Source organism: Enterobacter cloacae complex sp. P14RS (assembly GCF_014895895.1).
GTDB lineage: Bacteria > Pseudomonadota > Gammaproteobacteria > Enterobacterales > Enterobacteriaceae > Enterobacter > Enterobacter bugandensis.
On record NZ_JADBQM010000004.1, the window covers coordinates 113981 to 170259 of the forward strand.

The 56279-nt window shown below is 56.4% G+C and carries 55 protein-coding genes and 1 tRNA gene (2 of these 56 running past the window's edge); 16 read left to right on the forward strand and 40 right to left on the reverse strand.

Annotated features, from left to right (window positions below):
• Positions 1–527, reverse strand: the 5' portion of a protein-coding gene (locus IM295_RS02510) for a pirin family protein (RefSeq protein ID WP_028014512.1). Its footprint begins 175 nt before the window's first position; 527 of the gene's 702 nt are visible here — the first part of the coding sequence; it begins with the start codon at positions 525–527; its stop codon lies off the left edge, out of view.
• A gap of 104 nt (positions 528–631) precedes the next feature.
• Between IM295_RS02510 and yhaJ the strand changes: the two genes are divergently transcribed.
• Positions 632–1534, forward strand: coding sequence for a DNA-binding transcriptional regulator YhaJ (gene yhaJ / locus IM295_RS02515; protein WP_003862655.1), 903 nt, complete (start codon positions 632–634; stop codon positions 1532–1534).
• Positions 1535–1575: 41 nt separating this feature from the next.
• Here the strand turns inward: yhaJ and IM295_RS02520 are convergent, their stop codons facing one another.
• From IM295_RS02520 to IM295_RS02570, 11 genes are all read right to left on the reverse strand, one after another.
• The gene (locus tag IM295_RS02520; protein ID WP_028014511.1) at positions 1576–1941 is read right to left on the reverse strand and encodes a DUF805 domain-containing protein; all 366 of its coding nucleotides are present in this window, start codon (positions 1939–1941) and stop codon (positions 1576–1578) included.
• A gap of 105 nt (positions 1942–2046) precedes the next feature.
• The gene (locus tag IM295_RS02525) at positions 2047–3033 is read right to left on the reverse strand and encodes a glutathione S-transferase family protein (RefSeq protein ID WP_193066162.1); all 987 of its coding nucleotides are present in this window, start codon (positions 3031–3033) and stop codon (positions 2047–2049) included.
• Between the two features lie 72 nt (positions 3034–3105).
• Positions 3106–3498 carry a DoxX family protein gene (locus tag IM295_RS02530; RefSeq protein ID WP_193066163.1) on the reverse strand — a complete coding sequence of 131 codons (393 nt, stop codon included), beginning with the start codon at positions 3496–3498 and terminating at the stop codon, positions 3106–3108.
• Between the two features lie 241 nt (positions 3499–3739).
• On the reverse strand, positions 3740–4036 hold the full coding sequence (locus IM295_RS02535; RefSeq protein ID WP_014885330.1) for a YqjK-like family protein: 297 nt from the start codon (positions 4034–4036) through the stop codon (positions 3740–3742).
• Complete coding sequence (locus tag IM295_RS02540; protein ID WP_041907961.1) at positions 4033–4431, reverse strand: phage holin family protein; 399 nt, start codon at positions 4429–4431, stop codon at positions 4033–4035. Before IM295_RS02540 ends, IM295_RS02535 begins: the two co-directional genes overlap by 4 nt.
• Before the next feature lies 1 nt (position 4432).
• On the reverse strand, positions 4433–4738 hold the full coding sequence (locus tag IM295_RS02545) for a YqjD family protein (RefSeq protein WP_008503141.1): 306 nt from the start codon (positions 4736–4738) through the stop codon (positions 4433–4435).
• 29 nt (positions 4739–4767) lie between these two features.
• Positions 4768–5136, reverse strand: a complete 369-nt coding sequence (locus tag IM295_RS02550) for a DUF1090 domain-containing protein (protein WP_193066236.1) — start codon at positions 5134–5136, stop codon at positions 4768–4770.
• A 143-nt stretch (positions 5137–5279) separates the two neighbouring features.
• The gene (mzrA, locus tag IM295_RS02555) at positions 5280–5663 is read right to left on the reverse strand and encodes an EnvZ/OmpR regulon moderator MzrA (protein ID WP_028014507.1); all 384 of its coding nucleotides are present in this window, start codon (positions 5661–5663) and stop codon (positions 5280–5282) included.
• 2 nt (positions 5664–5665) lie between these two features.
• On the reverse strand, positions 5666–6328 hold the full coding sequence (gene yqjA / locus IM295_RS02560) for a DedA family general envelope maintenance protein YqjA (protein WP_008503144.1): 663 nt from the start codon (positions 6326–6328) through the stop codon (positions 5666–5668).
• A 343-nt stretch (positions 6329–6671) separates the two neighbouring features.
• Complete coding sequence (exuR, locus tag IM295_RS02565; protein ID WP_193066164.1) at positions 6672–7448, reverse strand: transcriptional regulator ExuR; 777 nt, start codon at positions 7446–7448, stop codon at positions 6672–6674.
• 115 nt (positions 7449–7563) lie between these two features.
• Positions 7564–8862, reverse strand: a complete 1299-nt coding sequence (locus tag IM295_RS02570) for an MFS transporter (protein ID WP_193066165.1) — start codon at positions 8860–8862, stop codon at positions 7564–7566.
• 476 nt (positions 8863–9338) lie between these two features.
• Here IM295_RS02570 and uxaC point away from each other — a divergent pair, with 476 nt between their 5' ends.
• Both uxaC and IM295_RS02580 read left to right on the forward strand, forming a co-directional pair.
• A complete protein-coding gene (gene uxaC, locus IM295_RS02575; protein WP_028014504.1) occupies positions 9339–10751 on the forward strand; it encodes a glucuronate isomerase in 1413 nt (470 codons plus the stop codon).
• Between the two features lie 17 nt (positions 10752–10768).
• Positions 10769–12256, forward strand: a complete 1488-nt coding sequence (locus tag IM295_RS02580) for a UxaA family hydrolase (protein WP_193066166.1) — start codon at positions 10769–10771, stop codon at positions 12254–12256.
• Between the two features lie 140 nt (positions 12257–12396).
• Here IM295_RS02580 and sstT read toward each other — a convergent pair whose 3' ends face one another.
• From sstT to IM295_RS02600, 4 genes are all read right to left on the reverse strand, one after another.
• Entirely contained in the window at positions 12397–13638 is a 1242-nt protein-coding gene (gene sstT / locus IM295_RS02585; protein WP_193066167.1) for a serine/threonine transporter SstT, read from the reverse strand.
• A 221-nt stretch (positions 13639–13859) separates the two neighbouring features.
• Positions 13860–14828 carry a TerC family protein gene (locus tag IM295_RS02590; protein WP_047367080.1) on the reverse strand — a complete coding sequence of 323 codons (969 nt, stop codon included), beginning with the start codon at positions 14826–14828 and terminating at the stop codon, positions 13860–13862.
• Positions 14829–15078: 250 nt separating this feature from the next.
• Positions 15079–16077: a Gfo/Idh/MocA family protein gene (locus tag IM295_RS02595; protein WP_028014500.1), complete on the reverse strand. Its 999-nt coding sequence runs from the start codon at positions 16075–16077 to the stop codon at positions 15079–15081.
• A gap of 70 nt (positions 16078–16147) precedes the next feature.
• Complete coding sequence (locus tag IM295_RS02600) at positions 16148–16651, reverse strand: YgjP-like metallopeptidase domain-containing protein (protein ID WP_193066168.1); 504 nt, start codon at positions 16649–16651, stop codon at positions 16148–16150.
• Between the two features lie 83 nt (positions 16652–16734).
• Between IM295_RS02600 and rlmG the strand changes: the two genes are divergently transcribed.
• The gene (gene rlmG, locus IM295_RS02605; RefSeq protein WP_126300143.1) at positions 16735–17871 is read left to right on the forward strand and encodes a 23S rRNA (guanine(1835)-N(2))-methyltransferase RlmG; all 1137 of its coding nucleotides are present in this window, start codon (positions 16735–16737) and stop codon (positions 17869–17871) included.
• Here rlmG and IM295_RS02610 read toward each other — a convergent pair.
• The 3 genes from IM295_RS02610 to lsrR all read right to left on the reverse strand — a co-directional run bounded on the left by IM295_RS02610 (position 17868) and on the right by lsrR (position 22659).
• Complete coding sequence (locus tag IM295_RS02610) at positions 17868–19889, reverse strand: NADPH-dependent 2,4-dienoyl-CoA reductase (RefSeq protein WP_193066169.1); 2022 nt, start codon at positions 19887–19889, stop codon at positions 17868–17870. The two genes, rlmG and IM295_RS02610, sit on opposite strands and share 4 nt — an antisense overlap.
• Before the next feature lie 185 nt (positions 19890–20074).
• Positions 20075–21655: an autoinducer-2 kinase gene (lsrK, locus tag IM295_RS02615; protein WP_193066170.1), complete on the reverse strand. Its 1581-nt coding sequence runs from the start codon at positions 21653–21655 to the stop codon at positions 20075–20077.
• Between the two features lie 32 nt (positions 21656–21687).
• Positions 21688–22659 (reverse strand): transcriptional regulator LsrR, encoded by a 972-nt coding sequence (lsrR, locus tag IM295_RS02620; RefSeq protein ID WP_193066171.1) that lies wholly within the window; start codon positions 22657–22659, stop codon positions 21688–21690.
• A 215-nt stretch (positions 22660–22874) separates the two neighbouring features.
• Between lsrR and lsrA the strand changes: the two genes are divergently transcribed.
• From lsrA to lsrG, 6 genes are read left to right on the forward strand one after another with little or no spacing between them, the layout of a single operon-like run.
• Positions 22875–24362, forward strand: coding sequence for an autoinducer 2 ABC transporter ATP-binding protein LsrA (gene lsrA / locus IM295_RS02625; protein ID WP_047367086.1), 1488 nt, complete (start codon positions 22875–22877; stop codon positions 24360–24362).
• Positions 24359–25390, forward strand: coding sequence for an autoinducer 2 ABC transporter permease LsrC (gene lsrC / locus IM295_RS02630; protein WP_193066172.1), 1032 nt, complete (start codon positions 24359–24361; stop codon positions 25388–25390). Before lsrA ends, lsrC begins: the two co-directional genes overlap by 4 nt.
• Entirely contained in the window at positions 25391–26368 is a 978-nt protein-coding gene (gene lsrD, locus IM295_RS02635) for an autoinducer 2 ABC transporter permease LsrD (RefSeq protein ID WP_047367088.1), read from the forward strand.
• Position 26369: 1 nt separating this feature from the next.
• The gene (gene lsrB / locus IM295_RS02640) at positions 26370–27371 is read left to right on the forward strand and encodes an autoinducer 2 ABC transporter substrate-binding protein LsrB (RefSeq protein ID WP_047367089.1); all 1002 of its coding nucleotides are present in this window, start codon (positions 26370–26372) and stop codon (positions 27369–27371) included.
• 11 nt (positions 27372–27382) lie between these two features.
• Positions 27383–28270 carry a 3-hydroxy-5-phosphonooxypentane-2,4-dione thiolase gene (lsrF, locus tag IM295_RS02645; RefSeq protein ID WP_028014491.1) on the forward strand — a complete coding sequence of 296 codons (888 nt, stop codon included), beginning with the start codon at positions 27383–27385 and terminating at the stop codon, positions 28268–28270.
• Positions 28267–28560 carry a (4S)-4-hydroxy-5-phosphonooxypentane-2,3-dione isomerase gene (gene lsrG / locus IM295_RS02650; protein ID WP_045260122.1) on the forward strand — a complete coding sequence of 98 codons (294 nt, stop codon included), beginning with the start codon at positions 28267–28269 and terminating at the stop codon, positions 28558–28560. Before lsrF ends, lsrG begins: the two co-directional genes overlap by 4 nt.
• A 46-nt stretch (positions 28561–28606) precedes the next feature.
• On the opposite strand, the gene IM295_RS02655 is transcribed toward lsrG, so the two are convergent.
• From IM295_RS02655 to ygjG, 9 genes are all read right to left on the reverse strand, one after another.
• Positions 28607–29233 (reverse strand): hypothetical protein, encoded by a 627-nt coding sequence (locus tag IM295_RS02655; RefSeq protein ID WP_028014489.1) that lies wholly within the window; start codon positions 29231–29233, stop codon positions 28607–28609.
• Positions 29234–29264: 31 nt separating this feature from the next.
• Positions 29265–30002, reverse strand: a complete 738-nt coding sequence (locus IM295_RS02660; RefSeq protein ID WP_028014488.1) for a molecular chaperone — start codon at positions 30000–30002, stop codon at positions 29265–29267.
• On the reverse strand, positions 29968–30498 hold the full coding sequence (locus IM295_RS02665; RefSeq protein ID WP_028014487.1) for a fimbrial protein: 531 nt from the start codon (positions 30496–30498) through the stop codon (positions 29968–29970). Before IM295_RS02665 ends, IM295_RS02660 begins: the two co-directional genes overlap by 35 nt.
• A gap of 9 nt (positions 30499–30507) precedes the next feature.
• Positions 30508–31050 (reverse strand): fimbrial protein, encoded by a 543-nt coding sequence (locus tag IM295_RS02670; protein WP_049000026.1) that lies wholly within the window; start codon positions 31048–31050, stop codon positions 30508–30510.
• A gap of 9 nt (positions 31051–31059) precedes the next feature.
• A complete protein-coding gene (locus IM295_RS02675; protein WP_193052575.1) occupies positions 31060–32076 on the reverse strand; it encodes a fimbrial protein in 1017 nt (338 codons plus the stop codon).
• Entirely contained in the window at positions 32077–34695 is a 2619-nt protein-coding gene (locus tag IM295_RS02680) for a fimbrial biogenesis usher protein (RefSeq protein WP_193066173.1), read from the reverse strand. It abuts the gene before it with no gap.
• A gap of 49 nt (positions 34696–34744) precedes the next feature.
• Positions 34745–35452, reverse strand: a complete 708-nt coding sequence (locus IM295_RS02685; RefSeq protein ID WP_028014483.1) for a fimbria/pilus periplasmic chaperone — start codon at positions 35450–35452, stop codon at positions 34745–34747.
• Positions 35453–35605: 153 nt separating this feature from the next.
• On the reverse strand, positions 35606–36148 hold the full coding sequence (locus tag IM295_RS02690) for a fimbrial protein BcfA (RefSeq protein WP_028014482.1): 543 nt from the start codon (positions 36146–36148) through the stop codon (positions 35606–35608).
• Between the two features lie 484 nt (positions 36149–36632).
• A complete protein-coding gene (gene ygjG / locus IM295_RS02695) occupies positions 36633–38012 on the reverse strand; it encodes a putrescine aminotransferase (RefSeq protein WP_193066174.1) in 1380 nt (459 codons plus the stop codon).
• Between the two features lie 435 nt (positions 38013–38447).
• Between ygjG and IM295_RS02700 the strand changes: the two genes are divergently transcribed.
• Both IM295_RS02700 and IM295_RS02705 read left to right on the forward strand, forming a co-directional pair.
• Positions 38448–39968 carry a PAS domain-containing methyl-accepting chemotaxis protein gene (locus IM295_RS02700; RefSeq protein ID WP_193066175.1) on the forward strand — a complete coding sequence of 507 codons (1521 nt, stop codon included), beginning with the start codon at positions 38448–38450 and terminating at the stop codon, positions 39966–39968.
• Between the two features lie 335 nt (positions 39969–40303).
• On the forward strand, positions 40304–41863 hold the full coding sequence (locus IM295_RS02705) for a methyl-accepting chemotaxis protein (protein WP_028014479.1): 1560 nt from the start codon (positions 40304–40306) through the stop codon (positions 41861–41863).
• Here the strand turns inward: IM295_RS02705 and IM295_RS02710 are convergent.
• A complete protein-coding gene (locus tag IM295_RS02710; protein WP_126300150.1) occupies positions 41860–42354 on the reverse strand; it encodes a PadR family transcriptional regulator in 495 nt (164 codons plus the stop codon). The genes IM295_RS02705 and IM295_RS02710 overlap by 4 nt on opposite strands.
• Positions 42355–42501: 147 nt before the next feature.
• Here IM295_RS02710 and IM295_RS02715 point away from each other — a divergent pair, with 147 nt between their 5' ends.
• The gene (locus IM295_RS02715; protein WP_193052572.1) at positions 42502–43266 is read left to right on the forward strand and encodes a siderophore-interacting protein; all 765 of its coding nucleotides are present in this window, start codon (positions 42502–42504) and stop codon (positions 43264–43266) included.
• Here the strand turns inward: IM295_RS02715 and IM295_RS02720 are convergent, their stop codons facing one another.
• Positions 43267–44436 (reverse strand): DNA repair protein, encoded by a 1170-nt coding sequence (locus IM295_RS02720; protein WP_193066176.1) that lies wholly within the window; start codon positions 44434–44436, stop codon positions 43267–43269.
• A gap of 855 nt (positions 44437–45291) precedes the next feature.
• Here IM295_RS02720 and IM295_RS02725 point away from each other — a divergent pair.
• Positions 45292–45546: a hypothetical protein gene (locus IM295_RS02725; protein ID WP_193066177.1), complete on the forward strand. Its 255-nt coding sequence runs from the start codon at positions 45292–45294 to the stop codon at positions 45544–45546.
• Between the two features lie 192 nt (positions 45547–45738).
• Here the strand turns inward: IM295_RS02725 and IM295_RS02730 are convergent.
• Positions 45739–45814, reverse strand: a tRNA-Ile gene (locus IM295_RS02730).
• Positions 45815–45938: 124 nt separating this feature from the next.
• Between IM295_RS02730 and mug the strand changes: the two genes are divergently transcribed.
• Positions 45939–46445 (forward strand): G/U mismatch-specific DNA glycosylase, encoded by a 507-nt coding sequence (mug, locus tag IM295_RS02735; RefSeq protein ID WP_023333460.1) that lies wholly within the window; start codon positions 45939–45941, stop codon positions 46443–46445.
• Between the two features lie 101 nt (positions 46446–46546).
• Here mug and rpoD read toward each other — a convergent pair whose 3' ends face one another.
• From rpoD to rpsU, 3 genes are all read right to left on the reverse strand, one after another.
• Positions 46547–48391, reverse strand: coding sequence for an RNA polymerase sigma factor RpoD (gene rpoD / locus IM295_RS02740; protein WP_028014473.1), 1845 nt, complete (start codon positions 48389–48391; stop codon positions 46547–46549).
• A gap of 153 nt (positions 48392–48544) precedes the next feature.
• Positions 48545–50290, reverse strand: coding sequence for a DNA primase (gene dnaG / locus IM295_RS02745; RefSeq protein WP_028014472.1), 1746 nt, complete (start codon positions 50288–50290; stop codon positions 48545–48547).
• A gap of 115 nt (positions 50291–50405) precedes the next feature.
• A complete protein-coding gene (gene rpsU, locus IM295_RS02750; RefSeq protein ID WP_001144069.1) occupies positions 50406–50621 on the reverse strand; it encodes a 30S ribosomal protein S21 in 216 nt (71 codons plus the stop codon).
• A gap of 236 nt (positions 50622–50857) precedes the next feature.
• Between rpsU and tsaD the strand changes: the two genes are divergently transcribed.
• Positions 50858–51871 carry a tRNA (adenosine(37)-N6)-threonylcarbamoyltransferase complex transferase subunit TsaD gene (gene tsaD, locus IM295_RS02755; RefSeq protein WP_048224940.1) on the forward strand — a complete coding sequence of 338 codons (1014 nt, stop codon included), beginning with the start codon at positions 50858–50860 and terminating at the stop codon, positions 51869–51871.
• A gap of 83 nt (positions 51872–51954) precedes the next feature.
• Here tsaD and ureG read toward each other — a convergent pair whose 3' ends face one another.
• The 6 genes in view from ureG to IM295_RS02785 are tightly spaced (at most 9 nt apart) and all read right to left on the reverse strand, a layout consistent with a single transcriptional unit that may run on beyond the window.
• Positions 51955–52572 carry an urease accessory protein UreG gene (ureG, locus tag IM295_RS02760; protein ID WP_126817105.1) on the reverse strand — a complete coding sequence of 206 codons (618 nt, stop codon included), beginning with the start codon at positions 52570–52572 and terminating at the stop codon, positions 51955–51957.
• Between the two features lie 9 nt (positions 52573–52581).
• Positions 52582–53256, reverse strand: a complete 675-nt coding sequence (locus IM295_RS02765; protein ID WP_193066178.1) for an urease accessory protein UreF — start codon at positions 53254–53256, stop codon at positions 52582–52584.
• Complete coding sequence (locus IM295_RS02770) at positions 53256–53795, reverse strand: HupE/UreJ family protein (RefSeq protein ID WP_193066179.1); 540 nt, start codon at positions 53793–53795, stop codon at positions 53256–53258. The genes IM295_RS02765 and IM295_RS02770 overlap by 1 nt, the downstream gene beginning before the upstream one ends.
• Positions 53796–53804: 9 nt before the next feature.
• Positions 53805–54269 carry an urease accessory protein UreE gene (gene ureE, locus IM295_RS02775; RefSeq protein WP_100170887.1) on the reverse strand — a complete coding sequence of 155 codons (465 nt, stop codon included), beginning with the start codon at positions 54267–54269 and terminating at the stop codon, positions 53805–53807.
• 9 nt (positions 54270–54278) lie between these two features.
• Positions 54279–55982: an urease subunit alpha gene (gene ureC / locus IM295_RS02780; RefSeq protein WP_193066180.1), complete on the reverse strand. Its 1704-nt coding sequence runs from the start codon at positions 55980–55982 to the stop codon at positions 54279–54281.
• Positions 55975–56279, reverse strand: the 3' portion of a protein-coding gene (locus IM295_RS02785; protein WP_028014465.1) for an urease subunit beta. 10 nt of this gene lie beyond the right edge of the window; the window shows 305 of its 315 coding nt (coding positions 11–315); the start codon falls outside the window, past its right edge; it ends in the stop codon at positions 55975–55977. Before IM295_RS02785 ends, ureC begins: the two co-directional genes overlap by 8 nt.

Sequence of the window (56279 nt, forward strand, 5' to 3'; positions counted from 1 at the left end):
AGCTGGAAGCTTGCCTGTTCACCTTTTTTCAGTTCGATATGGTGCAGCCATACCTGCTGTCGCAGCTGCAAGCTGTCCTTGCTGCCGTCAGGCGAGGCAATCAGCTGCTGTTTATCGCCCTTCAGATCTATTTTCTGCACCAGCGGGTTTTCTCGCTCAGGGCAGGCGTCGAGCCACAGCTGCATGCGCGTCAGCGTTTTGTCTTTGCTGAGGTTATGCTCGCTGTAGCTGATGCCCGGCTGCGTGGAAATTAACAACGCTTCGCCAGCCTTTGCCTGGACATGATTGCCCTCGCTATCGCGGTATTCTGCCTCGCCTTCCAGGATCAGGTTCAGGATATCGACTTTCGGATACGTACGCGGCTGGAAGGAGGCGCCCGGGGCGAGCACTTCCTGGTTCAACACGCGCAGTGAAGCGTAACCGAGGAGTTTAGGGTCAAAGTAGTGTCCAAAGGAAAAGGTGTAGCGGGCCTGCAGCCAACCGAAATCGGCTTGTCCGCACTGTTTCGCTGTTCTTGTCGTAATCATAAACTTGACCTCTCTTTACACTAAAACAATGGTAAAGGTATGGACGCTGCATTGTTAGCCAGATATTCTGCCCGGTATGTTCAAATTTCCTGAATGAGAACGAGATGGCTAAAGAGAGAGCATTGACGCTTGAGGCGCTTCGCGTCATGGACGCGATTGACCGGCGCGGCAGCTTTGCCGCGGCGGCAGATGAACTGGGGCGCGTTCCGTCTGCGCTAAGCTACACCATGCAAAAACTGGAGGAAGAGCTGGACGTCGTGCTCTTCGATCGCTCCGGTCATCGAACAAAATTCACCAACGTGGGGCGGATGCTGCTGGAGCGAGGTCGCGTGCTGCTGGAAGCGGCGGACAAGCTCACCACGGACGCCGAAGCGCTGGCGCGAGGCTGGGAAACCCACCTGACGTTAGTCACCGAAGCGCTGGTTCCGACCGAAGCGCTGTTCCCGCTGGTGGACCGCCTGGCGGCGAAGGCCAATACGCAGCTGTCGATCATCACCGAGGTGCTGGCCGGGGCGTGGGAGCGTCTGGAGACGGGCAGGGCGGATATCGTCATTGCGCCTGACATGCATTTCCGCTCATCGTCAGAAATCAACTCGCGCAAGCTCTACAGCGTCATGAACGTCTACGTCGCCGCGCCGGATCACCCGATTCACCAGGAGCCGGAGCCGCTCTCTGAAGTGACGCGCGTGAAGTACCGCGGCGTGGCGGTGGCGGATACCGCGCGCGAGCGTCCGGTGCTGACGGTTCAGCTGCTGGATAAACAGCCGCGTCTGACGGTCACGTCACTGGAAGACAAGCGGCAGGCGCTGCTGGCCGGTTTGGGCGTGGCGACGATGCCCTATCCGTTTGTCGAAAAAGATATTGCGGAAGGGCGACTGAGGGTGGTGAGCCCGGAGTACACCAGCGAAGTGGACATTATTATGGCGTGGCGCCGCGACAGCATGGGCGAAGCCAAATCGTGGTGCCTGCGCGAAATTCCAAAGCTCTTTGCGCATCACAACAAATAAGCGAGCAGGCCCGGTAAGCGTAAGCGCCACCGGGCAGTAATTTACGCGCCGATCTTAGGATCCGGACCAAAGCGGTTTTCGCCCGGCGTCCCGCTCTGACAGTTGAAAATTAAAATCACGATCCAGCCGACAAGCGGGATTAACAGCAACAGCAGCCACCACGCCGAACGATCGGTGTCGTGGAGACGACGAAACAGCACGGCCCATGAAGGCAGCAAAACCAGCAAGCCATAAATCGTAGTGAGTACACCTTCACCGCCGGCGCGCTCCCAGCCGAGGATTTTATCCACGATGCCCAGCACCATAATCAGGACGAAGTTCACCAGAACGAACATCCAGTACTCTTTGCGGCGGGCGCGGCCACCAAATCCAACGTAGTTGCGCAGTACTTTTAAATACCAGTCCATTTTCCTTGCCTCTTAATCAGTCAATCACTTGTTTTCTAAGCGATCGAGGTAAGGATAGATGTATGCTGTGAATTAAAAAAGGGAATCAATTGATTCCCTAAATAATTATCCGAAACGCACGTCGCGCCCGTGCGGTTCATCCAGATCCTGCCACGGGCCAATGGAGATGATGCCCGTCGGGTTGATGGTCTTATGGCTGCGGAAATAGTGGGTGCGAATATGGTCAAAATTGACCGTCTCCGCGATCCCCTGCATCTGGTAGATGTCTCGCAGGAAACCATACAGGTTCAGGTAGTCGCTGATGCGGTGTTTATCGCACTTAAAGTGGGTGACATAGACCGGGTCAAAGCGAACCAGCGTGGTCCACAGGCGAATGTCCGCTTCCGTCAGGCGATCGCCCGTCAGGTAGCGATGCTGGCCCAGGATCTGCTCCAGGCGCTCCAGCGATTCAAACACCTTTCCGACCGCTTCGTCATAGGCTTCCTGGCTGGTGGCGAAACCGGCCTTATAGACGCCGTTGTTGACGTTGTCGTAAATCCAGCTGTTCAGCTCGTCAATTTTCTCGCGTAGCTCGACCGGGTAGTAATCCCCGGCGCGGGCGCCGTGCGCATCAAACGCGGTATTGAACATGCGGATGATTTCCGCGGACTCATTGCTGACTATCGTCTGGTTTTTCTTGTCCCACAGCACCGGCACGGTCACGCGCCCGGTGTAGTGCGGATCGGCGCGCAGGTAGAGTTGGTAGAGGAAATCGTGGTGATACAGGTCATCACCGGTCGCGGCGGGGAAATCACTGTCAAACGTCCAGCCGTTTTCCAGCATCAATGGGTTCACCACCGAAACCGGAATCAAAGATTCGAGCCCTTTAAGCTTGCGCACGATCAGCGTGCGGTGCGCCCACGGGCAGGCGAGGGAAACATAAAGATGATAACGATCTTTCTCCGCCGCAAAGCCCCCTTCGCCACTCGGGCCGGGTGCGCCGTCGGCGGTCAGCCAGTTACGGAAGGCCGAAACAGAGCGCTTAAAGCGTCCACCGGTGGATTTGGTGTCATACCAGACATCCTGCCAGACGCCGTCTACGAGTTGTCCCATTTTTTACTCCTCCGTCAGATAGCAAAAGCGAGGAGATGTCTCCTCGCTTTGTGTTTATTCAGTATAGCGTGCTTACCATTTCTTATTCAGAACGCGGTCGATGCTGTATGCGCCTGGACCGGTGATCGCCAGCAGCAGGAAGCCACCCGCGATGGTCAGGTTTTTCATAAACATCAGTGAGTTCACGCCTTCAGCAAAGTTGCTGTGGAAGATGAACGCGGTCAGCAGGGTGAAGCCTGCGGTAAACAGCGCTGTGGTGCGGGTCAGGAAGCCGAACAGAACCGCCAGGCCGCCGCCAAACTCAAGCAGAATGGTCAGCGGCAGCAGGAACCCCGGAACGCCCATGGCTTCCATATACTGCTGGGTACTCGCATAACCGGTAATTTTGCCCCAACCTGCCACGATAAACAGAATTGGCATCAGAATACGCGCGACCAGTACACCAACATTTTCTAATTTTTTCATTTTACTCTCCAGGAAACCACATAAGCGGCTGAACATTATTTGTCTGCAATTCCGCGTAGATACCGCGGCTCTGCTGTCGATGGAGAGGAGTGTAAACGGGGCGGGTAGCAATTGTTAGCAAGGAAAACTGTCAATCTTCTTCAAAGATATTGAGTAAGGGCAGGTGCGCGCTGGTGCCCTCAGCCCACGGGGAGAAGGGCAAAAACAAAAAACGGTAACCTGAGTTACCGTTTTGCGTTTATCACCGCAGCTGTTGTTGCCGCAACGTTGCTTTGACCAGACGCCAGGCGCTCCAGGCACCAAAGCCGCGTCGGGCCCAGCGGATGAGCATATTCGGATGACGAACCGTCCAGATAGCCATCACGCTGCTGCCGACCAGCGCCCACGAACGCAGGCTCAGGAAGGTGTTCCAGCCACGGTCAAACCGTCGCGTCGCGTCGATCCAGTCACGGCGGCTGGCAGACAGATCCAGCCGCTGCTGCTGGATCTGACTTAACAGGTACGCTTTTCGCTTCTGACGTTCCGCTTTATCGCTCACGGCTTGTCATCCTCCAGCAGGGCGCGATCGTTAGCCAGTTCCTGGCGCGTGTGGCGCAGGAAAGTGGACCTGCGCGCTTTACGCATCGTCCATATGCCGCCAATCAGCGCCGCGACCAGCAGAACGACGGTCGTGGCAATCATCGCGTTAAGTCGATACTGCGGGTCAATTGCCCAGATGATTAACACCATCAGGCTCATCAGACCAAACGCGGCGAAGAGCATGGTCAGCCCGAGCATCAGCAGCATCTGGAAGAGGTTCGCTTTCTCCTCTTCCAGTTCGACCACTGCCAGCCGGACGCGCGTTTCGGCAATCCCAACCAGCGTCGTTAAAATACGCTGGCCGATGCCGAGGACGTTATTAGCAGGCCCTTGTGCGTGACGAGGATCTTCCATATCAACGACGCGTCAGCAGGACACCCAGTACCACACCCACTGCGGCACCAATACCAACTCCCGTCCATGGATTGTCGCGCACATATTCATCTGCGCGCGCAGCCGCTTCACGGGTCTGTTTCGCCAGTGCATCACCGGTTTCACCCAGGCGGTAGCGGCTCTCTTTCAGCGCCTGCTCCGCTTTACTGCGCAGCTTGCTTACTTCTTCTTTCGACTTATCGGCAGAGGAGTTCAGCACCTCTTCAAGGGTATCGGCCAGGGATTTCAGTTCAGCGCGCAGATGTTCAGACGTCGTATCTTTTGACATGATTGTCTCCTGTTGAGATTTCCGTTAACTCAATAATCGCGAGCTTCCAGCGCTTTCAGGTCGTCCTGCGCCTCTTTCAACTTCTTCTCGCGCTTAGCAATTTTTTCCGCATCCCCTTTCTCTTTCGCTTCCTGCAGGTCTTGACGGCGCTCGGCTATCTCGTCCTTCTGTTCAGCGATTTTCTTTTGGTGATCGGCACGCAGCTTGCTGTCTGAACAGTTCGCTTTCACTTCGCTCAGCGCTTTTTTGAGACCATCAACACGGTGCTGATTGTTATGCTTTTCGGCATAACCGATCTCACGCTGAATATCCTGTTCTTTCTCCAGACAGAGAGAGTTTGCGAAGGTCGTTGTGCTTAAAGAAAAAAGGGCCAGAGCCAGGGTCATGCGGAATTTCATTATCGAAACCTTCCATTGTGCTGCGGGGTTAGCCGCTATCCAAAATGATGCGGAGTACATTCGAGGGGTGCTCCGCGTACTTAAGCATAGTAAGTAAACGGGGGATTCACCAAAGTGAGTGAAAAGATTCGGAATCCAGGAAGTTATCCAAACCGATGCGACGTATCGCGAATCAATGATAACCACGCGGCTGGCGGGTTGTCATCTTCCTGCTGGGCAATGATATAGCCGTGCGGCAGCGTACGGTCAAGAACCGCTTTCGCGGCAGCGCTCTGCGCACGGGAATCAAACTTAATCAGTAAAACATCGTCCTGAGGGGTGATGCTTTTAAAGCGGATGCCGTTTGCATCCAGATGATGCCAGACAGAAAAACCGTCAGGCACACCGCCCCCCTGGTTTACCGGGCGAATGGCCAGCGTAGCGTCCTGATGTGAAAGCGTGTTCCAGGCCAGCAGTACGGCGCTGAGCATCACCAGTGCAATAAAGGCACAGGCAAAGCGGCGCATGGCGAGCGGTGAGATAACCATCGTTAACCTCGCGCTCCGTATTTTTTCTTCCACAGGACAACCAGCGAGCCGATCAGGCCGAAGACCAGCAGAACAACAGGTAGCAGCATCAGGCAGGACATCAGCTGATCTTCATATTTCATGAAGACCGGCGTCTTACCCAGTGCATAGCCCAGCGTCGTCAGGATCAGAACCCATAACAGGCCGCTCATCCAGTTGAAGAACTGGAAGCGTGCGCTGCTCAACCCGGACAGCCCGGCAATGGTGGGCAGCAGGGTGCGCACAAAGGCGATAAAGCGGCCAATCAGCAGCGCGGAAAGCCCATGCTTATGGAACAGGTGGTGTGCCCGCTGGTGATAGTGCGCAGGCAGATGGGAAAGCCAGTTCTGTACTATTCGGGTATTGCCCAGCCATCTTCCCTGGATATAGCTCACCCAGCAGCCAAGGCTGGCCGCGACGGTCAGTAATAAAATGGTTTGCGGGAACGCCATTGCGCCTTTAGCACACAGCACGCCGACAAGCACCAGCAAACTGTCACCCGGCAAGAAGGCTGCAGGCAGCAAACCATTCTCAAGGAACAGAATCATAAACAAGACAAAATAGAGCATGCCAATCATGGAAGGGTTGGCCAGCGTTTCAAAATCCTGCGCCCAAAGGGCATGCAGCAGTTGGGTCAAAAGTTCCATTCAGTGTTCCTGGAAATCGGTTAACGTCTCGCCTGTTATCCGGGACAAACAGCACGGCGACATTGTTGTGATTTCATTATGGTCGCTCGCGGACACATTGCGGTGTGGCCAACACTGTTCCCTGTTAATTGGCTGGTTAGCAAGCACTAACTTTCAAAATAACGAAGTGAATCCAATTGTAACAAAGCCCAACGTTCTGCGTCACAGAATTTGCAGGGTGAGGTGATTTTGGCGTAAGCCCTGAAAGTGAGCGAGGGATTTTACAAAGGCTGACACTATATATGTTTTGCTTACCCATTCAGCCGGGGAGGCGCAGCGAAGCGCCTGCCGGTAGAAAGGTCGCCTATTTTGCGCCGCTCGGGGCCGTATCGAGATGAACGACAGGATTATCGGCAAAAAGATAGCGGTCAGCGTTAAATTCGAAGTCGTCGCTGGTTTCATTGAAGAGCATCAGCTTGGTGTTTTCCAGGTGCTGCCACATGGCGAGCTTCGCGGCGTGGGGATCTTTACGAATCAGCGCCTTAAGAATTTGATCATGGTCGTCACACCAGTTGTCCACGGTACGGGAATCAATATGATCGTGCAGTTTTTTCCAGTACGGGTTGTGTACGCGCTGAGTCCACATTTTCTCAACGATTGCCGCCAGCGCCGTATTCTGGGTTGCCAGGGCGACCTGAACGTGAAACTGCAGGTCCCACTCGGAATCACGGAAACATTTTTCCTTGCGAGCGTTCTCCTGAATCTCCATCAGCTTCATGATGTCCTGCTTGGTCACCTGCGTGGCGGCAAATTCGGCAATATTGCTTTCGATCAGCTGGCGAGCCTGGAGCAGCTCAAACGGACCGTAGCTGGCGAATTCTAGACTTTCATCCGCCACCGGAGAGTGTTTAGGCTGATTAGAAATAACGTGAATGCCGGAACCTTTGCGTACCTCAACGTAGCCTTCCACTTCCAGCATGATAATCGCTTCGCGCACCACGGTTCGGCTTACGCTTTTTTCATCCGCGATAAAGCGCTCGGCGGGAAGTTTATCACCGACAAGATAGACCCCTTGCTCGATGCGATCTTTCAGCTCGGCAGCAAGTTGTTGATATAAACGACGTGGTTCGGTGATTTCCATATGCGCTCCAGGCAGGGTACGGCAGATGATTTGTTATACCACTTTCACGGAATACTCTCCAGATTTTGCCATTAAAAAAGCCGCCCGGGGGCGGCTTCGGTAAAACGCATTTTCGCTAACTCTGCGTAGCCGGTCGCCCGAGAGACTCTTTCGCCAGCTCCTCTGCGGATTTGCTTTTCAGCACCGTCCAGATAACCACCGCGCCCATCAGGTCGAAGATTGCCAGCACCGCGAACAGCGGGCTGAAGCCGATGGTATCCGCCAGCGCGCCGACGACCAGCGCGAACATCGTACTCGCGGTCCACGCGGCCATCCCGGTCAGGCCGTTGGCGGTGGCCACTTCGTTGCGACCGAAGACGTCAGAGGAGAGCGTAATCAGCGCGCCGGACAGGGACTGGTGCGCAAAACCACCGATGCACAGCAGGGCGATAGCCACATACGGACTGGTGAACAGGCCGATCATGCCCGGGCCAATCATCAGCAGGGCGCCCATGGTCACCACCATCTTACGGGAAACAATCAGGTTCACCCCAAACCAGCGCTGGAACAGTGGTGGCAGGTAGCCGCCTACAATACAGCCCAGGTCAGCGAACAGCATCGGCATCCAGGCGAACATCGCGATCTCTTTCAGGTTAAAGCCGTAGACTTTAAACATAAACAGTGGGATCCACGCGTTGAAGGTGCCCCAGGCCGGTTCAGCCAGGAAGCGCGGCAGGGCGATACCCCAGAACTGACGGGTGCCCAGGATCTGCCAGACGGACATCTTCTTGCCATTGTTGGTCTGATGCTGCGCTTCCTGACCACCAATAATGTATTCGCGTTCTTCCTCGGAGAGTTTTTTCTGATCGCGCGGGTGTTTATAGAAAACCAGCCACGCCATTGCCCAGGCAAAGCTCAGCACGCCAGAGATAATGAATGCCATCTGCCAGCTGTGCATCACGATGGCCCACACCACCAGCGGCGGCGCAATCATTGCGCCGATGGACGAGCCCACGTTGAAGTAACCCACCGCGATGGAACGCTCTTTTGCCGGGAACCACTCAGAGCTGGCTTTCAGCCCTGCCGGGATCATTGCGGCTTCTGCCGCACCGACCGCGCCACGGGCCAGCGCCAGGCCGCCCCAGCTGCCTGCCAGTGCGGTTGCACCGCAGAATACCGCCCAGGCGATGGCGAAGAAGGCATAGCCGATTTTGGTACCCAGAATATCGAGAACATACCCAGCAACAGGCTGCATGACGGTGTAAGCGGCAGAATAGGCCGCGATGATGTAAGAGTATTGCTGCGTGGAGATATGCAGCTCTTCCATCAACGTTGGCGCCGCGGCTGCCACGGTGTTACGTGTCAGGTAGCCCAGCACGGTGCCCAGCGTCACCAGCGCGATCATATACCAACGTAACCCTCTAATTTTACGCATCTAAAACCTCATCGTTATGTTATTTCCGCGCCAGAGCACGGCAACCTCTCAACCGTTGCCGGGAGCAGTTGTGTAACGGGAGGGGCGTAGCCGGGAGAATGTCCCGGAACGGCCCGAACCTTGCCATAAGTAAGCGTGCATAAGTCGGTATCCGTACCGTTAAATCCGATGTGTCTCACACCGGTAACGCATTCCGTCGGCTTAGTGTTTGCGACGGCGAAACGATAACTTGTCATACAACTTTAAAAGGTGAGTGACATCACAAATGTATGATTCTTTGTAGGGACATTAATCGCTGCGCGCAAAGCCAGAAGCGGCGCGGCCTGTAGAAGAATTTACCCCATTGAGGGTAATTTATTTGTTAGCGTTTATTGATCTCACTCACGAAAAAAGCTTCGGTGGGTGGAAATTGGTGTGATAACTTTGCAGCATATGAACATACGCTTTCTGACGCTCCCGTAATGAGGAAGACGATAATGACGCCGTTTATGACCGACGATTTTCTGTTAGATACCGAATTTGCCCGCCGCCTGTACCACGACTACGCTAAAGACCAGCCGATTTTCGACTACCACTGCCACTTACCGCCGCAGCAGGTTGCCGAAAATTACCGTTTCAAAAACCTGTATGATATCTGGCTGAAGGGTGACCACTATAAATGGCGCGCAATGCGCACCAACGGCGTGGCCGAGCGCCTGTGTACCGGCGACGCGACCGATCGCGAGAAGTTCGACGCCTGGGCGGCGACCGTTCCGCACACTATCGGCAACCCGCTTTACCACTGGACGCACCTCGAACTACGCCGTCCGTTTGGCATCACCGGCAAGCTGCTTTCTCCCGCTACGGCGGATGAAATCTGGGACCAGTGCAACGAACTGCTGGCGCAGGATAACTTCTCCGCGCGCGGCATCATGAAGCAGATGAACGTGAAGATGGTGGGCACCACCGACGATCCGATTGACTCCCTGGAGCATCATGCCGTTGTCGCCAAAGACGCCTCTTTTGACATTAAAGTGCTGCCAAGCTGGCGCCCGGACAAAGCCTTCAATATTGAGCAGGCCACGTTCAACGACTATATGGCGAAGTTGGCGGAAGTGTCCGATACCGACATCCGTCGTTTCGCCGATCTGCAAACCGCGCTGACCAAACGTCTGGACCACTTCGCGGCGCACGGCTGTAAAGTCTCTGACCACGCGCTGGACGTGGTGCTGTTCGCGGAATCCAACGAAGCCGAACTGGACAGCATCCTGGCGCGTCGCCTCTCCGGTGAATCGCTTAGCCAGCATGAAGTGGCGCAGTTCAAAACCGCGGTGCTGGTGTTCCTCGGCGCGGAATACGCCCGTCGCGGCTGGGTACAGCAGTACCATATCGGCGCGCTGCGCAATAACAACCAGCGCCAGTTCAAACTGCTGGGCGCGGACGTGGGCTTTGACTCCATCAACGACCGCCCGCTGGCGGAAGAGCTGTCAAAACTGCTGAGCAAACAGAACGAGCAAAACCTGCTGCCGAAAACCATTCTCTACTGCCTGAACCCGCGCGATAACGAAGTGCTGGGCACCATGGTGGGCAACTTCCAGGGCGAAGGTATGCCGGGCAAGATGCAGTTCGGATCCGGCTGGTGGTTCAACGATCAGAAAGACGGCATGGAGCGTCAGATGACGCAGCTGGCGCAGCTCGGTCTGTTAAGCCGCTTCGTGGGTATGCTGACCGACAGCCGCAGCTTCCTGTCCTATACCCGTCATGAATATTTCCGCCGCATCCTGTGCCAGATGATTGGCCGCTGGGTGCATGCGGGTGAAGCGCCAGCAGATCTCCAGCTGCTGGGCGACATGGTGAAAAACATCTGCTTTAACAATGCGCGTGACTACTTCGCCATTGAACTGAACTAAGGCCGTCTGAGGTTGATATGCAATACATCAAAATCCATTCGCTGGATAACGTGGCCGTCGCGCTGGCAGATTTAACCGAAGGGACGGAAGTGGCCTTCGAAAACCAGTCGGTCACGTTGTGCCAGGCCATTGGACGTGGACACAAGTTTGCCCTGATCCCCATTGCAAAAGGGGAGAACGTGGTGAAGTACGGTTTGCCCATCGGCCATGCGCTGGCGGATATTGCACCGGGTGAATATATTCATTCCCACAATACCCGCACCAATCTCAGCGATCTGGACGAGTACAGCTATCAGCCTGAACTACCGAAGGCAGGCGTGCAGGCGGAGGATCGTGAGGTGCAAATCTACCGTCGCGCAAACGGTGATGTGGGGATCCGCAACGAGCTGTGGATCCTGCCGACCGTCGGCTGCGTGAACGGCATTGCGCGTCAGATCCAGACCCGCTTTCTGAAGGAGACCCACGATGCCGAGGGCATCGACGGGGTACATCTGTTCAGCCACACCTACGGCTGCTCCCAGCTGGGTGATGACCACATTAACACCCGCACCATGCTGCAAAACATGGTGCGCCACCCGAATGCGGGCGCGGTGCTGGTGATCGGCCTCGGCTGCGAGAACAACCAGGTCGACGCCTTCCGCGAGACGCTGGGAGAATTCGACCCTGAGCGCGTTCACTTCATGGTGTGCCAGCATCAGGACGACGAAGTGGAAGCGGGCGTTGAGCAGCTGCATCAGCTGTATGAGGTGATGCGCCACGACAGGCGCGAGCCGGGCAGGCTGAGTGAGCTGAAGTTTGGCCTGGAGTGCGGCGGGTCTGACGGTCTTTCCGGCATTACCGCTAACCCAATGCTGGGCCGCTTCTCGGATTACGTGATTGCCAACGGTGGCACCACGGTGCTGACCGAAGTGCCGGAAATGTTTGGCGCGGAGCGCATTCTGATGAGCCACTGCCGTGACGAAGAGACGTTTGAGAAGACCGTCACCATGGTGAACGACTTCAAACAGTACTTCATTGCCCACAATCAGCCGATTTACGAGAACCCGTCGCCGGGGAACAAGGCGGGCGGAATCACCACGCTGGAGGAGAAATCCCTCGGCTGCACCCAGAAAGCGGGGGCCAGCCAGGTGGTGGACGTTCTGCGCTACGGCGAACGCCTGAAAACCCACGGCCTGAACCTGCTGAGCGCACCGGGTAACGATGCGGTCGCCACCAGCGCGCTGGCGGGGGCGGGTTGTCACATGGTGTTGTTCAGCACCGGTCGCGGTACGCCGTACGGCGGTTTTGTGCCGACGGTCAAAATCGCCACCAACAGCGAGCTGGCGGCGAAGAAAAAGCACTGGATCGATTTCGACGCAGGCCAGCTGATCCACGGCAAAGCGATGCCGCAACTGCTGACGGAGTTCGTGGACACTATCGTGGAGTTTGCTAACGGCAGGCAGACCTGTAACGAGAAGAACGACTTCCGCGAGCTGGCGATCTTTAAGAGTGGTGTGACGCTTTAAATGTTTTGTCGGGTGGCGCTAGCGCTTACCCGACCTACTGAACTTTAATCGGTGCGGCCTGATGCCCTCACCCTGACCCTCTCCCACGGGGAGAGGGTACAAACACTAAAAACGGCAACCTCAGGGTTGCCGTTTTGCTGTTAACCTCGCAGGGCATTCTTCGCTAAACGCGCGTCTTCCGCCTGACAGGCCGCTGCGGTGAACAGCACGTCGGTAGAGGAGTTCAGCGCGGTTTCGCAGGAGTCCTGCAGCACGCCGATGATGAAGCCGACGGCCACAACCTGCATGGCGATCTCGTTCGGGATGCCGAACATATTGCACGCCAGCGGGATCAGCAGCAGCGAACCGCCCGCCACGCCGGATGCGCCACAGGCACACAGCGACGCCACCACGCTCAGCAGCAGCGCCGTTGGCAGATCCACAGGAATACCCAGCGTATGCACTGCCGCCAGGGTCAGCACGGTGATGGTGATCGCCGCACCCGCCATGTTCACGGTCGCACCCAGCGGGATCGACACGGAATAGGTATCGCGATCCAGGTTCAGCTTCTCCGCCAGCGCCATGTTGACCGGAATGTTTGCCGCCGAGCTGCGGGTGAAGAAGGCGTATACGCCGCTCTCGCGCAGGCAGGTGAGCACCAGCGGATACGGGTTACGGCGGATCTGCCAGAACACCAGCAGCGGGTTGATCACCAGCGCCACCAGCAGCATACAGCCGACCAGCACTATCAGCAGCTGCGCGTAGCCCCACAGCGCGTCAAAGCCGGTTGTGGCCAGGGTAGACGACACCAGGCCGAAGATACCGATGGGCGCAAAGCGAATCACGACCTTAACGATAAAGGTCACGGCGTTGGACATGTCGTTGACCAGGTTTTTCGTCGTTTCGTTGCCGTGACGCAGGGCGAAGCCCAGGCCGATCGCCCACACCAGGATGCCAATGTAGTTGGCATTCAGCAGGGCATCAATGGGGTTCGTAACCATGCTCATCAGCAGGCCGCGCAGCACTTCCACAATGCCTGAAGGCGGCGTGACGTCGCCCGCCGCAGAGGTCAGATGTAGCGTGGAGGGGAAGAGGAAGCTAAAGACCACTGCGGTCAGCGCAGCAGAAAACGTGCCCAGCAGATATAAAAAGAGAATCGGGCGAATGTTGGTTTTTTGTCCGTGTTGGTGATTGGCGATAGAAGCCATGACCAGCATCAGTACCAGCACCGGCGCAACGGCCTTCAGCGCGCCCACGAAAAGCGTTCCGAGAAGCCCCGTCGCTTCCGCGGCAGGTTTTGACACCAGCGCCAGCAGAATACCCAGAACCAGACCTACCAGGATTTGTTTAACCAGGCTACCCTGCGTCAGACGCGCAAGCAGGCCCTTAGATTGTGTGCTCATACTAAATTCCTAAGTGAAATTGTGTTCCATCCTGGATGTGCTCTAAGTCACATTTATTTCAGGATGTAAATATTTGTTTGCCTGGTTGAGTATCAAGGAAAGCGGGGAAAGGCGGAAGAGTAAAATGCTGGATTTTACGTGTCACATCATATTTTTTAACTATTGAGTCACAAAAGTGTGTTAACCCTCTCCCCTTTGAGGAGAGGGTTAGGGTGAGGGGATTACTCCGCCTGCTGCTTTTTATCGTGCTGGCGGTTAACCCAGGTATTGATAACCAGCGTCACCAGCAGAATGCCGAACACCACGCCAAGCGAAATGGCGATCGGGATGTGGTAGAAATCCACGATCAGCATCTTGATACCGATAAACACCAGGATCACCGACAGACCGTACTTCAGCATCGAGAAGCGCTCTGCCGCGCCTGCCAGCAGGAAGTACATCGCACGCAGGCCGAGGATCGCAAACAGGTTAGAGGTCAGCACGATGAACGGATCAGTCGTCACCGCGAAGATTGCCGGGATGCTGTCTACCGCGAAAATCACGTCGCTCAGCTCGACCAGAATCAGCACCAGCAGCAGCGGGGTAGCAAACAGCAGGCCGTTCTTACGCACGAAGAAGTGCTCGCTCTCGATCTTGTCCGTCATGCGCAGATGACCACGGATCCACTTCACCAGCGGCTTATCACCGATACCGGTATCGTCTTCTTTCGCCAGCGCCATTTTGACCCCGGTAAACAGCAGGAACGCGCCGAACACGTACAGCAGCCATTCGAACTGGGTAATTAGCCAGCTGCCGGCGAAGATCATGATGGTACGCAGGACAATGGCACCCAGCACGCCGTAGACCAGCACGCGGCGCTGCAGGGCTGCAGGCACAGCAAAGTAGCTGAACAGCATCAGCCAGACGAAGACGTTATCAACCGCCAGGGCTTTTTCAATCAGATAACCGGTGAGGAAGGCGAGCGCCTGAGGATCGGCCACCGCACGGCCTTCAGTCGAGGCCAGATACCACCAGAAGGCGGCGCAAAAGAGGAGCGAGAGGGTAACCCAGACCAGCGACCAGACGGCGGCCTGCTTAACGCTCATGCCGTGCTCGCCGCGACGACCCTGCAAAAAGAGGTCGATCGCCAGCATGATGAGCACGACAACCGCGAATCCGCCCCACAGCATTGGAGTGCCGACAGAATGCATACTATTTTCCTTACACATAAAAAACAAAAACGGCCATGGTCAGAAGACGATAGCCGTTAGCTTTTTATGCATAGACCTCGCCTTCCGGCAAGGTCTCACTTACAACCACGAAGGTTGCCCGGCGACCGGATGCATATTTAACGCATCGTAATGACGATCCACCGGCGAAGAAGTTACTCCCCTTTGCAGGTAACAAAATATGTCAGACCATCGGTTTCGTCAATGGCCTGCGCCGTTTCATTACACAGCTTTACGCGATCGCTTCCGCGCCTATGCCGTCTGCCGGGAACACCACGCCGGTCTGGCGGCGGATCTCGGTTTGCAGCTTCGCCGTGGTGCGGCTAACCGCAAGGCCTGGGTGATTCACTTCGTTGTCTTCCACCAGACGGGCGAAGACCTCTGCCTCATAGAGCATAGTGTTAATATGCTGAGGCTGCGTCAGTTCCTGCGCTTTGCCGCCGCGCGGCACGAAGCTCACCTTCTGGCATTCGGAGATCTTCTCGATGACCAGCGACCCGGCTTCGCCCTGAATTTCGCTCGGCAACACGGAATCGCTCACCTTGGAGTGCTGCAGCGTGACGCTGAAATCACCGTAATCCAGCACCACCAAACCGTGTGCATCCACGCCGCTCTCCAGCAGGCTGGCGGTGGCCGTAACGCCGTGCGGCTCGCCCCACAGCGCTACGGCAGAGGCCAGGCAGTAAAAACCGATATCCATAATCGAGCCGTTTGAGAAGGCCGGGTTAAAGGTATTCGGATTCTCGCCGTCCAGATAGCGCTGATAGCGCGACGAATACTGGCAGTAGTTGATAAAGGCTTTGCGCACTTTGCCAATTTTCGGCAGGGACTGCTGCAGCAGAAGGAAATTCGGCAGGCTGGCGGTTTTGAACGCTTCGAACAGCACCACCTGGTTTTCGCGGGCAAGCGCAATGGCCGCTTCCACTTCCTCAATATTCGAGGCCAGCGGCTTCTCGCAAATTACGTGCTTTTTGTGGCCGAGAAACAGCGCCGTTTGCGGGAAGTGCAGGGAGTTCGGGCTGGCGATATAGACCGCGTCAATGGCGTCGCTTTGCGCCATTTCATCCAGGGAGGTGAAGAGATGCTCGACGAGGTAGTCGTTAGCAAAGCTCTGCGCCTGCTCAAGGCTGCGGGAATAGACTGCGGTGAGTTTAAGTTTGCCGGTTTCGTGGGCGGCGTCGACGAACTGGCGCGTGATCCAGTTCGTTCCAATGACTGCGAAACGTATCATAAACGTTTACGTACTCCGTAGCGGGGAACCTTTAGCCACTGTAGCACGGGATTATTGCAAAACCAGTGCGCTATTCCGCATTACCATTTAACGATAAATGCGTAAGCCACAGGCGGGTATCAAACTCCAGCTGGTGATACTGCGGCTCCATGTGGCAGCACAGGGAATAGAACGCTTTGTCGTGCTCTTTCTCTTTCAGGTGCGCCAGCTCATGCACCACGATCATCCGCAGAAAGGCTTCCGGCGCGTTACGGAAAACCGTCGCCACGCGGATCTCCGCCTTAGCCTTTAGCTTGCCGCCCTGCACGCGGGAGATGGCGGTGTGCAGGCCGAGCGCGTTTTTCAGCACGTGGATCTTGTTGTCGTACATCACCTTGTTGATCGGCGGCGCGCTCTTCAGATACCGGCTTTTCAGATCCTGCGTATACTGCCAGAGGGCCTTATCGGTCGCGAAATCGTGCGTGCCGGGATAGCGTTTTTCCAGCACCGCGCCGAGCTTCTGCTCGGCAATCAGGCTGCGAACCTGGGAAAGTAAATGCTCCGGATAGCCCTGGAGATAAGTAAGTTGGTTCATCAAAAGCCCAAATTAATGCGAAAACGGGTATACTCACGCACCCTTTTCAGGGATACGCCAAATTTTACCATTCAGGAGGGCCGATGAGCCACTTAGACAACGGTTTCCGTTCACTCAACCTTAAACGTTTCCCGGAAACGGACGACGTAAACCCGCTTCAGGCGTGGGAAGCGGCAGATGAATATCTGCTGCAGCAGTTGGATGAGACTGAAATCCGCGGCCCGGTTCTGATCCTGAATGACGCGTTTGGTGCCCTGGGCTGCGCCCTGGCAGAGCACACGCCGTACAGCATCGGCGATTCCTACTTAAGCGAGCTGGCGACGCGTGAAAACCTGCGCCATAACGACATCGACGAGTCCAGCGTGAAGTTCCTCGACAGCACCGCGGACTACCCGCAGGCGCCGGGCGTGGTGCTGATCAAAGTGCCCAAAACCATGGCGCTGCTGGAGCAGCAGCTGCGCGCGCTGCGTAAAGTCGTCACGCCGGAAACCCGCATCATTGCGGGTGCCAAAGCGCGCGATATTCACACGTCGACGCTGGAGCTGTTCGAGAAGGTCCTCGGCCCGACCACTACCACGCTTGCCTGGAAAAAAGCGCGCCTGATCAACTGCATCTTCAGCGCACCTGAGCTGGCCGACGCGCCGGAGACGCTGAGCTGGAAACTGGAAGGCACCGACTGGACCATCCATAACCATGCGAACGTTTTCTCCCGCACCGGGCTGGATATTGGGGCGCGTTTCTTTATGGAGCACCTGCCGGAAAACCTGGAAGGGGAGATTGTCGATCTGGGCTGCGGCAACGGCGTGATTGGCCTGACGCTGCTGGCGAAGAATCCGGAAGCCAGCGTGGTGTTCAGCGACGAGTCGCCGATGGCGGTGGCCTCCAGCCGTCTGAACGTGGAAATCAACATGCCGGAAGCGGTGGATCGCTGCGAATTTATGATCAACAACGCGCTCTCCGGCGTTGAGCCTTTCCGCTTCAACGCCGTGTTCTGCAACCCGCCGTTCCACCAGAAGCACGCCCTGACGGATAACGTCGCATGGGAGATGTTCCACCACGCGCGCCGCTGCCTGAAAATCAACGGCGAGCTGTATATCGTGGCGAACCGCCACCTGGACTACTTCCACAAGCTGAAAAAGATTTTCGGCAACTGCGTCACCATTGCGACCAATAACAAGTTTGTGGTGCTGAAAGCGGTGAAGCTGGGGCGTCGTCGCTAAATAACCAGTGCAAGCTGGGTGCCCTGCGCAATCGCCCGCCGCGCATCCAGCTCCATCGCCACGTCGCACCCGCCGATCAAATGCACCGTTTTACCCGCTTCGCGCAGCGGATCGGCCAGATCGCGCTTTGGCTCCTGTCCGGCGCACAAAATCACATGATCCACGCGCAGCAGCTGCGGTTCACCACCGATCAGCACATGCAGCCCGTCGTCGTCGATCTTCTGGTAGCTCACCGCCGGGATCATCTTCACTCCGCGCGAGAGCAGGGTGGCGCGGTGGATCCAGCCCGTGGTTTTGCCCAGCCCTTCACCCGGCTTGCTGGCCTTACGCTGGAGCATCACGATCTGGCGCGGGCTTTTCGGCAGCTGCGGCCCTTCCGGCCGTAATCCGCCGGACTGGCTCAGGCTGGTATCAATGCCCCATTCTACGCAAAACTCGGCGATGTTCTGGCTGGTGGCCTCGCCCGGCTGGCTTAAATACATCGCGGTATCAAAGCCGATCCCGCCGCAGCCGATAATCGCCACCTTCTCGCCAACGGGCGCTTTGTCATGCAATACGTCCAGATAGCTCAACACCTTCGGATGATCGATACCCTCGATTGCAGGCGTGCGCGGTGCGATCCCGCTCGCGAGGATCACCTCGTCGAAACCGAGCAGATCCGCCGCGCTGACAAGCTGGTTAAGCCGCAGATCAACACCCGTCAGATCGATCATCCGGCGGTAGTAGCGCAGGGTTTCATAGAACTCCTCTTTGCCGGGGATCTGTTTGGCGATATTAAACTGCCCGCCGATCTCCGCCAGCGCATCAAACAGCGTCACGCTGTGCCCGCGCGAGGCGGCATTCACCGCAAACGCCAGCCCAGCGGGGCCAGCGCCCACCACGGCCAGGCGTTTTTTATTGACCGTCGCAACCACCGGCATTTTGGTTTCATGGCAGGCGCGGGGGTTCACCAGGCATGAGGTGACTTTGCCGGCGAAGATCTGATCCAGACAGGCCTGGTTACAGCCGATGCAGGTGTTGATCTCATCCGCACGGCCGCTTTGCGCTTTGGAGAGCAGTTCGGCATCCGCGAGGAACGGACGCGCCATCGAGACCATATCGGCGTCGCCGCGTGAGATCACATCGTCCGCCACTTGCGGGTCGTTAATGCGATTCGTCGTTACCAGCGGAACGGAGACTTTGCCCTTCAGCTTGCGCGTTACCCAGCTGAACGCCGCGCGCGGCACCGGTGTGGCAATGGTCGGGATGCGCGCTTCGTGCCAGCCAATCCCGGTGTTGATGATGGTGGCACCTGCGGCTTCAATCGCCTGCGCCAGCTGCACGGTTTCGTCGAACGTGCCGCCGCCCTCTACCAGGTCGAGCATCGACAGGCGGAAGATAATAATAAAGTCCGCGCCCGCACGTTCGCGCACCGCGCGCACCACTTCCACGGCAAAGCGCATCCGACGGGTATAGTCGCCACCCCATTCGTCATCGCGCTGGTTGGTGCGTGCGGCGAGGAATTCGTTAATCAGATAGCCTTCAGAGCCCATCACCTCTACGCCGTCGTAGCCCGCCTCACGCGCCAGCGCGGCGCAGCGGGCAAAATCGTCGATCAGCGCCAGGATCTCGTCGTGGCTGAGGGCGTGAGGGGTAAAGCGGTTAATCGGCGCCTGAATAGCCGATGGCGCAACCAGCTTTGGCTGATAGCTGTAGCGCCCGGTATGCAGAATTTGCAGGGCGATTTTGCCGCCTTCGTTATGCACCGCGTCCGTGACAATGCGGTGATGCGGCAGCTGTGTCGCATCATTCAGGACTGCGCCGCCCTCCATCGTCACGCCTGAAGGGGCAGGGGCTACGCCGCCGGTGACAATCAGCGCCACCCCGTGGCGGGCGCGTTCGGCATAGAAGGCTGCCAGGCGCTCGGCTCCGTCCGGACGCTCTTCCAGCCCGGTGTGCATCGAGCCCATCAGCACGCGGTTTTTGAGGGTGGTAAACCCCAGATCGAGGGGGGCGAATAGCGACGGGTAGCGGCTCATAGTCTCTTCCAGTGTAAAATTATTGTTATGTGGTCGGATGAGTTACTAATTTAGCCAGCGGCAGCAGAAAGGTAAAAGCGGGATCGAATGATTGTGATAGATCTCAAAGAACTTCCCCGGTGGCGCTACGCTTACCGGGCCTACAAAACCCCAGGACGGATAAGCGCAGCGCCATCCGGCGTTATTTACGGCGTCGCTGCCCGCGCTAACCCCGGCGCCTGCCACATCGATGTGGTCAGCCCGTTGTCCACCAGCCCGAGCTGATCCGCGTACACCGCCTGCCACTTCTCCATCATGCTGTCGTACAGCTCCCGGTGCTGCGGGTTTGGCGTAAACTCGCGGCTCCACTTCACCCGCCGCTCGCCCGTCGAGGCCATATCCGCAAACATCCCCGCGCCCGTTCCGGCGGCAATGGCGCAGCCGAGCGCCGTTGCCTCTTTGACTTCCGGCACGCGCACCGGCAGGCCGGTGACGTCGCTTAAAATCTGGCTCCACAGGGCGCCCTTTGCGCCGCCGCCCGCAAACACCAGGCTGTCAAACGTCACGCCGGAGAAGCGCGAAATCTGCGTCAGGTTACAGGCCGAGACGATTGCCGCGTTCTCCTCCAGGGCGCGGAACAGCGTCGCTTTGTTGCACTTTTCCGGGTCGATAGAGAGGTTAATAAACGACGGCGCGGCGTGGTACCACTGCTTGAAATGCATCGCGTCGGAGAAGATTGGCATTACGCCGTGGGAGCCAGCGGGTACGCGGCCCGCCATCTCTTCCAGCAGGGAATAGGTGTCCATCCCCATCCGCTCGGCAATCAGCTTTTCCTCAGCGCAAAAGGCGTCGCGGAACCAGCGCATGGTCAGCCCTGTAAAGAAGCTGATCGACTCCGCCTGTGCCATGCCGGGGATAACGTGCGGGTTTACGCGGATGTTCATCTCAGGATCGGTGCGCACCTGCGGCAGGTTAACCACCTGCTGCCAGAAGGTGCCGCCCAGCACCGCCGTTTGTCCGGCGCGGACCACGCCCAACCCAAGGCAGCCCAGCTGCACGTCGCCGCCGCCCATCACTACCGGCGTGCCCTCGCGTAAACCGCTCTGCTGTGCGGCTTCTTTCGTGATGGCCCCCAGCACGGTGCCGGTCTCTTTTACCGGCGAGAGAATATCGGCGCGCAGCCCGGCCATGTCGAGCAGCGCCGGACGCCAGTCGCGTGAAAAGAGATCCAGCATGCCGGTGGTGCCCGCGTTAGACGGATCGACCGCCAGCTCGCCGGAGAGCTTTGCAGCCAGCCAGTCGCTGATCATGGTGATGGTCGCGGCCTTGCGGTAGATGTCCGGACGGTGATGCGCCAGCCAGAGCAGGCGCGGCATGGCGCTAAGGGCAAGCGTCTGGCCGGAAACGTCATACACTTCGGATTCAAAACGGTAGTCGTGGATCTCTTTGAGTTCAGCCACCTCGCGGCTGGCGCGGGCGTCGACGTTGGCGCAGGCCCAGATGGCCTCGCCGCTGCGGTCGTACAGCACGATCCCTTCGCGCATCGAACAGCAGGCGACGGACTGAATATCCGCCGCGGTCAGATTCGCGCGCGACAGCGCCTGATGAATGCACCGGCAGGCCAGCTGCCAGTTGGTGTCGAGGTCAAACTCCATTGAGCCCGGCACGTTCTCCACGCTCAGGTGCTTCCACTCGGCCTGGCCGACGGCAATCTGGTTGCCCTGTAAATCGAAAATCACGGCGCGAACGCTGCCTGTCCCTGCATCTAACGCTAAAAGGTAACTCATGAGCTTGCCTCGCTATTAGCGCAGGGCGACTCTTATTCGGCCAGAGCCAGCACCGCGCGGGCTGTCGTCTCTTCCGTCACCAGGCCATTAATACGGCGACCTTTCAGTGCGGCATAAATCGCATCGGCTTTCTCTTCCCCTCCGGCTACGCCAACGATGGTGGGCAGCTGCGCCAGCTCATCAAGCGAGACGCCGAGTAATTCTTTGTGGATCTCCAGCTCCTCGACGCATTCCCCTTCGGCATTGAGGAAATAGCCGAGAATGTCGCCCACCGCCCCTTTGCGGGCGTACATCAGCTGTTCACCTTCGCTGATATAGCCGGAGCGCAGTATCGTCGCGTCACGGCGCTGGTTCACGGAACCAATGCCGACCACCGCCACGTCAGCGGCGGTCGCGGCGAGGATCACGTCCCGCACGCTGGTTTCGCGCTTTAAGATCCCGGCCACTTCGGCGGATGAGACGCGAAGCGGGGCGGGGATCATGCTGACGCTACAGGCCGCATCCAGCTGGCCGATACCGGTCATATACGGCCCTACGCCGCCGGAAAGCGTCACCAGGCGGATCTGCTGCGAGCTGATAAAGCCGCTTAAGTGTTGCAGGCTGCTCATGGTGGTTTCACCGAACCCCACCGCCAGCAGCTGGCCGGGCTCCAGCACGCCCATCAGCGACTGCGCCGCGCCAATGCCCAGCCGCACGTTCATCGGCGGGGTATTTAGGGCAGGCATCACGCGCACCAGCTTCATGCCAAAGCGCTGCTGTAGCTCGGTTTCCAGCGACAGGCAGCCCTCGTAGCGGGAGTTGATCTGCACGCGGATCACCCCCGACTGGCGGCCTTTCTCCAGCAGGCGGGAGATCTTCAGGCGCGGCAGACCGAGCCGTTCGCCGATATCATTCTGGGTCAGCCCGTCGTGGTAGTAGCACCAGGCGACGCGCGCCACCAGCTCCTCTTCCGCCAGCGCCAGCCCGGCAAACCGTCCTTCTTCCGCAGTGCGTTTATCGCTCATAATTGAACTCTTATAAAAATTTAGATCATATGTTCGTAATGGCGCGGCGTGAAAATGTGAGCCACGCGGCAAAACGGATCTTTTAGATCGTTTCTGGTTAATCTGAATCTCAATCGATAAAATTGTGATCCCTGCACGGTTGTAAATATAGTTCACCGTCTACGCTTTTGAACATTATTAAATCTAAAAATCATTTGTTCAATAGCGGAGCGATGATGACACCACTTCTCAACGCGCGAAATATCAGCAAGCAGTTCTCAGGCGTACCGGTCTTAAAAGGCATTGATTTCACGCTGCTTGCGGGGCAGGTGCACGCGCTGATGGGCGGTAACGGCGCGGGAAAATCGACGCTAATGAAGATCATCGCCGGGGTAGAAACGCCGGATAGCGGTGAACTTTCGGTTGCGGGCGAGTCTTTTGCACGGCTTACCCCGGCGCAGGCGCATCGGTTAGGCATTTATCTGGTGCCGCAGGAGCCTCTGCTTTTCCCCAACCTGACCGTGAGGGAAAACATCCTGTTCCGCCTGCCGCGCGAGCGCGATCGGGAAAAGCGGCTGGCGGAGAAACTCCAGCAGCTGCAATGTCAGCTTAACCTTGATGCAACGGCCAGCACCCTGGAAGTGGCGGACCAGCAGATGGTGGAGATCCTGCGCGGGCTGATGCGCAACGCCAGAATTTTGATCCTGGACGAGCCCACGGCCTCGCTGACGCCCGGTGAAACCGAACGGCTGTTTCGCCAGATCCGCGCCTTACAGGCGTTCGGCGTCGGGATTGTCTTTATCTCGCATAAGCTGCCGGAAATCCGCACGCTGTCGAGCCACGTTTCGGTGATGCGCGACGGCGCGGTGGTGCTCAGCGGCGAAACCGCCCAGTTTGACGACAGCGCCCTGATCGCCGCCATGACGCCGGTCAGCCGCGAGAAAGGCTTAAGCGATGCGCAAAAGCTGTGGCTGGCGCTGCCGGGCAATCGCCGCACCCAGCCGCAGGATTTTCCGGTGCTGCGCGTGGAAGATCTCACCGGAGAGGGCTTTATCGATCTCAGCCTGGAAATTTACGCCGGGGAGATCGTTGGCCTTGCCGGACTGGTCGGATCCGGGCGCACCGAGTTTGCCGAAACGCTCTACGGCCTGCGTCCCGTACGCGGCGGGCGGGTGTGGCTGGAGAGCCGGGAGATCACCTCCGATCCGGTGGGTTTACGTCTGGAAAAAGGGCTGGTTTATCTGCCGGAAGACAGGCAAGTGTCCGGCCTGTTTCTCGACGCGCCTGTCCGCTGGAACACGGTGGCGCTGAACGAGCCGTCGCTCTGGCAGCAGCGAAAGCGGGAGTCTGCGGTGGTGGAGCGCTATCACCGTGCGCTGGGGATCAAGCTCAATCATGCGGATCAAACCGTGCGCACGCTCTCCGGCGGCAACCAGCAGAAGGTGCTGCTGGCGCGCTGTCTGGAGGCCAATCCTTTGTTGCTGATCGTCGATGAGCCGACGCGCGGCGTCGACGTGTCGGCGCGCGCCGATATCTACCAGCTCATTAAAAGCGTGGCGGCGCAGAATGTTGCGGTGCTGATGATCTCAAGCGATCTCGATGAATTCCCCGGCCTCGCGGACCGCGTGCTGGTGATGCATCAGGGCGTACTCAGCGGCGAGCTGCCGCGCCACGCCGTCAGCCTCGACCGGATGATGGCGCTGGCGTTTGGAGGACAATCATGAAGATCTTACTCAAAAACCGCGAGCTGAGCGCGTTTCTTGCCATTCTGGCGCTGTTCGCCGTGCTGGTGGCGCTGAATCCGTCCTACTTCAGCCTGCAAACGCTGGGGATGATCTTCGCTAGCGCGCAGATCCTGATCCTGCTGGCCATCGGCGCGGCGCTGGTGATGCTGACCCGCAATATCGACGTCTCCGTGGGCTCAACCGTCGGGCTGTCCGCCATTGCCGTCGGCGTGGCGCTCAACGGCGGCTACAGCCTGCCCGTTTCCATTCTCTTCGCGCTGTCGATTGGCGCGCTGGCGGGGGCATTCAACGGTTTTCTGGTGGTGGGGCTGCGCATTCCGGCGATTGTCGCCACCCTCGGCACGCTGGGGCTGTACCGAGGAGCGATGCTGCTCTGGACGGGCGGAAAGTGGATTGAGGGGCTGCCGGCGGGGCTGAAATCTCTCTCCGGGCCTGCCGCCATCGGCATTTCGCCGCTCGGCGTGGGAGTGTTGATTCTCGTTGTCGTTGGCGCGTGGGGGCTATCGCGCACCGCGTTCGGGCGTAATTTTTACGCGGTGGGGGATAACCTCGCCGCCGCGCGCCAGCTGGGCGTGGCGGTGAACCGCACGCGCATGATCGCCTTCACCCTCAACGGCATGCTGGCGGCCTGCGCCGGGATTGTCTTTGCCGCGCAGATCGGCTTTGTGCCCAACCAGACCGGCAGCGGGCTGGAGATGAAGGCCATTGCCGCCTGCGTGCTCGGCGGTATTTCGCTGCTGGGCGGCACCGGCACGCTGGTAGGTGCGTTCCTCGGCGCGTTTTTCCTTACTCAAATCGACACCGTGCTGGTGCTGTTCAGGCTACCGGCGTGGTGGAATGACTTCATCGCCGGGCTGGTGCTGCTGGGCGTGCTGGTGCTCGACGGGCGGCTGCGCCAGGCGCTGTCACGCCATCAGCGGGCGCTGAAGTACGGCCGGTTCCAGCCTGGCAACAGAGGGGGAAAGCACGTCACCCCGTTTCCCAAACGCAACAAAGAGGTGGCGTAAATGAGGCTCAACTGGGAAAGCGCGCTGCTGATATTGCTGGTGCTGGAGATCCTGCTCTTCGGCGCCATTAACCCGCGCATGCTCGACGTTAACATGCTGCTGTTCAGCACCAGCGATTTCATCTGCATCGGCATCGTGGCGCTGCCGCTGACGCTGGTGATTATCAGCGGCGGGATCGACATTTCGCTGGGCTCCACCATCGGCCTGTGCGCCATCGCGCTGGGGGTGATGATGCAGGCGGGGTGGCCCATGACGATCGCCGTTCCGCTGACGCTGCTGCTTGGCCTGCTGTGTGGGCTGGTGAATGCGGCGCTGATCCACTACACCGGCATTAGCCCTTTAGTCATTACCCTCGGCACGCTCTACCTCTACGGCGGCGGCGCGCTGCTGCTCTCCGGCATGGCGGGGGCGACGGGTTACGAGGGCATCGGCGGCTTCCCGGACGGTTTTACCGCGTTCGCTAACCTCACGGTGCTGGGGCTGCCGATCCCGCTGGTGCTGTTCGCGGTGATTACCGCCTTCTTCTGGCTGATTACCCATCGCGGGCGCTTTGGCCGCCATCTGTTTTTAATCGGCCAGAATCCGCGCGCGGCGCGCTATGCGGCGCTGTCGGTGAACGGCATGCCCTACGCGCTGTACGGTCTGGTGGGCGTGGCGTCGGCGGTGGCCGCGCTGGTGATGGTCTCCTATTTCGGCTCTGCGCGTTCGGATCTGGGGCGCGATTTGCTGATGCCCGCACTCACCGCCGCCGTACTCGGCGGGGCAAATATTTACGGGGGTTCAGGGTCGGTGCTGGGTACGGCGCTGGCGGCGCTGCTGGTGGGGTATCTCCAGCAGGGATTACAGATGGTCGGCATCCCCAACCAGGTGTCGAGCGCGCTGTCTGGGGCGCTGCTGGTTGTGGTGGTGATGGGACGTTCGCTAAGTCTGCACCGCGAATGGGTGCGATCTCTCTTCAGAAAACTATCCGGAGCGTAAGATGAAAACAAAACTGCTCGTCCTGGCAATGGCCCTCAGCTTCGCTTCGGCGCAAGCGGCGGACCGCATTGCCTTTATCCCCAAGCTGGTGGGCGTGGGTTTCTTCACCAGCGGCGGCAACGGCGCGAAAGAGGCGGGGAAAGATCTTGGCGTGGACGTGACCTACGACGGCCCGACGGAGCCGAGCGTTTCCGGCCAGGTGCAGCTCATCAACAATTTCGTCAACCAGGGCTATAACGCCATTATCGTCTCCGCCGTGTCGCCGGACGGCCTCTGCCCGGCGCTGAAGCGTGCGATGCAGCGCGGCGTGAAGGTACTGACCTGGGATTCCGACACCAAACCGGAGTGCCGCAGCATTTATATCAACCAGGGGACGCCGGAACAGCTCGGCGGCCTGCTGGTGGAGATGGCGGGCAAACAGGTCACCAAGCCGAATGCCAAAGTGGCGTTCTTCTACTCCAGCCCAACCGTCACCGACCAGAACCAGTGGGTGAAAGAGGCGAAGGCCAAAATCGAGAAAGATCACCCCCAGTGGCAGATCGTCACCACCCAGTTTGGCTATAACGACGCCACCAAATCTCTGCAAACCGCAGAGGGGATCTTAAAAGCGTATCCGGATCTGGATGCGATCATCGCGCCGGACGCCAACGCCCTGCCGGCGGCGGCGCAGGCGGCGGAAAACCTGAAGCGGGAAGGGGTGGCGATTGTCGGCTTCAGCACGCCGAATGTCATGCGTCCGTACGTTGAGCGCGGGACGGTGAAAGCCTTCGGCCTGTGGGATGTCGTACAACAGGGCAAAATTGCGGTCAATGTCGCCGATCGTCTACTGAAAAAAGGCGATCTTAACCCTGGCGACAGCGTGGACGTAAAAGGTATCGGCGCGCTGAAGGTGGAGCCGAACAGCGTGCAGGGCTACCAGTATGAGGCGAAGGGCAACGGCATCGTGCTGCTGCCGGAGCGGGTGGTGTTCACCAAAGAGAACATCAGCAAATACGATTTCTGACGGGGGAGCAAATGGCTGATTTAGACGACATCAAAGACGGCAAGGATTTTGGCATCGGCACGCCGCAGCAGAATGTGCCGTTCACGCTGAAGGGCTGCGGCTCGCTGGACTGGGGCATGCAGTCCCGCCTGGCGCGCATCTTTAACCCGCAGAGCAACCGCACGGTGATGCTGGCCTTTGACCACGGCTACTTTCAGGGGCCGACCACCGGCCTTGAGCGTATCGATCTCTCCATTGCGCCGCTGTTCGGTGAAACCGACGTGCTGATGTGTACCCGCGGCATTCTCAGGAGCCAGGTGCCCGCCGCGACAAACAAACCGGTGGTGCTGCGCGCCTCCGGCGGTAACTCCATTCTGGGGGAACTCTCGAACGAGTGCGTGGCGGTGGCGATGGAGGATGCCCTGCGCCTGAACGTCTGCGCGGTGGCGGCGCAGGTGTATATCGGAAGCGAGTTTGAGCATCAGTCTATCAACAACATCATCAAGCTTGTCGATGCAGGGGCACGCTACGGCATGCCAACGCTGGCGGTAACGGGCGTCGGCAAGGAGATGGCCCGCGACGCGCGCTACTTCTCGCTCGCCAGCCGCATCGCCGCCGAAATGGGGGCGCAGTTCGTCAAAACCTACTACGTGGACGAGGGCTTTGAAAAAGTGACCGCCAGCTGCCCGGTGCCTATTGTGATCGCCGGGGGCAAAAAGCTGCCGGAGCTCGAGGCGCTGGAGATGTGCTGGCGGGCGATTGATCAGGGGGCGTCCGGCGTGGACATGGGACGCAATATCTTCCAGTCCAGCGCGCCGCTCGCCATGCTGAAAGCGGTGAAAAAAGTGGTTCACGAGAACGTGAGCGCCCGGGAGGCGTTCCAGTTCTGGCAGGAAGAGAAACAGGGAGAAGCAAAATGAACGTGACGCTGGTTGAGATTAACATCAAGCCCGAGCGGGTGGACGAGTTTCTGGAGGTGTTTCGCGCCAACCACGAGGGGTCCATCAGGGAGCCGGGAAACCTGCGCTTTGACGTGTTGCAGGACCCGAGGGTGAAAACCCGGTTCTTTATCTACGAGGCCTACAAAGACGAAGCGGCGGTGCTGGCGCATAAGCAAACCCCGCACTATCTGGCGTGCGTGGACAAGCTTGAGGAGCTGATGTCGGAGCCGCGTAAGAAACGCAGTTTTGTGGGGCTGTTGCCGGAGTAATTCGATGCCCGATGACGCACTCATGCGCGTCATCGGGCATCCTGGCTTATCCTTTGGCTTTCTGGATCGCCATGATTAATGCATCGGAAGAGACGTTTCCTGACATCACGCTAATGCGCTGAATGACCGGATCTTTTTCCTGAGGTAAAACCACAAACGCCGGCGCGTTGGCAAAACCGATCTGCTTCACGAGCTTCACATTGTCCTGTAACACTTTGTTTGCCGACCCGGCCGAAGGCAATTTTTTAAAGATAAAACGGATATCCGGGTTGGCATGGATAAGCGTTTCTGTGACGTTGCAGTTCACGCATTGCTCATCCACAAAAGACACCACGGCGACTTTTGCGTTGGCGGGCCCGACAACAGGATCGCCGCCAGCAAGCAGCTGCTCGCGATGGAGGATGACATTTTGCACCATGGCCTGTTGCTGCGCTATCTCCTGACGCTGGCGAAGGCTTTCCCCTGCCGCAACTAAAAATTCAGGATGTTCAGCGAGATAGGTAGAGACAATTTCACCCATTTTTTCAGGATGGGCGGCGAAATACGCTTCGGCGGCTTTTCCTGTTTGTTCAATCTGCTGTGGCGTCGCTTGCTCTGCCAGCGCTGCGGCTGAGAAAGTCAGGGTCGCAGCCAGCAGAAGCGAAAGGCGACGAAGGGAGGTTGAAACTTCCATTGATGTTATTCCGTAAAAGAGAGAGACGGGACTAGGACGCCAGAGCCTGTGTACGAACAGGCATAATGCGTCCATAGTCATTAATCGCTTGCCAGCGCACCTGGCATACCCCTGGGTCTGGACAACCCTCGAGCTCTCGCTCGCTAAAAGGGGCGACAAGGCCGCCATCAGCGATGCGCTTACCGCCGAGGCTAAGCTGATAAAGCGTGATGTAGTAAGGCGTCGGATTATTCACAACGACGTTATTTTTGTTTCGTGACCAGCGTAAGGCCTGATAAGCATCATCAGGATTGCCGGTGAGCCCGGTGGGCCGATAAAAAAGTTTAAAGCGTGAACGTACCGCCGTTTGCACACCCGTGGTGTGCGGATTAGCGGAAGGGATCGCCGCAACGTTTAACGTGAACAGCGTTTCCCGGTTCTCGGGTAACTTTCCTCCCGTAAATATCAGCCGAATCGTGTTTTCGCGTTGCGGACGCAATGAGAACAGCTGCGGCGTGGCCACAAATGCGGATTGAACCCCGTGTGGGGCATCCGCCCCAGTCCACAGGCCACCCGGCTCGACTTTGGTGTAGATCAGATACGATTCGTCAGAAGGGTTACGCACGGAAAAGCTGATCGATTTTTCACGTTCCGGATAGACAAACCGCGTTCCGCCGATCACCACGCCAGCTTGCGCCTGAAGCATGATGGTGGAGAGAAAAAAGAGAAGCAGGATCTTCGCCGGATAAACACACTTACGCATAATTGAGAATAAAGGTTGTCGTCGCATTTGCCGTTCCCGTGGTGACCTTGTTTGCGGTGGCAACATAGCGGGCGTAAAACTGGAGAGTCGCGTCGCTTTGATTAGGAATAATCATCGTCTTCTGGCTTTTACTTCCCATAGAGATGAGCGACTTGTCCTGGTTGTAAATTCCTACGCCGATACCGGTTGCGTAGCCTTCACCGCCGATGAGCGTCAGTAAATCCGGGTTTGCTGTATCGGGTGTGCCGTCAAAGGTAATACTTACTGAGCCTTCTGTTCCGGCACAGTTTTCCACATTAATAGCAAACGGATGATAATCAGCGCCCATACCTGACTGGGTGAAATATTTACTTTGCACGCTGTCCATTGTGACGGTCAGGTTCTGAGAATCAGGCGCGATACTGCACGTCTTTTTATGGATCACGCCAGTGATATAAATTGTACCGTCGTGCGCCAGTGTACGCGCTGAAAAAAATGGCACCAGAAAAAGCGCGGTGAATATTATTGTGAAAAACTTTTTCATTTCCGCATCCTACTGATAGAGCAGATCAAAATACATGATGGCCGTAGCATTCCCTGTCGTAACCTCGGGCAGGGTCGATTTGTACCGTAAATTAAACGTCAGGCTATTATCTCCCTGCTTTAAGGGATAAATTTCGGATTCCGTATTATTTATTTTAATCGGATTCATTCCGGCATTGAGAAGCTCCACGCCAATGCCCGTCGCCATTTCGCCAGCCGTTCCTTTACCCGTGTCGCTGAGCGCCAGCAGGTCCGAGTTATTGGTATCCGGCATACCGCTGAACCAGATTTTTGTCCCCTGAATGGCGCGTGAACAATTTTTAAGATCGATCGTGAACGCTTTTTCCGGCGTCGTTGTTCCGGTTGCGGGAAATTCAGATATATCGAATGCGCCTAAATCAACCGTTTGTTCTTTACTGTTCACCTCAACTTCACACGATTCGCCGATAATTGTGCCGTATATCTGGAGGTTAACTGTAAAACCCTCATCGGCGTACGTTGTTGCTATGCCAGAGAACAGCGTCGCCAGGGCGACAAAATACAAGACTCTCATTTTTCACCCTTACGCAAAATCGATACGTAAACAGGCCAACGCAGTAAACAGACCTTCTGCCGGGGCCTTCCCTGTCGTGCTGATAGGGTAGGTTTTTAACGTGACATCAGCATGGCCCGAACTATCAGTAATAAAATCAGCGGTGCTGGAGGCGTCGTTAGGTATCATGACGGTGCCATTTTCGTTGGTTACCACCACGCCGACATCTTTATTATCCGTAGCGATCGCCTGGCCGACGTTGCTGTCTGCGTTGGCGACCAGTCGAAGCGTAAGATGCGCAGGCGAAATCACGTCCGCATTACACTCGATGGGAACATTAAAGGTTTTTACCGGCGCATTAGAAGGTTTCTCACCCGCTTTCGTGAATGAAGAACTGTTGAGTTTTCCCAGGTCAACCGTAATGATTTGCCCCGCATTAATGATGCAGTTTTGCGGCACCGTGACCGCGCCGCTGTATGTTATTTGATAAACAATATCATTCAACGGGTCGGTATTTTCGGTGGTGATATAAACATTAAACATCACTTTACTGGGGATAATGACCGTGCCGATAAAAGGTTTGATAATTTTTAACCGGAATACCAGGTTGGAGTCATATACCGGGAAAGGTATGTTCATATCCTCTTTATCCACCCTGTAATCTTTACCCATATGGATATAGTCTCCAGGCGGAAAATATTCACCAATTTCGGAATCGGTTATCCGCATCGCCCCTGCAATATAGATCGGGTCAAGATTCATATACTGCCACTGGTCTTCCGTGAAAATCACCGGGTAGGTATTCCTGTATGAGCGATAGGTACGAGAATCGCCGTCCGGATGATAGTCACATATGGCGTTGACGCCCACATCCTGTGATTTAACCAGTTCAACTGCCTGCCCCAGCTGGTTTTGTTCTTTTGTCAGCGAGGCCGTCAGATCGTAATTAACATTAGTAATGCTGTGTGTAAAGTTATGGCAGACCGCTGCCAGACTTTGCGTAGAAGCCGTAAGGCTGAGTAATAAAAAAATAATGCGTACTTTCACTTATCGGCACTCCGCTTTTAAATGCACGAGGGACTGCTTTGTTTCACTTAGCTTGTAAACGGCAACACATTTTTTATCATCTGTGTCGCCCCATTGCGCTGTCAGACTCCCTGTCTCGCCCAGCCCAGACAGATACGCTTCGCCGTTATCGCCTACGATGGTGTCCCCACCTTCATCGCTGCGCGTAACAACCGCGCCAAAGGGCACAGGGCGCCCGTTATGCATGAGTGCAATCATCGCGCGCGTTCCTGAGCGCGCCTTAAAGGTGGCGCGAACCAGGGCGCCCTGGGTTGGAACAACGTGGGTAACGGCCTCGTCAATGTCCAGATCGTCGCTGAGCGAGTTGGTATTCAGCGCCATGCGGTTACGATGGTATGCGCTGGCATACGGCACAACTGCATAACCTCGCCAGTCGGTGTGGATCCCGGGACCGTCTTCGACCTTCACGTTGCTTGCGCCCGGCGCGGCGATCAGGACATTGGTATCCCCTAATGGCTGGCTTAAGGTGATGCCGTTGCGATGCGCGACGATACCGCCGCTGAGGCCGTAGTTGATCTGTTGATAATCGCCATTGTTACTGTAGTTGTACCCCAGGCTCGCATTACCGTAGGCGCTATCATATTCCGTGCTGATGCTTCCACTGGCACCGGTATGTTGGTTCTGGTATCCCTGCTGAACGCTGTAGCTGAGGTTATTGTCTTCAAGCAGCGTTCCGTTGATGCCGGCAGTATTATTGACCCTGCCGTCGTTATCGGTGCTCATGCCGTATGTGGCGTAAATGCTGTTTAAACGTTTGGTCACATCTCCACCTGGATGAAGCCACAGATTGAGCGGGAAGGAGAGCGTTAAAGAATAAATACGATCGCTTTCACTCATGCCAGGGGATTTATTGTAGTTGTAGGTCAGGTTATAGGTTACGCCCGCAACCGTTCCGCTATAACCCAGCTGAATAAGCGTATTTTTTTCGTCGGTATGCCAGTACGTTTGCTGGCTGCCGTTGAGGAAAATCGACCCGGCAGTGCCCAGCTGTTGTGAAATATTGGCCTGCAGCTTGCCGCGTTTGGTGTAGTACAGATTGTAATAATCGGTCCACACGGGCTGATTGTCGTCGGTGTGGTCGTTGGGATCGTCCTGGCCGACATAACCTTTCATTTGCTTATAGGTGGTTTCATCCAGGGTATAAAAACCGGATGTGGAATAGCGATAGCCTAACAGCTGGAAATTGGTGCCCATGCCGTTCAACGATTTTGCATATAAGAAACGTATTGACTGCCCGTTATGTGAGCTACCGTCGCTCAGTTCGCTTTGTGCGGAGGTGAGATCGGCCGATACGGCGCCAAAATTCCCCAGGTTCACCCCGGTACCCAACGCAAAGGCAGAGTATTTTTCCGTCAGCTGCGTACCACCGTAGACGGTGAATCCTTTTGGTAACCCCCAGATAAGCGTTCCCTGGACAAAATTTGTGTCCTCCTGCTGATCGCTGTTACTGCGATAGCGGGCCGCAGTGGCGGCATATTTTACGGTGCCTTCACGCTGTAAAACCGGTACCGCGGAATAGGGCACAGAGTAGCTGCTGATCGTTCCGTCAGATTCTTTGACCTCTACATTCAGGTCACCGCTGGAGGAGGTGGGGTACAGATCGTTAATGGCAAACGCCCCGGGCGGCACATAGCTTTGATAAATGGTGTAACCGTTTTGTTTGATGGTGACCTGGGCGTTGGATTTAGCGATCCCATGAATGGTTGGCGCAAAACCTTTCATACTATCAGGCAGCATGTTGTCATCAGAATTGATCTGCACCCCGCGGAATGGCAGGCTGTCGAAGACATCCGAAGTGGTATAGTTCTCGCCGATTGTTAGCTTGCTTTTTAGCGGGATAACGGCACGTTCAACATAGGTTTTAATATGTTCCCAGTTGGTGTAGGTCTCTGAGCCGCTGCTGTTGTAGCTCCATGTAGAGAAATCCCGCAGCCGCCACGGCCCCAGGTTTAATCCACTGTTAAGTCCCAGAAAATAGTTGTCTGTCGTCGAACCGTAATCACCGCTATTGTGACTATGCGAACCCGAAAAGTCATAATTCAGCATCAGGGCGTTAATGCCTTCGTCCCATTGCTCAGGGGGAATGTACCCGCGCGCGTTATTACGCAGCGCCGCTTGCGGAATACTGATATTCAGGCGCTGGTGTTCAAAATCAAAAAATGTGGTGGCAGCGGGAATGGCTGCCGGCAAATCGACACAGTTGCCCGCTTTTTCGTCCTTAAGACCGGGTAAGACATCGACATTTACCCCCATCGCATCAAGTGACTTACGCGAGAGGCAGGGCGTCAGCCCCGTATCGTCATCCGTAGGTGTTGAATTTTTGCGCACGTTAAACGTGACGTCGCGCGTGGCTAAAAAATTGTCATTCAGCCATACGTCCACGCGATAGACCCCTGGCGCCTGACCAGCATTACTAAAACGTGATAAATCAGCAACCGCCGCAGGATCGCTTGAAAGAAAGGCAGGGTTGAAATAATAGCCCGCATCCGCATTAACGGATGCGAATGCGCCGAGCATGGCCAGCGTGAGAGGGGCCAAACGATGATTGACTATCCTTGTCTGATACTTGCGAAACTTCATTTTTCTCTGCCTGCTTCAACGCGCTATGTTCGGTATTTTTCCGGGAAAATTATGCTCCAGGGCATGTCTGAACAGGGGTGGTGGCACCGAAATCGTTAACGGTCTGGAACGTCACCTGGCTCCCGCTACCGGCAGGTAGATCAACGACCAGGCTGTTCATTGGCGGAACCATGTTATTGGTTAACTTTGCGTTTCCCGCTTTGAATTGCACCAGCGACACGTAATAAGGCGACGCGTTTTTGATGGTCAACTTGCCGTTACTGACCGTGCAGCGCAGCGCCTTTGGCGCGTCAATTGACGGGGTAGGCAATTTTTTTGGGCGAATAAAAAGCTTAATGACGCTCTGCGTCGCAATCTGCAATGTATTTCCCTGCAACTTACTTTTGTCCACGGCCGGGATAGCTTTGCTGTTGAAATAAAAAACGCTTTCTCTGTCTTTCGGCAAATCTGGGCCAGCGTACATAATCCTGATGGTGTTTTCTTTTTTAGGATGCATAACAAAAAGTGGAGGCGTGACAATAAAGTCTGTGGACTTCGATTGATCGGCGTTCGCAACCCACGATTGCACCAGAAAAGCATTGCTTTGAGACGAGTTCGTAATAGGTAACGAAATCTGTTTATCACCCTGAGGGTAAATAATACGCGTTGCGCCCAGGCCTATCCCCCCAGCGTGAGCCGTAGTCAGCACCGTAGCTGCGAATAAAAAAGAATGCGTAATCAGCTTCGTTATCAAAGATACAGTATTAATTCGTTTCATTTATATATCACTTCATTGAATACATAATCAAATACATAGAATAAAACATGCCGTTTAAGCCTATGTATTTAATCTATATAAAACGGTCGGTTATATTAAAAATCCCTCCTTCGTACAGGCGTACGAAGGAGGGATGACAGCATCCTAATTCGATTAGGAATAAACCATCTGGAAGGTAGCGGTAGATGCTACGTTACCTGGTGTTGCTGCGCCTGTAGCGATGTAGTCAACGCTCAGTGGGATAATGTTTTCACCGTTGATCAGGCCGATTGCAGAAGAGGTGGTACCCAGATCCAGGTTTTTACCGTCCGGTCCAAACAGCTGCAGAGCCACGTTCTGTGCGGAACCTGCACCCGCGGTATTCGCCATAGCGCCCGGCTGAGTAGCATCCTGCTGCGCGTTGAAAATAACCGCTGCGTTCTGGCTGACAGTGGTGTCGCAATCTTCCAGTTTAATGTTGAAATCTTCTTTCTGATTCGCCAGCATTCCGCTTTGAGTCAGCTTCACGGTACGAACCTGGCTCAGGATAACGGTCTGGTCAACAGAATCGGCAGCAACTGAACAGGCAGCGTTAACAACCTGACCGACGAAATTAACGGTACCGCCGCTTACTGTGGTGGTGTCTGCCTGTGCGTTCATCATCACGCCGCTTGCCATAGATGCAGCAACAACCATTGCTAAAACATGCTTTTTCATACAAATCCTTTTAAATAAACAGTTTTCTGTCAAGTTGAAACAAAATTAAAGGTGACTTAATACAAGACTATTCAGATTAAAAATCATGAATATACAGAATCATACAGTACGCTGTGTTTTGCACATTCTCGTGATGTTCCGAAAGCGTATTTTATGAGGCGAGGCATATTATATCAATCTATTGCTGGTTGATTTTTGCTTAGAAATTCTTAAATGGGTTTTAATTAAAAATTTATTAGTTTTTAGAATGGGAGGGTATGTTTGATGCGCTATTTAGCCTGATTTAGTAAGGTGCAATCGCCGAGAGTGATATTTCTGCATTGTTATTGAACGCTATCCTTTTATTAAAATTAAATATTAATTTAAAACGGGAATTGTTCTTTAGGGCAATGTAAGAGTGATTTTCAATATGCCATGTTTAATTACAAATTGAAATGAAATTAGAGTGGATATAACTCCCTCCTCCATAAGAGGAGGGATTAAATCATACTTCTTCTACTCTTACCCGCAGCGCTGCCAGCGCCTTGCGCGCCGCCTTCAGCACCTGCTCACACTGCTCTATGGTCAGCGTCAGCGGTGGCTCAATGCGGATGGTTTTCGAGTTGTTGAGCGTGCCGGCTACCAGCACCCGCTGGCGGAACATCTCGCTCGCGAAGCTGTAGCCGATTTCATTGTCGACAAACTCGATTGCCATCAGCATCCCTTTGCCGCGCGCCTCCTGCACCAGATCCGGGTACTCACGCCCCAGCTGGCGGAAGCCATCCAGCAGCATGTCGCCTTTCTGCTCCGCCTGCGCAGGCAGGTTTTGCTCCAGCAGCACGTTGATGGTGGCCAGCGCCGCCGCACAGGCCAGCGGGTTACCGCCAAAGGTGGTGGTGTGCAGGAACGGATTGTCGAACAGCACCGAGAACACCTCCTCGGTGGCAATCGTTGCACCAATCGGCATCACGCCGCCGCCGAGCGCCTTCGCAAGACACAGTATGTCCGGCTGAACGTTCTCGTGCTCGCAGGCAAACATCCTGCCGGTGCGTCCCATCCCGGTCTGCACTTCGTCGAGGATCAGCAGCGCGCCAAACTCATCGCACAGCTGACGCACGGCGGGCAGGTAGCCCTGTGGAGGCAAAATCACGCCGCCTTCACCCTGAATCGGCTCGAGGATCACCGCCGCCACGTCATCGCCGGTTTTACGGCATTCGCTCAGCACGGTGCGCATGGCGTTAATGTCGCCAAACGGCACGTGGCGGAAGCCCGGCAGCAGCGGCATAAACGGTTTGCGGAAGGTGGATTTGGCGGTCGCAGACAGTGCCCCCAGGGATTTCCCGTGGAACGCGCCGCTGGTGGCGATAAAGGTGAATTTCCCGCGTGGCGACTGGTACGCCTTGGCGAGCTTGATCGCCGCCTCGACCGACTCGGTGCCGCTGTTGCTGAAGAAGCTGTATTTCAGCTTGCCGGGCGTTAAGGCCGCCAGCGTTTTCGCAAGCATGGCGCGAAGCGGGTCGAGCAGTTCCTGACTATGGAGAGGTTGTTTCGCAAGTTGATTCTGTACGGCGGAAACCACTACTGGATTACGGTGCCCCACGTTAAAGATACCGAAACCACCCAGGCAATCTATAAATTCCTGTCCCTGGGTGTCGACAAGCGTGTTGAGACTTCCCGCTTGCCACTCTACGGCTCCGTAATCCCCGCCGGCGGTAACAGATTTGCGATACTCCAGAAAACCAGGATTCACATGCTCTTTAAAATAATCGATGACCTCTCGGTTGAGTTGTTTCATCTCCTCATGATCGAGCGTTCGCTTCTCAATGAGATTCAGTGCGTGCGCGGTACAGGCAAGAGCCGAGGCGCTGGAAGGTAACCTGTTCAAAATATGCTCCCGGGGATCGCGTATCACATGATACTGAGTTAAGTATTGCAGGGATTACGTCACTTCAGATGACTTAACGAAAATCGGGATAAACGCCAGGTTAAAATTATGTTGCGCAATATTTAATCATGCCGGAGCAATCGAAACGGGATTTAGGGGTACAGGGCAACCCGCATTCTCAGGTGCACAAAAAGGCAATTGCACTAAAGGAGTGCATGGCTTGCGGCTTAAGTGGGCGTTAACAGGTCATGCTTTATAGGTAATTTCTTTGCGAAAGTATTTGGAATCAATGAATTATAAAATCTCACAAAAAGTGCGGTTTAAGTGAAATCTGCGATCTCCATCAAGTTTAACAACTAAAGATAAATTGTTTACCGCCGAAAAAACAATAAACCACAAAATTAACATTCGAATAACCTGCAAGGAATGCCCGTCATGTCTTCTCCTTCCTGTGTCACCCAGAATAATTATCCTCTGGACGATGACACCACCTTAATGTCGACCACCGACGTCCACAGCTATATGACCCATGCAAACGACACCTTTGTGCAGGTGAGCGGCTATCAGCTTGATGAGCTGATGGGCCAGCCGCACAATCTGGTGCGCCATCCCGACATGCCAAAAGCGGCGTTTGCCGATATGTGGTACACCCTGCAGCAGGGTGAGCCGTGGAGCGGCATTGTCAAAAACCGGCGTAAAAATGGCGATCATTACTGGGTGCGCGCGAATGCGGTACCGATGGTGCGGAATGGGCAGGTGACGGGGTATATGTCGATCCGCACCAAAGCCACGGAGGAAGAGATCGCTGCCGTAGAGCCGCTCTACCGGGCGCTGAATAACGGGAGCTGTAAAAAACGCATCCAAAAAGGACTGGTGGTGCGTAAGGGCTGGTTGGGTAAACTTCCTTCCATGCCGCTACGCTGGCGCGTACGCAGCGTGATGGCGGCGCTCTTTGCCGCGCTTGCCGCTACCCTGGTGACCACCTCCGCAGGCTGGGTGCCGCTCGCCGCGGCCGCCGTGGTAACGCTGCTGGGAACGCTGCTGTTTGAGCAACAGATTGTCCGCCCGATCGAAAACGTCGCGCATCAGGCGCTGAAGGTGGCGACCGGCGAGCGCAACAGCGTGCAGCATCTGAACCGCAGCGACGAGCTGGGGCTGACCCTGCGCGCGGTAGGACAGCTGGGGCTGATGTGCCGCTGGCTCATCAATGACGTCTCAAGCCAGGTGATGAGCGTCCGTGACGGCAGCGACAGGCTGGCGCAGGGGAACGAAGCGCTGAACGATCGTACGCGTCAGACCGTGGCGAACGTGCAGCAGACCGTCGCAACGATGAACCAGATGGCCGCTTCCGTTCAGAGCAACTCAGAAACCGCCACCGAAGTGGACAAACTCTCCGTCGCCGCGAGCAGCGCGGCGACGAAAGGCGGCAACGCGATGCAGACCGTGGTTAAAACGATGGATGACATCGCCGATAGCACGCAGCGCATCGGCTCGATTACCTCCCTGATTAACGACATCGCTTTCCAGACCAATATCCTCGCGCTGAATGCGGCTGTTGAAGCGGCAAGAGCCGGCGAGCAGGGGAAAGGCTTTGCCGTGGTCGCGGGGGAAGTTCGCCACCTTGCCAGCCGCAGCGCGAATGCGGCTAACGATATCCGCAAGCTGATTGATGCCAGCGCAAGCAGGGTACAGTCCGGCTCGGAGCAGGTGCACGCCGCAGGCCGCACGATGGATGACATTGTCGAGCAGGTGAAAAACGTCACGCAGCTCATCGCGCAGATCAGCCACTCGACGTCCGAACAGGCGACCGGGTTGTCAGAGCTAACCCGCGCGGTGGCGGAACTGGACAGCATTACGCAAAAAAATGCCGACCTGGTCGAGGAGAGCGCGCACATCTCTGCCATGGTGAAACACCGCGCCGGGCGTCTTAAGGATGCGGTGACGGTGCTGCATTGAGCCAGTAATGTTCCGGAAAAGTCGTTTATACCGTAAGGAATAAACGGCTTTTTTATTTGTGGTTGTGACTATTAATGTTTTTTATTGTTAATGAGATATTAAATAACTAAAGAAAGTGCCTCAGTTATTTATCCCTGCCTAAGTCAGTTTTCCCCGATGCTATTTTGCAAACCCTGTTCTGGTGGTCTGGTAACGATCGATGGGGCGGAATTAATAGCCTCTACCTATCCATTGTGATGGTTATGAAATAAAAAAACGATCAAAGTCATAAAGTTAGCGGATTCGTTACCGATAACAGCGATCGTCTGAGAAATAATCACATCGATGGAGAAAATATGTTCTTACATGACGTAAAGATCGGCACGAAATTATTTCTGGCGTTTGGATTCTTTATTGTCCTGATGGTGATCAGCGCCAGTATGTCCTTACTGAGCCTGAACCGGGCTAACAACGGGATGCAATCCATCATTACCCATGATTATCCCACCACGGTAAAAGCGAACCAGTTAATCGACAACTTCCAGGAATTTATTAGCACTCAGCAGCTCATGCTGCTGGATGAACAGGGAACGTACACGGCACAGTCGCAGCAGCATCTTAAAGAGATCAGCGAGCATATCACGGTGATTTTGGGCGAGCTGAATACGGTGTTGCAGGACCCGAAATCGCAGCAGGTCCTTGCCGAGATCCGCGACGTTCGTCAGCAGTATCTGGACTCGCGCTATCGCATTTTGCAGGCGGTGCAGAATAATGACCGTGCGGGTGCTATCCAGGAGATGATGACCCATACCCTCACCGTGCAGCAGGCCTATAAAGCTAAAGTGCAGGAGCTGATTGCGATTCAGAACCATGAGATGCAGAGCGCGGGGGCGCAGGTGGAAGGAGACTTCAGGTCTAGCCGACTGCTGCTGATCCTGATCACCCTCTTTAGCGTCGCCGCTGGCAGCCTGATTGGCTGGTTTATCGTGCGCGCTATTACCCGCCCACTCGGCGAGGCGGTGAATTTTGCCAATGCCATTTCAGAGGGCGACCTGACGGGCAGCATCACGCCGCACGGCAAAGACGAAACGGGCCTATTGCTGCACGCGCTGATGGAGATGAAAAACCGCCTGCTGGATATTGTGCAGCAGGTGCAAACGGGCTCGGAGAATATCTCCAGCGCAGCCGCGCAGATTGTCGCCGGTAACCAGGATCTTGCCGCGCGCACCGAGGAGCAGGCAAGTTCGGTTGAACAGACCGCCGCCTCGATGGAGCAGATCACCGCGACGGTGAAAAACACCGCCTCGCACACCGGAGAAGCGACTAATCTCTCGGCAGATGCCGCCACGGTGGTCAAAAACAACGGGGAGATGATGAAGCAGGTGACCAGCAAAATGCGCCTGATTAACGAGACGTCGAACCGGATGTCCGACATTATCGACCTGATCGACGCTATTGCGTTCCAGACCAACATTCTGGCGCTGAACGCGGCGGTGGAAGCGGCGCGTGCGGGCGAGCACGGCCGCGGCTTCGCGGTGGTTGCCGGTGAGGTTCGCCAGCTTGCCCAGAAGAGCGCGTCGTCTGCCAGTGAAATTCGCGAGCTGATCGAGAGCTCCACCAGCCAGACCCAGGACGGGATGAATCTGGTGGAAAAAGCGAGCGCGTTGATCAACGGCATGGTCGGCAACGTGGAGGAGATGGACACGATCCTGCGCGAGATCCGCCAGGCCAGCCACGAGCAGACGGAGGGGATCTCGCAGATCAACAGCGCGATTGGCCTGATTGATGCCACCACCCAGCAGAACTCTGCGCTGGTGGAGGAGTCCGTCGCGGCGGCGGCATCCCTTAACGAGCAGGCGATGCACCTGAAAGAGCTGGTTCGCGTATTCCGAGTGAGCGAGCACGCGCCGGCTTAATCCAGCTGGGAGATCTCCAGCGCCGCGCGGTCGATTATGCCGATAATCTGCTTGAGCTGCGCGTCGCTGAACTCTCCCTGATTTACCTTCAGGTCTAACACCGCTTTAAAGTTATCCAGCGCCCGCTTCATCTGCGGGTTTTTGCGCAGCTCAAAGCCGACGCTGCGCGCCTTAATACGCACCTGGATCTGTTCCAGCTGTTCCCGGTTTTCGTCCAGCCAGCGTTGTCCTTCAGCGGTAATCGCAATCTTCTTACGACCGCTCTCTTCTTCCGTAATGGTGATAAGGGTTTGATCTTGCAGATAATCCAGCGTCGGGTAGATCACACCGGGGCTCGGCGTGTAGTTCCCCTGGGTCAGGTTCTCGATCTCTTTGATCAGCTCATAGCCGTGGCTGGCGCTGCGGGTCAGGATATCCAGAATCACCAGTCGCAGGTCGCCGTGGCCGAAAAAGCGCGGTCGGCGTCCACCGCCGTCGTGTTCATGTCGCATGTTATGTCTCTTAATTTGATATATCTAAACTATATCTAAGATATATTCAGATGCAATCTAAAAAATCTTGCTTTTTTACTGATTAGTAATCATTATCATTTAAAATTCAATTCCGATATATCGTATTCACCAGAGAAGAGGCTAAAAATGGCATCTACCCGTTACCCACAGCGCGTGCGTAATGACCTGCGCTTTCGCGAGCTGACGGTGCGCCGCGTTGAGCGCATTAGCGCAGGCTTTCAGCGCATTGTTTTAGGCGGCGAGGCGCTGGAGGGCTTTAGCTCCCGCGGCTTCGACGACCACACCAAAGTCTTTTTCCCTGCACCTGGCACCACGTTTGTCCCGCCGAAGGTCACCGATGAAGGCATCGACTGGGGCGACGGCGTACGTCCACAGGCGCGCGACTATACGCCGCTGTACGATGAGGCAAATCATGAGCTGGCGCTCGATTTCTTCATTCATGACGGCGGGATTGCCAGCGGCTGGGCAGTCGAGGCGAAGGTGGGCGACAGGTTGACGATCGGCGGCCCGCGCGGTTCGCTGGTAGTGCCGGAGGATTACGCCTGGCAGCTGTACGTGTGCGACGAGTCCGGCATGCCGGCGCTGCGTCGACGTTTAGAGAGCATTGCTAAACTGCCGGTTTGTCCGGAGATTCACGCGGTGGTGACCGTAGGTGACGAATCTTATAAGGACTATCTGGCGCACCTGAGTGATTTCAACATCACCTGGGTGGTGGGCCACAGCGAGCATGCGGTGGCTGACCGTCTGGCGGCGCTGGCCGTGCCGGCGGAGGATTACTTTATCTGGCTGACCGGAGAAGGGAAGGTGGTAAAAAGCCTGAGCCGCCAGTTTGAAACCAACGCAATTGACCAGCATCTGGTGCGTGCCAGCGCATACTGGCACGCTAAATAATCAGGCTGCCGAATCCATTTGCGCTTCGTTAACCTGGTGTTCGAGCGAGGCGCATACCTCTTTTAGCGCTTTCTCCTGCTGAGCAAAGTACGCTTCCATATTGCTCAGCGACGAGACCAGCAGCCAGGACTCCTCTTTTTCCAGCTCCGCCAGCTCGTTCACTAAGGTGTCGATTTGCTCGCGGACCTGCGCCATTTTTTTGCGGATACGCTCCAGATCGTTCAGCCTGTCGCTCGCCATCAATGGCTCGAACCCCTGCTGCAGGCGGGCCACCAGCGAGCGAATGGTTTTGACGTCGCCGCGCTGTTTGGCCTGGTTGAGCTGCACCATCATCGCGTTGGCTTCCTCTTTCAGATCGTCTGCGACTAAATCCGGATGGCAGAGCTTGCTCGCCTGCCGCCAGAGGCGCTTGAGTTCGTTCTGATCTTCTTCCGAGAGATGTTTGCCCTTGCGCAGCCGCACTTCGGCATCGTGATGCTGTTCGCGATACTTCTCGTACTCTTCGTTGGCCTCGTCGCGCGCCTGACGCGCGGGCTCTTCTTCGCGCGTTAAGCCGCTTTCCAGTTCGAGCGCTTCGGCCAGCAGGTTGGCAATCAGATTGCTTTGCTGCTCCAGATGCTTACGCGCCTGAGCGGCCTGGACGGAGTCAGCCGGGAGATCGCGCCAGCGCTGGGTAAGCGTCGCCAGCACCTCCACCGCCTGCGCCATATAGCGCTGACAGCGGCGGTAATCCTCCTCGCGACGACGTGCCTCCGCCTGCTGACGACGCAGGTTCAGCTCCGCCAGCGTTTTACGCAGGGCGAGGATCTGCTGCATCAGCGGTCCGAGGCGGGAGAAATAGAGATCGTTGAACTCATCAAGCTGCTGCACGCGCGCGTTGCGGCGGTCAATCAGATCGCGCAGACGCTCTTCCAGCGCCTTCAGCTCCAGCTTGCTGGCGGCTACCTGTGGGTCACGCCACTGGATCACGGCGCGTTGGCCCTGCAGCCAGGCGGTAATGGCCGCCATGGCCGCGGTGTAGTTCTTCTCCTCAAGCGCCACGACGATTGCCTGTAGCTCATCGTCAAACGCTTCATTTTTCAGGCGTGTCAGCTGGCTCTGGATGATGTCGTCATCTTCCAGTTCAATGGCATTTTTAATGATTTCTAGCCGTTTGATCGGTGTGCTCATGATGCCTTTCGCTTTGGCGCTTAAGTATTTGAGTTAAGGGTAGTTGTTGTAAAAGCTACAGGAAATAATACACACGGATGATGATCGGCGCGATGGGGGATTTCTTTAGATTTTACAGAGTGTGAAGATGAGCGCTTAACAAAAGAATAAGAGTGCTGCTTTTTGAGGTTAAACTTAATTCATTGAAATATATAGAAATAATATCTAAATAAAGACAGGTCACTGCGCAAAATACGGAAGAAAGGTATTACGATTCGATAAAAAATCTGCAGATTGGACGGTGAGCCAAAGAAATGAACACCCTTTCCCGTCCGGGGGGCAGTGTGGGGGTAAAGATATGGAGCACTCAGGCAGCTGGCAGGACAATCCTGGCCGTGAATACGGCTCGATAACGTAAAATTATCTGACTTACGCGTCAGGTGTAGGCGTAAACTACACGGCAGTTGAGCATCTGTATATCAATTGAAGGCACATATTGTTTCTAACGAATTTACGCTGGACATACGTACGTGTTTTAACCCGGTGAGATTGTCGCTGCTTTAAGATAGAGCCAACACCCTTGGAGTACAGGGTTGGCTTTTTTGTTGCGCGCGCGTGGGCTGTTGATTTTCCGGAACCCATTAGAACCAACGATTATGTTTTACATAAAAATAGGAAACGATGATGATCCATGCAAAGGTAAGTATACCAAAATAGTCAGGCAGGAAACGCGCGAAGAGATAAGCGCCAGCAACAATGAGTGCTATAGGGATGTAATAAATATAGGACTGCAGAAACCATAAGATTGCTCGTTTCATCTTTTTAATAACTCATGTCAATAATTGATCATCATTGTCATAAGGGACAAGGAAGAAAATGAAAAAAAGCGGTAGAGTGGCAATTTATGTTCTGGTGGTGATTATTTTCTTTCTAACTATTCCAGAGGTCGTCGTTAGAGTACTCACTCCGGAGCAGTTTGCTCGATTGAGTGATTTTACAAGCTTTGGTGGCTTGTTCAGTCATATCCTTTCTTTATTGATTTTCCTTGGCTTAGCGTCAATTCTGCTGGGCATACTTGCCATTTTTGTTACGAAAAAAATCTACCGGCATTTCGCTCGATACAAAAGCTAATCATGAAAACTGAGCCACAAGGTGGTCGTCGAGGCGAAGTTAAGCCTGTTCTGCTCTGCGTCATACAGTGGGGTCTGGATTGAAATCGGGTTCAGTTAAGAAGCAGGGTAACGATAAAGGTTCGTTATCAGTAACTTAGAAAAAAAGCCACTCGCTGGAGTGGCTTAATTATCTGATTTTACATCTAAAATTTGGTGGCCCCTGCTGGACTTGAACCAGCGACCAAGCGATTATGAGTCGCCTGCTCTAACCACTGAGCTAAGGGGCCGTGGCGGTGAATTATAAAGTAACTCCCCGCAGCAATCCAGCCATTCACACCTGCCTGCTGTTTTTATAAACAACGCATTATCAATCCTTTATACTTCCATAACGACGTATCAGTGGGAGTAAAGATGATCAACGACATTCTGGCCCCTGGCCTGCGGGTGGTATTTTGCGGAATCAACCCGGGAAAGTCCTCGGCGCACACCGGCTTTCACTTCGCCCATCCGGGCAATCGCTTCTGGAAGGTGATCTACCAGGCCGGGTTTACCGACAGGTTACTCAAGCCGGAAGAGGAGCAGCATTTGCTGGATACGCGCTGCGGGATCACCATGCTGGTCGAGCGGCCGACGGTACAGGCGAGCGAGGTCAACCTGCATGAGCTGCGCAGCGGCGGGCGGGAACTGGTGAAGAAGATTGAAGACTATCAGCCCGCCGCGCTGGCGATCCTCGGTAAGCAGGCCTACGAGCAGGCGTTCAGCCAGCGCGGGGCTAAGTGGGGTAAGCAGAGCATCACCATTGGCGTTACGCAGGTGTGGGTGTTGCCGAACCCGAGCGGGCTCAACAGGGCAACGCTGGACAAGCTGGTAGAGGCGTATCGGGAGCTGGATGAGGCGCTGATGGTGCGGGGGCTTTAGCTCCTTTGCGGCCTGATGCCCTTACCCTGGCCCTCTCCCACGGGGAGAGGGAATAAACAAAAAAAAGCTCCCGATTGGGAGCTTTTTGCTGTTTACCAGGATTAGTCGTCCAGGAAGCTACGCAGCACTTCAGAGCGGCTTGGATGACGCAGCTTACGCAGCGCCTTCGCTTCGATCTGACGGATACGTTCGCGGGTCACGTCGAATTGTTTACCCACTTCTTCCAGCGTGTGGTCGGTATTCATGTCGATACCGAAACGCATACGCAGCACTTTTGCTTCACGGGCGGTCAGGCCAGCCAGAACGTCGTGCGTGGCGGCACGCAGGCTCTCGGTAGTAGCCGAGTCCAGCGGCAGCTCGAGGGTGGTATCCTCGATGAAATCCCCCAGATGCGAATCTTCATCGTCACCGATCGGTGTTTCCATGGAGATTGGCTCTTTGGCGATCTTCAGCACTTTACGGATCTTGTCTTCCGGCATCAGCATGCGCTCGGCCAGCTCTTCCGGCGTCGGCTCGCGGCCCATCTCCTGCAGCATCTGGCGGGAGATACGGTTGAGCTTGTTGATGGTCTCAATCATATGAACCGGAATACGGATGGTGCGTGCCTGGTCCGCGATAGAGCGGGTGATCGCCTGACGGATCCACCATGTCGCGTAAGTAGAGAACTTGTAACCACGACGGTATTCAAACTTATCTACCGCTTTCATCAGACCGATGTTGCCTTCCTGAATCAGATCCAGGAACTGGAGACCGCGGTTGGTGTATTTCTTAGCGATAGAGATAACCAGACGCAAGTTCGCCTCAACCATCTCTTTCTTCGCACGGCGGGCTTTCGCTTCACCGATGGACATACGACGGTTGATGTCTTTGACCTGCTCGATGGTCAGGCCGGTCTCTTCTTCAATTTGCTGCAGCTTCTGCAGACCGCGATAGACATCGTCCTTCACGTCGTGCAGTTTTTCAGACCACGGCTTGTTCATCGCGATAGCCGCGTTGAACCAGGTTTCGCTGGTTTCGTTGCCGGTGAAGAGGGTGATGAAGTTCTTCTTCGGCATTTTGCACTGCTCAACGCACAGCTTCATGATGATGCGTTCCTGGGTGCGTACGCGATCCATCATCACGCGCATGCTGTTTACCAGGTAGTCGAACTGTTTTGGCACCAGGCGGAACTGTTTGAATACTTCAGACAGCTTCAGGATCTCTTCCTGAGCGGCGGCATGGCTACGGCCTTTCGCTTTGATGGTGTCACGCGTTACTTCGTACTGGGTACGCAGCTCGGCAAACTTCTCGCGCGCCAGTTCCGGGTCGATGCTGTTGTCATCGTCCGCGCTGTCGTCGTCTTCTTCCTCATCTTCATCTTCGTCGTCATCCATCTCTTCCTGAGACAGCTCAGAACCGACGTGAGTGGCGGTAGGCGCCATATCTTCTTCAGCGTTCGGGTCAACAAAACCGGTGATCAGGTCAGACAGGCGCGCTTCTTCCGCTTCAACGCGATCGTACTGCTCCAGCAGATAGGTAATCGCTTCCGGGTATTCGGCAACAGAGCACTGAACCTGGTTGATCCCGTCTTCGATGCGTTTTGCGATGTCAATTTCGCCTTCGCGGGTCAACAGTTCAACGGTACCCATTTCGCGCATGTACATGCGGACCGGGTCAGTGGTACGCCCGATTTCAGATTCCACGCTGGACAGGACCTGTGCAGCAGCTTCTTCCGCATCTTCGTCAGTGTTGTTGGAGGTTTCAGCCAGCAACAGATCATCGGCATCCGGTGCTTCTTCCATCACCTGAATGCCCATGTCATTGATCATTTGGATGATGTCTTCGATCTGGTCTGAATCGACGATATCTTCCGGCAGATGGTCATTGACCTCGGCATAGGTCAGATAGCCTTGCTCCTTACCGCGTTGGACAAGAAGTTTCAGCTGTGACTGCGGGTTTTGCTCCATAAGACGGTATCCACACTTAATTCGTTTGATTGGTGTCGGCGATGGTGCTGCCAACCTTTAAAGCGAGGGCGTACTTATATTTTTGCCGCTGCCTCTCAGTGCGGCTGCCGGGGGCTTCCCGATCGATATTCGGCACTTAAGCCGTTAAATTTTTTATTTCTTCGCCAGTTCCTGGTTAATCATCCAGAGCTCCCGGCGTTCTTCGCTGCTTAAGCCATGGGTGCGCTCGCGAGCTATCAACTCTTCCTGGCGCAACTCAAGCATCGAATCAAACATATGGTTGAGCGAGTCGGTGAACGTTTTTTCTGCAATTTCCTTATCTGCTATATCGTCCCACATCGACAGTTTTTCAAGGGTAGCGGCCTCTTTTGTGCCGCGATAATGCTCTAAAAGTTGTCCGGTGGTCAGACCTGGCTGAGACAAACAAGTGTTGACCAGTTCTGAAAATAAGCCAAGTCCGGGCAACTTTTCGTGGTTCAAACCCGCCAGCGACGGCACTTGCGGAGCAAGTTCGGGGTTTTGCACCAGTAACCCTATCAGTATACGCATGGTTGTGCGTTTTAGCTGAGGCGCGGGGCGAACCGTGCCGTTTTCAGCCTGTTTAGGCATTAAACGTTCAAGCTGGCTGTCATCCAGGATACCGAGCTTGTTGCCTAACTCCTGACGCAGGTAGATGCGCAGCGTTTCGCCGGGCACCTGGCTGATTAACGGCAGCGCCAGAGTACTGAGCTGCGCGCGCCCGTCAGGGGTACTCAAATCCACCTGCGGCATCAGGCTGTTAAACAGAAACGTGGAGAGCGGCTGTGCCTGCTCCATCCGCGCTTCGAATGCCGCTTTGCCCTCTTTACGCACCAGCGTATCCGGGTCTTCACCGTCGGGCAGGAACATAAAGCGTAGCTGACGTCCGTCGGTCATATACGGCAGCGCGGTTTCCAGCGCTCGCCAGGCGGCGTCGCGTCCGGCTCGGTCACCGTCGTAACAGCAGATGACGTTGTTGGTCACCCTGAACAGCAGTTGAATATGATCGGCAGTGGTGGACGTACCTAACGACGCAACCGCGTAGTTAATGTCGTACTGCGCCAGCGCAACGACGTCCATATAGCCTTCGACGACCAACAGACGCGGAGGTTCCGCATTGTCCTGCTGCGCCTCATAAAGACCGTACAACTGGCGGCCCTTATGGAAAATATCGGTTTCCGGAGAGTTGAGGTATTTCGGCAGGGCATCACCCAGCACGCGACCACCAAAACCAATTACCCGGCCACGCTTGTCGCGGATCGGGAACATCACCCGTTCACGGAAGCGGTCGTAGCTTCGTCCCTGGTCGTTAGTGACCAGCATGCCTGCGTCGATGAGGGATTTACGATCTTCGCTATTGCCGCCAAAACGCTTTAACACGTTGTCCCAGCCGGGCGGGGCGTAACCAATAGCGAAACGCGCAATCACATCGTCGCTCAGTCCGCGCTTGTTCAGATACTGACGCGCAGGCTCAGCCGCAGAGTGCTTAAGAGACTGTTGGTAAAACGAATTCAGGCCATCCATCAGTTGATACAGCGTTTGCCGCTGATGGCGCTCGATCTGACTTGGCCCACTGCCTGCTTCATACGGCACTTCAAGATTATGCATCGCCGCCAGTTCTTCGACGGTTTCAACGAACTCGAGCTTGTCGTAGTTCATTAAAAAATCGACGGCATTACCGTGTGCGCCACAGCCGAAGCAATGGTAAAACTGCTTTTCACCGTTTACGGTGAAGGAGGGGGTTTTTTCGTTATGGAACGGACAGCACGCATGGTAGTTCTTGCCCTGCTTTTTCAGCTTTACCCGCGCGTCGATGAGATCGACGATGTCGGTTCTGGCGAGCAGGTCATTGATGAAAACGCGTGGGATTCTTCCGGCCATATGCCCCAAAAATTTAAGCGACTTATAAACGAAAACAAGCCGCGCATTCCTTCCGGAAGCACGGCCTTACGACTACTACTCTGTCTGTCAATTGAGGGCGTTGGCCCTCAACAGATTAGTACAGACGAGTACGGCGTGCGTTTTCGCGAGCCAGTTTCTTCGCGTGACGTTTCACAGCGGAAGCTTTAGCGCGCTTACGTTCGGTCGTTGGTTTTTCATAAAACTCACGACGACGAACTTCAGCCAGAACACCTGCTTTCTCGCATGAACGTTTGAAGCGACGCAGTGCTACGTCGAACGGCTCGTTTTCACGTACTTTAATTACCGGCATGTAACTCTCACCTTTAATAAATTCGGTTTGCCGCTGGCATCAACGCCAGCTTATTTCAAAATGGTGCGGAATTTTACTGCAAATGCTGCTGCTTTGTAAAGCACCGATGCGATTTTGAAAGGGACTTTAATAAGGGTGAGGAGTATACACGAGCCTTCTTCCTGGGGCGAACAAAGTTTTACATCAACCCGCCCAGGCTCTACACTGCGCGGTATTGAAACGAGGTAAAACAAGTCATGCGTGTACTGGGTATTGAAACATCCTGCGATGAAACCGGCATCGCCATTTACGACGACGAAAAAGGGCTTCTGGCCAACCAGCTGTATAGTCAGGTGAAATTGCACGCTGACTACGGCGGCGTCGTACCTGAACTGGCCTCTCGTGACCACGTGCGTAAAACGGTTCCCCTGATTCAGGCGGCGCTGAAAGAGGCCGGATTAAGCTCAACCGATATTGACGCCGTAGCCTATACCGCAGGGCCGGGTCTGGTCGGTGCGCTGCTGGTCGGCGCAACGGTAGGGCGTTCGCTGGCCTTCGCGTGGGACGTTCCCGCCATTCCGGTTCACCACATGGAAGGGCATCTTCTGGCGCCGATGCTGGAAGACAATCCGCCCGAGTTCCCGTTTGTGGCGCTGCTGGTTTCCGGCGGGCATACCCAGCTGATTAGCGTAACGGGTATTGGCAAGTACGAGTTGCTGGGCGAGTCGATCGACGACGCCGCCGGCGAAGCGTTCGATAAAACCGCCAAGCTGCTGGGCCTGGATTACCCGGGCGGCCCGATGCTCTCTAAAATGGCGTCGCAGGGAACGGAAGGGCGCTTTGTTTTCCCGCGCCCGATGACCGACCGTCCGGGGCTGGATTTCAGCTTCTCCGGGCTGAAAACCTTCGCGGCGAATACTATCCGCAATAACGACGACAGCGACCAGACCCGCGCCGATATCGCCCGCGCGTTCGAAGATGCGGTAGTGGATACGCTGATGATCAAGTGCAAGCGCGCGCTGGATCAGACCGGGTTTAAGCGCCTGGTGATGGCGGGCGGCGTCAGCGCCAACCGTACGCTGCGCGCGAAGCTTGCGGAGATGATGCAAAAGCGTCGCGGGGAAGTGTTCTACGCGCGTCCGGAATTCTGTACCGATAACGGGGCGATGATCGCTTACGCCGGGATGGTGCGCCTGAATGCGGGGGCAACGTCCGACCTGAGCGTGTCCGTGCGTCCGCGCTGGCCGCTGGCGGAACTGCCTGAGGCGTGAGTTTTTTGCCGGGCGGCACTTCGTTTGCCCGGCCTACGGTCTTGTAGGCCCGGTAAGCACAGCGCCACCGGGCAATAACCGCACTACACCCGCAGCATCCCTTTCTCTTCCAGAAACGCAATAATCGTCCCCAGACCGTCACCCGCCTTCAGGTTGGTAAAGGTCCACGGGCGCTCGCCGCGCATGCGATTGGTATCACGCTTCATCACCTCCAGCGACGCACCGACGTACGGCGCGAGGTCGGTTTTGTTGATCACCAGAAAATCGGATTTGGTGATCCCCGGTCCGCCCTTGCGCGGGATTTTTTCCCCTTCGGCCACGTCGATCACGTAAATAGTCAGATCCGCCAGCTCCGGGCTGAAGGTCGCGCTCAGGTTGTCGCCGCCGCTTTCAACGAAGATCAGATCCAGATTACCGAACTTCTCGCTGAGTGCTTCTACCGCCGCGAGGTTCATTGAGGCATCTTCGCGGATGGCGGTATGCGGGCAGCCGCCCGTCTCCACGCCCACGATGCGCTCCGGCTCAAGCGCGCCCGCCTCGGTGAGGATGCGCTGATCCTCTTTGGTGTAGATATCGTTAGTGACCACCGCCAGATGGTACGTGTCGCGCATCGCCTTGCAGAGCGCTTCCAGCAGCGCGGTTTTGCCCGATCCTACCGGACCGCCCACGCCCACGCGCAGGGGATGTTTGTAATCAGCCATGTTGACTCCTCAGGAACGGAATAGTCGTGAATATTGTGTTTCGTGGCGCGCGGAGGCGATGGCCGACAGTGGCGTAGCTGCCCCCAGCGCGTCGTCGCCACGTAAAAATGCCTGTTCAAACCCGGCGGCAAAATGGTCGCTCAGCTCGATAATCAGCTGCTGCGCCGCCTGCTGTCCGAAGGGGACGAGCTTGACGCCCGCCATCACTGCGCTCTCTATCCAGCTGTAGCCGAGGCTCAGCGCCAGCTCGCGCGCGCCAATGCCCCAGCGCACGCCGAGCCACGCCATGCCGCAGAGCTGGCTCTGCGCAAACAGCGGCAGCCACTCTGCCGGGCAGTTCGGCTCCCAGCTTTTAATCAGGCGCGTAAAGGCCGCCCCACGGTTGCGCTCCTCTTCGCGCAGCTCGCGCGTTTCCCGGCAGGCGAGCAGATATGCCGTCCAGCGTTTTGCTGCCGCGACGTCCTGCTGTTCGCAGGCCCGGAACAGCCGGATAAACATCGGCAGATCGACGCAGAAAAAGCTCTGCTCCATCTGCTGGATCTGCCAGCGTCTGAAGGCGTCGGTGCTCGCAACCCAGCCCGCCTCTACGGCCCACTCCAGCCCCTGCGACCAGGTAAACGATCCGACCGGCAGGCTACTGCTGGAGAGCTGCATCAGGCGCAGCCACTGGCGGGCGTGCTCCATCAGCTCATCAGCGCCAGCAGGGCGGAGACGATCAGCCCGCCGCCGAAGGTTTTACGCAGCCCGTCGTGACGGCGCAGCAGCAAGCCTGCGGCGAAACTGGCGCACAGCACCGTCGCGCTGGCCAGCATAAAACCGCTGGTGAACAGCCAGAAGCTGTGGCCAGACATCTCCACGCCGTGCGCCCAGCCGTGGAACATCGCCAGGGCAGGCACCGCCAGCAGCAGGCGGTTTTCGGTTTTAAACATCATCACGCCGCAGACCGCCAGCGAGGCGATAATCAGCATCTCCATGCCGCTAAAGCCGCCGAGCAGGCTGCCCGCAATGGCACCAACGAACATCATGCCGAGGGTGGCAAACGGCAGCAGGAGCTTGCGGCCGCTCAGGGCAGACAGCACGCCAGCCCCGGTCAGCATCAGCAGGTGATCCAGCCCGGTCAGCGGATGGAAAAACCCAGCCTGAAAGCTGTCGGCGCCGTGGCCGGGATGCGCGAGCGCGGGAACGGAAAAAGCCAGCAGTAACAGCGGTAAATACTTACGCATGATTGATCCTTAATGTGAATGGGCGTGAGAATGGCTATGGCTGTGGGCATCGCTGGCGTAAGCGCCCGCTTCCGGTTCAAACGGCAGGCTGGCGAAGGTTACCTCCAGCCCGAACTGGCGCAGCATGTCGTCGAGAACGTGATCGTGGTGATAGCGCAGCTCGCCGGGCATGACCTGCAGCGGCACGTGGCGGTTGCCCAGGTGGTAGCAGGCGCGGGCGAGCAGGAACGGATCGGCGCAGCGCACCACGGAAACCGACTCCGGGGCGGCGATCACTTCGATCACTTCGCTGCCGTCGTCGGTGGTCAACAGGTCGCCCCCGCGCAGCAGCAGGCCGCGCGGCAGCATCAGTCCGGCTTCGCGGCCGTCGTTCAGCGCCACGCGAGCGCGGCTTTTCACCCGCACGTCAATCGGCAGCGTGACGCTGGCGGTGATCGGGTGCGCGTGGTCCAGGCGTTGGGTCAAATAGATCATCATCACTCCTCAAAACAGGAAATAGCGTTGCGCCATCGGCAGAACGTCGGCCGGTTCGCTGGTAATCAGTTCACCGTCGACGCGCACCTCGTAGGTTTGCGAATCGACGGTGATGTTCGGTTGCAGGGCGTTATGGATCATGTCGGCCTTTTTCACCGTCCGGCAGCCTTTTACCACCGCCGTGGCGCTCTGCAGGCTGAGCTGCTGTGGGATGCCGTTCGCGTGGGCCGCCTGAGAAACAAACGTCAGCCGCGTGGCGTGACGTGCGGCGCCCAGCGCGCCAAACATCGGGCGGTAATGCACCGGCTGCGGCGTGGGGATCGAGGCGTTGATGTCGCCCATCGGCGCGCAGGCGATCATCCCGCCTTTGACGATGGTGGCCGGTTTTACGCCAAAGAAGGCGGGGGACCAGACCACCAGATCCGCCAGCTTGCCCGCCTCAATCGAGCCCACTTCATGGGCGATGCCGTGGGTCAGCGCCGGGTTGATGGTGTATTTGGCGACATAGCGCTTCACCCGGAAGTTGTCGTTATCGCCCACTTCTTCCGGCAGCGCGCCGCGCTGGACCTTCATGCGGTGCGCCACCTGCCAGGTGCGGATAATCACTTCCCCCACGCGGCCCATGGCCTGCGAATCTGACGAGGTGAGCGAGAACGCGCCGATATCGTGCAGCACGTCTTCGGCGGCGATGGTCTCCCGGCGAATGCGGGATTCGGCAAACGCCACGTCCTCGGCGATATCCGGGTCGAGGTGATGGCAAACCATCAGCATGTCGAGGTGCTCGTCGATGGTGTTGACCGTATAGGGCAAGGTCGGGTTGGTGGAAGAGGGCAGAATATTCGGGTGCGCGCAGGCGGTGATGATATCCGGCGCGTGGCCGCCGCCCGCGCCTTCGGTGTGGAAGGTGTGGATCGTGCGCCCGCCGATGGCCGCCAGCGTGTCTTCGACAAACCCGGACTCGTTCAGCGTGTCGCTGTGCAGCGCCACCTGAATATCCATCTCTTCGGCCACCTCCAGCGAGCAGTTAATCGCCGCGGGCGTCGCGCCCCAGTCTTCGTGGATCTTCAGCCCGATGGCGCCGGCGGCGATCTGCTCGCGCAGGGCGTTCGGGTTGGAGCCGTTACCTTTGCCGAGCAGGCCAATATTCACCGGCAGCGTATCGGCGGCCTGCAGCATGCGGGCGATATACCACGGCCCCGGCGTGCAGGTGGTGGCGTTGGTGCCCGCCGCCGGTCCGGTGCCGCCGCCAATCATGGTGGTGACCCCGGAGACCAGCGCCTCTTCCGCCTGCTGAGGGCAGATCCAGTGGATGTGGGTGTCGATCCCGCCTGCGGTGACGATCTTCCCTTCTGCGGCGATGACTTCGGTTGCGGCACCAATCGGGATCGTCACGCCGGGCTGAATGTCCGGGTTACCGGCTTTACCCACGGCAAAAATCCGCCCGTTCCTGACGCCGATATCGGCCTTCACGATCCCCCAGTGGTCGACGATCAGCGCGTTGGTGAGAACCAGATCCACGCAGCTGTCAGCGGTCATCTGCCCCTGGCCCATGCCGTCGCGGATCACCTTCCCGCCGCCGAACTTGACCTCTTCGCCGTAGACCGTGAGATCGTCTTCCACTTCGATCCACAGCTCGCTGTCCGCCAGCCGCACCTTATCCCCGGTGGTGGGGCCGAACATGTCGGCATACGCCTGACGTGAAATTTCAGCCATGTTTCACCTCGCCCATGACCTCGCCGCGAAAGCCAAAAATGCGCTGCGCGCCCGTCACCTGTACCAGCGTCACCTCTCGCTTCTGGCCTGGCTCGAAGCGCACGGCGGTACCCGCCGGAATGTTCAGCCGGTAGCCCCTGGTGGCTTCGCGATCAAACTTCAGCGCCGGGTTGACCTCGTAAAAGTGGTAGTGCGATCCGACCTGGATCGGCCTGTCGCCGTGGTTTTCAACAACAACACTTTGGGCTTCACGCCCGACGTTGATCGCAATAGTGCCGGGCTGGATCTGGTATTCAC

Coding starts and splice junctions, on each gene's coding strand:
- yhaJ (WP_003862655.1), top strand. CDS start 632: ATGGCTAAAGAGAGAGCATTGACGCTTGAGGCGCTTCGCGTCATGGAC.
- IM295_RS02520 (WP_028014511.1), bottom strand. CDS start 1,941: ATGGACTGGTATTTAAAAGTACTGCGCAACTACGTTGGATTTGGTGGC.
- IM295_RS02525 (WP_193066162.1), bottom strand. CDS start 3,033: ATGGGACAACTCGTAGACGGCGTCTGGCAGGATGTCTGGTATGACACC.
- IM295_RS02530 (WP_193066163.1), bottom strand. CDS start 3,498: ATGAAAAAATTAGAAAATGTTGGTGTACTGGTCGCGCGTATTCTGATG.
- IM295_RS02540 (WP_041907961.1), bottom strand. CDS start 4,431: ATGGAAGATCCTCGTCACGCACAAGGGCCTGCTAATAACGTCCTCGGC.
- IM295_RS02545 (WP_008503141.1), bottom strand. CDS start 4,738: ATGTCAAAAGATACGACGTCTGAACATCTGCGCGCTGAACTGAAATCC.
- IM295_RS02550 (WP_193066236.1), bottom strand. CDS start 5,136: ATGAAATTCCGCATGACCCTGGCTCTGGCCCTTTTTTCTTTAAGCACA.
- mzrA (WP_028014507.1), bottom strand. CDS start 5,663: ATGGTTATCTCACCGCTCGCCATGCGCCGCTTTGCCTGTGCCTTTATT.
- yqjA (WP_008503144.1), bottom strand. CDS start 6,328: ATGGAACTTTTGACCCAACTGCTGCATGCCCTTTGGGCGCAGGATTTT.
- exuR (WP_193066164.1), bottom strand. CDS start 7,448: ATGGAAATCACCGAACCACGTCGTTTATATCAACAACTTGCTGCCGAG.
- IM295_RS02570 (WP_193066165.1), bottom strand. CDS start 8,862: ATGCGTAAAATTAGAGGGTTACGTTGGTATATGATCGCGCTGGTGACG.
- uxaC (WP_028014504.1), top strand. CDS start 9,339: ATGACGCCGTTTATGACCGACGATTTTCTGTTAGATACCGAATTTGCC.
- IM295_RS02580 (WP_193066166.1), top strand. CDS start 10,769: ATGCAATACATCAAAATCCATTCGCTGGATAACGTGGCCGTCGCGCTG.
- sstT (WP_193066167.1), bottom strand. CDS start 13,638: ATGAGCACACAATCTAAGGGCCTGCTTGCGCGTCTGACGCAGGGTAGC.
- IM295_RS02590 (WP_047367080.1), bottom strand. CDS start 14,828: ATGCATTCTGTCGGCACTCCAATGCTGTGGGGCGGATTCGCGGTTGTC.
- IM295_RS02595 (WP_028014500.1), bottom strand. CDS start 16,077: ATGATACGTTTCGCAGTCATTGGAACGAACTGGATCACGCGCCAGTTC.
- IM295_RS02600 (WP_193066168.1), bottom strand. CDS start 16,651: ATGAACCAACTTACTTATCTCCAGGGCTATCCGGAGCATTTACTTTCC.
- rlmG (WP_126300143.1), top strand. CDS start 16,735: ATGAGCCACTTAGACAACGGTTTCCGTTCACTCAACCTTAAACGTTTC.
- IM295_RS02610 (WP_193066169.1), bottom strand. CDS start 19,889: ATGAGCCGCTACCCGTCGCTATTCGCCCCCCTCGATCTGGGGTTTACC.
- lsrK (WP_193066170.1), bottom strand. CDS start 21,655: ATGAGTTACCTTTTAGCGTTAGATGCAGGGACAGGCAGCGTTCGCGCC.
- lsrR (WP_193066171.1), bottom strand. CDS start 22,659: ATGAGCGATAAACGCACTGCGGAAGAAGGACGGTTTGCCGGGCTGGCG.
- lsrA (WP_047367086.1), top strand. CDS start 22,875: ATGACACCACTTCTCAACGCGCGAAATATCAGCAAGCAGTTCTCAGGC.
- lsrC (WP_193066172.1), top strand. CDS start 24,359: ATGAAGATCTTACTCAAAAACCGCGAGCTGAGCGCGTTTCTTGCCATT.
- lsrD (WP_047367088.1), top strand. CDS start 25,391: ATGAGGCTCAACTGGGAAAGCGCGCTGCTGATATTGCTGGTGCTGGAG.
- lsrB (WP_047367089.1), top strand. CDS start 26,370: ATGAAAACAAAACTGCTCGTCCTGGCAATGGCCCTCAGCTTCGCTTCG.
- lsrF (WP_028014491.1), top strand. CDS start 27,383: ATGGCTGATTTAGACGACATCAAAGACGGCAAGGATTTTGGCATCGGC.
- lsrG (WP_045260122.1), top strand. CDS start 28,267: ATGAACGTGACGCTGGTTGAGATTAACATCAAGCCCGAGCGGGTGGAC.
- IM295_RS02655 (WP_028014489.1), bottom strand. CDS start 29,233: ATGGAAGTTTCAACCTCCCTTCGTCGCCTTTCGCTTCTGCTGGCTGCG.
- IM295_RS02660 (WP_028014488.1), bottom strand. CDS start 30,002: ATGCGACGACAACCTTTATTCTCAATTATGCGTAAGTGTGTTTATCCG.
- IM295_RS02665 (WP_028014487.1), bottom strand. CDS start 30,498: ATGAAAAAGTTTTTCACAATAATATTCACCGCGCTTTTTCTGGTGCCA.
- IM295_RS02670 (WP_049000026.1), bottom strand. CDS start 31,050: ATGAGAGTCTTGTATTTTGTCGCCCTGGCGACGCTGTTCTCTGGCATA.
- IM295_RS02680 (WP_193066173.1), bottom strand. CDS start 34,695: ATGAAGTTTCGCAAGTATCAGACAAGGATAGTCAATCATCGTTTGGCC.
- IM295_RS02685 (WP_028014483.1), bottom strand. CDS start 35,452: ATGAAACGAATTAATACTGTATCTTTGATAACGAAGCTGATTACGCAT.
- IM295_RS02690 (WP_028014482.1), bottom strand. CDS start 36,148: ATGAAAAAGCATGTTTTAGCAATGGTTGTTGCTGCATCTATGGCAAGC.
- IM295_RS02700 (WP_193066175.1), top strand. CDS start 38,448: ATGTCTTCTCCTTCCTGTGTCACCCAGAATAATTATCCTCTGGACGAT.
- IM295_RS02705 (WP_028014479.1), top strand. CDS start 40,304: ATGTTCTTACATGACGTAAAGATCGGCACGAAATTATTTCTGGCGTTT.
- IM295_RS02710 (WP_126300150.1), bottom strand. CDS start 42,354: ATGCGACATGAACACGACGGCGGTGGACGCCGACCGCGCTTTTTCGGC.
- IM295_RS02715 (WP_193052572.1), top strand. CDS start 42,502: ATGGCATCTACCCGTTACCCACAGCGCGTGCGTAATGACCTGCGCTTT.
- IM295_RS02720 (WP_193066176.1), bottom strand. CDS start 44,436: ATGAGCACACCGATCAAACGGCTAGAAATCATTAAAAATGCCATTGAA.
- IM295_RS02725 (WP_193066177.1), top strand. CDS start 45,292: ATGAAAAAAAGCGGTAGAGTGGCAATTTATGTTCTGGTGGTGATTATT.
- mug (WP_023333460.1), top strand. CDS start 45,939: ATGATCAACGACATTCTGGCCCCTGGCCTGCGGGTGGTATTTTGCGGA.
- rpoD (WP_028014473.1), bottom strand. CDS start 48,391: ATGGAGCAAAACCCGCAGTCACAGCTGAAACTTCTTGTCCAACGCGGT.
- dnaG (WP_028014472.1), bottom strand. CDS start 50,290: ATGGCCGGAAGAATCCCACGCGTTTTCATCAATGACCTGCTCGCCAGA.
- rpsU (WP_001144069.1), bottom strand. CDS start 50,621: ATGCCGGTAATTAAAGTACGTGAAAACGAGCCGTTCGACGTAGCACTG.
- tsaD (WP_048224940.1), top strand. CDS start 50,858: ATGCGTGTACTGGGTATTGAAACATCCTGCGATGAAACCGGCATCGCC.
- ureG (WP_126817105.1), bottom strand. CDS start 52,572: ATGGCTGATTACAAACATCCCCTGCGCGTGGGCGTGGGCGGTCCGGTA.
- IM295_RS02765 (WP_193066178.1), bottom strand. CDS start 53,256: ATGGAGCACGCCCGCCAGTGGCTGCGCCTGATGCAGCTCTCCAGCAGT.
- IM295_RS02770 (WP_193066179.1), bottom strand. CDS start 53,795: ATGCGTAAGTATTTACCGCTGTTACTGCTGGCTTTTTCCGTTCCCGCG.
- ureE (WP_100170887.1), bottom strand. CDS start 54,269: ATGATCTATTTGACCCAACGCCTGGACCACGCGCACCCGATCACCGCC.
- ureC (WP_193066180.1), bottom strand. CDS start 55,982: ATGGCTGAAATTTCACGTCAGGCGTATGCCGACATGTTCGGCCCCACC.